Annotated in this window: 55 protein-coding genes (2 of these 55 only partly in view); 22 read left to right on the plus strand and 33 right to left on the minus strand. The window is 65.0% G+C overall.

The genetic code is table 11. The features are described 5' to 3' along the window. The 6 genes in view from EG244_RS01715 to EG244_RS01740 are tightly spaced (at most 32 nt apart) and all read left to right on the plus strand, a layout consistent with a single transcriptional unit that may run on beyond the window. Positions 1-20, plus strand: partial view of a TRAP transporter large permease gene (locus EG244_RS01715; protein ID WP_124963280.1) — the final stretch only. Its footprint begins 1291 nt before the window's first position; 20 of the gene's 1311 nt are visible here — the last part of the coding sequence; its start codon lies off the left edge, out of view; it ends in the stop codon at positions 18-20. Between the two features lie 10 nt (positions 21-30). Further along, positions 31-597: a TRAP transporter small permease gene (locus tag EG244_RS01720; protein ID WP_124963281.1), complete on the plus strand. Its 567-nt coding sequence runs from the start codon at positions 31-33 to the stop codon at positions 595-597. A gap of 20 nt (positions 598-617) precedes the next feature. Continuing rightward, a complete protein-coding gene (locus EG244_RS01725) occupies positions 618-1406 on the plus strand; it encodes a crotonase/enoyl-CoA hydratase family protein (protein ID WP_124963282.1) in 789 nt (262 codons plus the stop codon). 23 nt (positions 1407-1429) lie between these two features. Next, positions 1430-2425, plus strand: coding sequence for an NADPH:quinone oxidoreductase family protein (locus EG244_RS01730; RefSeq protein ID WP_124963283.1), 996 nt, complete (start codon positions 1430-1432; stop codon positions 2423-2425). Between the two features lie 32 nt (positions 2426-2457). After that, the gene (locus EG244_RS01735; RefSeq protein ID WP_124963284.1) at positions 2458-3339 is read left to right on the plus strand and encodes a MaoC/PaaZ C-terminal domain-containing protein; all 882 of its coding nucleotides are present in this window, start codon (positions 2458-2460) and stop codon (positions 3337-3339) included. Between the two features lie 10 nt (positions 3340-3349). Beyond that, a complete protein-coding gene (locus EG244_RS01740) occupies positions 3350-4948 on the plus strand; it encodes a class I adenylate-forming enzyme family protein (protein ID WP_124963285.1) in 1599 nt (532 codons plus the stop codon). A 260-nt stretch (positions 4949-5208) separates the two neighbouring features. On the opposite strand, the gene EG244_RS01745 is transcribed toward EG244_RS01740, so the two are convergent. From EG244_RS01745 to EG244_RS01755, 3 genes are read right to left on the minus strand one after another with little or no spacing between them, the layout of a single operon-like run. Then, on the minus strand, positions 5209-6018 hold the full coding sequence (locus EG244_RS01745; protein WP_124963286.1) for a substrate-binding domain-containing protein: 810 nt from the start codon (positions 6016-6018) through the stop codon (positions 5209-5211). A 25-nt stretch (positions 6019-6043) separates the two neighbouring features. After that, positions 6044-6754: an ATP-binding cassette domain-containing protein gene (locus EG244_RS01750; RefSeq protein ID WP_124963287.1), complete on the minus strand. Its 711-nt coding sequence runs from the start codon at positions 6752-6754 to the stop codon at positions 6044-6046. Next, entirely contained in the window at positions 6751-7449 is a 699-nt protein-coding gene (locus EG244_RS01755; protein ID WP_124963288.1) for an ABC transporter permease, read from the minus strand. The genes EG244_RS01750 and EG244_RS01755 overlap by 4 nt, the downstream gene beginning before the upstream one ends. A gap of 124 nt (positions 7450-7573) precedes the next feature. Between EG244_RS01755 and EG244_RS01760 the strand changes: the two genes are divergently transcribed. The 3 genes from EG244_RS01760 to EG244_RS01770 are packed head-to-tail and all read left to right on the plus strand — an operon-like array spanning position 7574 to position 11466. After that, entirely contained in the window at positions 7574-8458 is an 885-nt protein-coding gene (locus EG244_RS01760; RefSeq protein WP_124963289.1) for a helix-turn-helix transcriptional regulator, read from the plus strand. A gap of 45 nt (positions 8459-8503) precedes the next feature. Beyond that, positions 8504-9535 (plus strand): molybdopterin-binding domain-containing protein, encoded by a 1032-nt coding sequence (locus EG244_RS01765; protein ID WP_124963290.1) that lies wholly within the window; start codon positions 8504-8506, stop codon positions 9533-9535. Next, positions 9535-11466 (plus strand): molybdopterin biosynthesis protein, encoded by a 1932-nt coding sequence (locus tag EG244_RS01770; RefSeq protein ID WP_124963291.1) that lies wholly within the window; start codon positions 9535-9537, stop codon positions 11464-11466. Before EG244_RS01765 ends, EG244_RS01770 begins: the two co-directional genes overlap by 1 nt. A 31-nt stretch (positions 11467-11497) precedes the next feature. On the opposite strand, the gene EG244_RS01775 is transcribed toward EG244_RS01770, so the two are convergent. The 3 genes from EG244_RS01775 to EG244_RS20605 all read right to left on the minus strand — a co-directional run bounded on the left by EG244_RS01775 (position 11498) and on the right by EG244_RS20605 (position 15150). Then, positions 11498-13561: a TRAP transporter permease gene (locus EG244_RS01775; protein ID WP_124963292.1), complete on the minus strand. Its 2064-nt coding sequence runs from the start codon at positions 13559-13561 to the stop codon at positions 11498-11500. A gap of 83 nt (positions 13562-13644) precedes the next feature. Continuing rightward, entirely contained in the window at positions 13645-14655 is a 1011-nt protein-coding gene (locus tag EG244_RS01780) for a TAXI family TRAP transporter solute-binding subunit (RefSeq protein WP_124963293.1), read from the minus strand. 327 nt (positions 14656-14982) lie between these two features. Further along, positions 14983-15150, minus strand: coding sequence for a type 2 periplasmic-binding domain-containing protein (locus EG244_RS20605; RefSeq protein ID WP_199737720.1), 168 nt, complete (start codon positions 15148-15150; stop codon positions 14983-14985). Positions 15151-15544: 394 nt separating this feature from the next. Between EG244_RS20605 and EG244_RS01790 the strand changes: the two genes are divergently transcribed. The 5 genes from EG244_RS01790 to mobB are packed head-to-tail and all read left to right on the plus strand — an operon-like array spanning position 15545 to position 21077. Further along, complete coding sequence (locus tag EG244_RS01790) at positions 15545-16792, plus strand: SAM-dependent methyltransferase (RefSeq protein WP_233588882.1); 1248 nt, start codon at positions 15545-15547, stop codon at positions 16790-16792. A gap of 60 nt (positions 16793-16852) precedes the next feature. Further along, on the plus strand, positions 16853-17830 hold the full coding sequence (locus EG244_RS01795; protein ID WP_124963294.1) for an asparaginase: 978 nt from the start codon (positions 16853-16855) through the stop codon (positions 17828-17830). 4 nt (positions 17831-17834) lie between these two features. Then, on the plus strand, positions 17835-18704 hold the full coding sequence (locus EG244_RS01800) for a formate dehydrogenase accessory sulfurtransferase FdhD (RefSeq protein WP_124963377.1): 870 nt from the start codon (positions 17835-17837) through the stop codon (positions 18702-18704). After that, entirely contained in the window at positions 18697-19311 is a 615-nt protein-coding gene (gene mobA, locus EG244_RS01805) for a molybdenum cofactor guanylyltransferase MobA (RefSeq protein ID WP_124963295.1), read from the plus strand. The genes EG244_RS01800 and mobA overlap by 8 nt, the downstream gene beginning before the upstream one ends. 20 nt (positions 19312-19331) lie before the next feature. Continuing rightward, on the plus strand, positions 19332-21077 hold the full coding sequence (gene mobB, locus EG244_RS01810; protein WP_124963296.1) for a molybdopterin-guanine dinucleotide biosynthesis protein B: 1746 nt from the start codon (positions 19332-19334) through the stop codon (positions 21075-21077). Positions 21078-21089: 12 nt separating this feature from the next. Here the strand turns inward: mobB and EG244_RS20610 are convergent, their stop codons facing one another. From EG244_RS20610 to EG244_RS01865, 12 genes are all read right to left on the minus strand, one after another. Beyond that, positions 21090-21227, minus strand: a complete 138-nt coding sequence (locus tag EG244_RS20610) for a hypothetical protein (RefSeq protein WP_199737722.1) — start codon at positions 21225-21227, stop codon at positions 21090-21092. A 29-nt stretch (positions 21228-21256) separates the two neighbouring features. Further along, positions 21257-22360: an Mrp/NBP35 family ATP-binding protein gene (locus EG244_RS01815; protein WP_233588883.1), complete on the minus strand. Its 1104-nt coding sequence runs from the start codon at positions 22358-22360 to the stop codon at positions 21257-21259. Further along, complete coding sequence (locus EG244_RS01820) at positions 22357-23361, minus strand: formate dehydrogenase subunit gamma (RefSeq protein WP_124963297.1); 1005 nt, start codon at positions 23359-23361, stop codon at positions 22357-22359. The genes EG244_RS01815 and EG244_RS01820 overlap by 4 nt, the downstream gene beginning before the upstream one ends. Before the next feature lie 11 nt (positions 23362-23372). After that, positions 23373-23975, minus strand: a complete 603-nt coding sequence (gene fdh3B / locus EG244_RS01825) for a formate dehydrogenase FDH3 subunit beta (protein WP_124963298.1) — start codon at positions 23973-23975, stop codon at positions 23373-23375. A 10-nt stretch (positions 23976-23985) separates the two neighbouring features. Beyond that, on the minus strand, positions 23986-26958 hold the full coding sequence (locus tag EG244_RS01830; RefSeq protein WP_124963299.1) for a formate dehydrogenase subunit alpha: 2973 nt from the start codon (positions 26956-26958) through the stop codon (positions 23986-23988). 1 nt (position 26959) lies between these two features. After that, positions 26960-27178, minus strand: a complete 219-nt coding sequence (locus EG244_RS01835; protein ID WP_124963300.1) for a hypothetical protein — start codon at positions 27176-27178, stop codon at positions 26960-26962. A 14-nt stretch (positions 27179-27192) separates the two neighbouring features. Next, positions 27193-27816 carry a TorD/DmsD family molecular chaperone gene (locus EG244_RS01840; protein ID WP_233588884.1) on the minus strand — a complete coding sequence of 208 codons (624 nt, stop codon included), beginning with the start codon at positions 27814-27816 and terminating at the stop codon, positions 27193-27195. A gap of 84 nt (positions 27817-27900) precedes the next feature. Beyond that, entirely contained in the window at positions 27901-28449 is a 549-nt protein-coding gene (locus EG244_RS01845; RefSeq protein WP_124963302.1) for a DUF3306 domain-containing protein, read from the minus strand. Beyond that, positions 28446-29039 (minus strand): DUF3305 domain-containing protein, encoded by a 594-nt coding sequence (locus EG244_RS01850; protein ID WP_124963303.1) that lies wholly within the window; start codon positions 29037-29039, stop codon positions 28446-28448. The genes EG244_RS01845 and EG244_RS01850 overlap by 4 nt, the downstream gene beginning before the upstream one ends. Then, positions 29036-30031 carry a DUF6352 family protein gene (locus EG244_RS01855; protein ID WP_124963304.1) on the minus strand — a complete coding sequence of 332 codons (996 nt, stop codon included), beginning with the start codon at positions 30029-30031 and terminating at the stop codon, positions 29036-29038. The genes EG244_RS01850 and EG244_RS01855 overlap by 4 nt, the downstream gene beginning before the upstream one ends. Then, positions 30031-30597, minus strand: a complete 567-nt coding sequence (locus tag EG244_RS01860; RefSeq protein ID WP_124963305.1) for a DUF6505 family protein — start codon at positions 30595-30597, stop codon at positions 30031-30033. The genes EG244_RS01855 and EG244_RS01860 overlap by 1 nt, the downstream gene beginning before the upstream one ends. Then, on the minus strand, positions 30591-31289 hold the full coding sequence (locus EG244_RS01865; protein WP_124963306.1) for a biotin/lipoate--protein ligase family protein: 699 nt from the start codon (positions 31287-31289) through the stop codon (positions 30591-30593). The genes EG244_RS01860 and EG244_RS01865 overlap by 7 nt, the downstream gene beginning before the upstream one ends. 149 nt (positions 31290-31438) lie before the next feature. Here EG244_RS01865 and EG244_RS01870 point away from each other — a divergent pair, with 149 nt between their 5' ends. Continuing rightward, the gene (locus EG244_RS01870; protein ID WP_124963307.1) at positions 31439-33409 is read left to right on the plus strand and encodes a 4Fe-4S binding protein; all 1971 of its coding nucleotides are present in this window, start codon (positions 31439-31441) and stop codon (positions 33407-33409) included. A 1-nt stretch (position 33410) separates the two neighbouring features. Further along, positions 33411-33935: a DUF2478 domain-containing protein gene (locus EG244_RS01875; RefSeq protein WP_124963308.1), complete on the plus strand. Its 525-nt coding sequence runs from the start codon at positions 33411-33413 to the stop codon at positions 33933-33935. A gap of 354 nt (positions 33936-34289) precedes the next feature. Here EG244_RS01875 and EG244_RS20800 read toward each other — a convergent pair whose 3' ends face one another. Next, complete coding sequence (locus tag EG244_RS20800; protein ID WP_233588885.1) at positions 34290-34574, minus strand: hypothetical protein; 285 nt, start codon at positions 34572-34574, stop codon at positions 34290-34292. Positions 34575-34688: 114 nt separating this feature from the next. Here EG244_RS20800 and EG244_RS01885 point away from each other — a divergent pair, with 114 nt between their 5' ends. Beyond that, complete coding sequence (locus tag EG244_RS01885; RefSeq protein ID WP_124963309.1) at positions 34689-35516, plus strand: IclR family transcriptional regulator; 828 nt, start codon at positions 34689-34691, stop codon at positions 35514-35516. 50 nt (positions 35517-35566) lie between these two features. Here the strand turns inward: EG244_RS01885 and EG244_RS01890 are convergent, their stop codons facing one another. The 3 genes from EG244_RS01890 to EG244_RS01900 form a co-directional block, all read right to left on the minus strand. Next, positions 35567-36658, minus strand: a complete 1092-nt coding sequence (locus EG244_RS01890; RefSeq protein ID WP_124963310.1) for an acyl-CoA dehydrogenase family protein — start codon at positions 36656-36658, stop codon at positions 35567-35569. A 7-nt stretch (positions 36659-36665) separates the two neighbouring features. Then, positions 36666-37865, minus strand: a complete 1200-nt coding sequence (locus EG244_RS01895) for an acyl-CoA dehydrogenase family protein (RefSeq protein WP_124963311.1) — start codon at positions 37863-37865, stop codon at positions 36666-36668. 256 nt (positions 37866-38121) lie between these two features. Continuing rightward, positions 38122-38397 carry a YMGG-like glycine zipper-containing protein gene (locus EG244_RS01900; protein WP_199737724.1) on the minus strand — a complete coding sequence of 92 codons (276 nt, stop codon included), beginning with the start codon at positions 38395-38397 and terminating at the stop codon, positions 38122-38124. Positions 38398-38933: 536 nt separating this feature from the next. Between EG244_RS01900 and EG244_RS01905 the strand changes: the two genes are divergently transcribed. The 3 genes from EG244_RS01905 to EG244_RS01915 all read left to right on the plus strand — a co-directional run bounded on the left by EG244_RS01905 (position 38934) and on the right by EG244_RS01915 (position 41738). Then, positions 38934-39602 carry a hypothetical protein gene (locus EG244_RS01905; protein ID WP_124963312.1) on the plus strand — a complete coding sequence of 223 codons (669 nt, stop codon included), beginning with the start codon at positions 38934-38936 and terminating at the stop codon, positions 39600-39602. Then, the gene (locus EG244_RS01910) at positions 39577-40653 is read left to right on the plus strand and encodes a hypothetical protein (RefSeq protein WP_124963313.1); all 1077 of its coding nucleotides are present in this window, start codon (positions 39577-39579) and stop codon (positions 40651-40653) included. Before EG244_RS01905 ends, EG244_RS01910 begins: the two co-directional genes overlap by 26 nt. A 197-nt stretch (positions 40654-40850) precedes the next feature. After that, positions 40851-41738 (plus strand): CobW family GTP-binding protein, encoded by an 888-nt coding sequence (locus EG244_RS01915; protein ID WP_233588895.1) that lies wholly within the window; start codon positions 40851-40853, stop codon positions 41736-41738. Here EG244_RS01915 and EG244_RS01920 read toward each other — a convergent pair. Together EG244_RS01920 and EG244_RS01925 are read right to left on the minus strand one after the other, a co-directional pair. Next, positions 41717-43213 carry an amidohydrolase family protein gene (locus tag EG244_RS01920; protein ID WP_233588886.1) on the minus strand — a complete coding sequence of 499 codons (1497 nt, stop codon included), beginning with the start codon at positions 43211-43213 and terminating at the stop codon, positions 41717-41719. The two genes, EG244_RS01915 and EG244_RS01920, sit on opposite strands and share 22 nt — an antisense overlap. Continuing rightward, entirely contained in the window at positions 43210-44133 is a 924-nt protein-coding gene (locus EG244_RS01925; RefSeq protein ID WP_124963315.1) for a DUF6963 family protein, read from the minus strand. Before EG244_RS01925 ends, EG244_RS01920 begins: the two co-directional genes overlap by 4 nt. Before the next feature lie 115 nt (positions 44134-44248). Between EG244_RS01925 and EG244_RS01930 the strand changes: the two genes are divergently transcribed. Continuing rightward, a complete protein-coding gene (locus EG244_RS01930) occupies positions 44249-45844 on the plus strand; it encodes an FAD/NAD(P)-binding protein (RefSeq protein ID WP_124963316.1) in 1596 nt (531 codons plus the stop codon). On the opposite strand, the gene EG244_RS01935 is transcribed toward EG244_RS01930, so the two are convergent. The 6 genes from EG244_RS01935 to EG244_RS01960 form a co-directional block, all read right to left on the minus strand. After that, positions 45789-46199, minus strand: coding sequence for a DUF6691 family protein (locus EG244_RS01935; RefSeq protein WP_124963317.1), 411 nt, complete (start codon positions 46197-46199; stop codon positions 45789-45791). The genes EG244_RS01930 and EG244_RS01935 overlap by 56 nt on opposite strands. Before the next feature lies 1 nt (position 46200). Continuing rightward, complete coding sequence (locus EG244_RS01940; RefSeq protein WP_124963318.1) at positions 46201-46629, minus strand: YeeE/YedE family protein; 429 nt, start codon at positions 46627-46629, stop codon at positions 46201-46203. Positions 46630-46650: 21 nt separating this feature from the next. Beyond that, entirely contained in the window at positions 46651-47529 is an 879-nt protein-coding gene (locus EG244_RS01945; RefSeq protein ID WP_124963319.1) for an MBL fold metallo-hydrolase, read from the minus strand. A 73-nt stretch (positions 47530-47602) separates the two neighbouring features. Further along, positions 47603-48892 (minus strand): DUF3422 family protein, encoded by a 1290-nt coding sequence (locus EG244_RS01950; RefSeq protein ID WP_124963320.1) that lies wholly within the window; start codon positions 48890-48892, stop codon positions 47603-47605. Positions 48893-49267: 375 nt separating this feature from the next. Further along, a complete protein-coding gene (locus EG244_RS01955; RefSeq protein WP_124963321.1) occupies positions 49268-49645 on the minus strand; it encodes a hypothetical protein in 378 nt (125 codons plus the stop codon). Between the two features lie 11 nt (positions 49646-49656). Next, positions 49657-50505, minus strand: a complete 849-nt coding sequence (locus EG244_RS01960; RefSeq protein ID WP_124963322.1) for a hypothetical protein — start codon at positions 50503-50505, stop codon at positions 49657-49659. Between the two features lie 814 nt (positions 50506-51319). Here EG244_RS01960 and EG244_RS01965 point away from each other — a divergent pair. Then, a complete protein-coding gene (locus EG244_RS01965; protein ID WP_124963323.1) occupies positions 51320-51796 on the plus strand; it encodes a hypothetical protein in 477 nt (158 codons plus the stop codon). Between the two features lie 31 nt (positions 51797-51827). Here EG244_RS01965 and EG244_RS01970 read toward each other — a convergent pair whose 3' ends face one another. The 3 genes in view from EG244_RS01970 to EG244_RS01980 are tightly spaced (at most 37 nt apart) and all read right to left on the minus strand, a layout consistent with a single transcriptional unit that may run on beyond the window. Further along, the gene (locus EG244_RS01970) at positions 51828-54029 is read right to left on the minus strand and encodes a polysaccharide biosynthesis tyrosine autokinase (protein WP_233588887.1); all 2202 of its coding nucleotides are present in this window, start codon (positions 54027-54029) and stop codon (positions 51828-51830) included. Between the two features lie 37 nt (positions 54030-54066). Continuing rightward, complete coding sequence (locus EG244_RS01975) at positions 54067-54501, minus strand: arsenate reductase/protein-tyrosine-phosphatase family protein (protein ID WP_124963325.1); 435 nt, start codon at positions 54499-54501, stop codon at positions 54067-54069. Between the two features lie 5 nt (positions 54502-54506). Then, positions 54507-55566, minus strand: partial view of a polysaccharide export protein gene (locus EG244_RS01980; RefSeq protein ID WP_124963326.1) — the 3' portion only. It continues 20 nt past the right edge of the window; only the last 1060 of its 1080 coding nucleotides appear in the window; its start codon lies beyond the right edge, outside the window; its stop codon occupies positions 54507-54509.

Consider the following 55566-nt stretch of genomic DNA (forward strand, 5'->3'; position numbering starts at 1 on the left):
TGCCGGCGCAGCTGAATTAAGGAGCCGGGCATGAGCAAATCCACACCTGCTTTCTGGCGCGTGATCTGGGGCGCGGAATATGGCCTTGTGGCGGTCGGCTCGGGGCTGTCGCTGCTGGCGATCATGCTGGTCACGGTGCTGAGCGTGGCGGGGCGCTATCTCTTTCACACCGATCTGATCCCCGGCGCCTATAACCTGATTGAGCGGGTGCTCTTTCCGCTCATGGTGTTCTGGGCGCTGCCGGTGGCGCATCGCGACGGGATGTTCCCGAAGCTTGAGCTGGTCATGGGCGCGCATCTGCGCCCGCGCAGCCGCGCGATGATCGCCGTCTTTGTCGGTCTGGTGGAGCTGATGGTTTACGGGGTGCTGATGTATTTCATCTGGATCTTCGTTGAGCGGGCGATCCTGTCGAACCGCACGCTGATGATCGGGGTGGAGACATGGCTGATGTGGCCGGTGGCGATCATGATGCCAATCGCTTTCGGGCTGATGATGCTTGAAATGTTCCGCCTGATCTGGCGCGATGTGCAGACCATCCGCACCGGGCGGGTCGCGAAAGACGACACCGATTTCGGCCCGCCTGCCGAAACTCTGTAATCCCCTGCGAAGGACTGACCATGAGTGATCAAACCTCCCCCGAGCCTGCCGTGCTCACGCGCCGCGAAGGCGCGGTCTGCATCCTGACGCTGAACCGCCCCACGCAGCGCAACAGCGTCAACCTTGATCTGACCCGCGATCTGCGCGCCGCCGTCAAAGCCTTTGAGGCCGACGACAGCCTGCAGGTGGCGGTGCTTCAGGGCGCAGGCAAGGTCTTCTGCGCCGGCATGGATCTGAAATTCATCGGGGATCCCGCCTCGAAAGAGGTGATCTCCGGGGAGGGCCGCTTTGCCGGTTTCGTCGATCTGCCCCGCCGCAAGCCGGTGATTGCAGCCGTGCATGGGGCCGCGCTCGCGGGTGGACTTGAGATCATGCTGGCCTGCGACATGGCCGTGGCCGAGCGCAGCGCCCGCTTTGGCCTGCCGGAACCCAAAGTGGGCCTGGTGGCTGCGGCGGGCGGCATCATGCGGCTGGCCGCGCGCCTTCCCGCTGCGAAAGCGCGCGAACTGGTGCTGACCGGGCGCAGTTTTGATGCCGAAGAGGCCGAGCGTCTTGGCCTGCTGACCCGGGTGACGGAAGACGGCGGCGCTCTGGCGGAAGCCATGCGGCTGGCAGAGGAGATCGCCGCCAATGCGCCGTTGTCGATCCGCGCCGCCATGGAGATCCTGCGCGCCGCCGAGCGCGCCTCTGAGGCGGACCGCTGGGCCGACAGTGAGCGCGTTCTGCCACAGCTGCTCACCTCGGACGATGCCCGTGAAGGCCCGCTCGCCTTTGTCGAAAAACGCGCGCCCCGCTGGAGCGGGCGGTGATCCCGGACCGGAAGGAAGCAACCATGAAAATCCTGCTCAGCCAGACCCCCGGCGGCCCGGACAGTCTGACCCTTGTCGAGGCGCAAAAGCCCGAGCCCGGCCCCGGAGAGGTCCGCATCCGCGTGCGGATGGTCGGGATCAATTATCCCGACACCCTGGTCATTGAGGACCGTTATCAGATCCGCCCGCCGCGCCCCTTCGCGCCGGGCGGGGAGTTTGTCGGCGAAATCGACGCCCTTGGCCCCGATGTTCAGGGGATGACCCCTGGCACGCGGGTCATGGCGCTGCCGCTTTGGGGGGCGATGGCGGAATGGGTCTGCGTGGCCGCCGACAAATGCCACGCCGTGCCTGCAGGCGTCAGCGATGAGGCCGCGGCCGCGCTGCAGATGACTTATGGCACCTCGCTTTATGCGCTTGAAGAGCGCGGCGGGATCAAAGCCGGAGAGACGGTGGTGGTTCTGGGCGCGGCGGGCGGCATCGGCCTTGCCAGTGTGGAGCTGGCTAAGCACCTCGGCGCCAGGGTCATCGCCTGCGTCAGCAGCGAAGAGAAGGCCGCCACCGCCCGCGAGCATGGCGCGGATGAGGTGCTGATCTATCCCGCAGGCCCGCTCGACCGCGAGGCTGCCAAAGCCTTCAGCACCGGGCTGAAAGCCCTGACGGGGGCGCAGGGCGCGGATATCGTGGTGGATGCCGTGGGCGGCAGCTATTCCGAACCCGCGCTGCGCTGCATGGCCTGGGGCGGCCGTTTTCTGATCGTGGGCTTTCCCGCGGGCATCGCGCAGATCCCGGCGAACCTGCCGCTGCTGAAATCCTGCGACATCCGCGGCATCTTCTGGGGCGCCGCCGTAGAGCGTGATCCGGCCGCCAACCGCACCGCGATGCAGCGCCTGCTGCAGCTTTGCCAGGCGGGGCACATCCGCCCGCGCATCGACCGGGTTTACCCCCTCGACGAGGGCGGCGCGGCCATTGCCTCGCTGTCGGCGCGCGGTGTTCGGGGGAAAGTCCTTGTCGCGCTCTGACATCTCCCCTGTCTGTCCGCCGAAAGGCCGCCATGTCGCGCTATGACGCTCTGCTGGCACTCGATATCCCCGCCCTTGCGCACCGCTACGACGTAAAGGATGTGATCCTTTACGCGCTTGGCTGCGGGGCGGGGGCCGAGGACCTTGGCCTTGTTTATGAGAAAGCGGATCTGCGGGTCATCCCCACGATGGCCACGGTTCTGGCCTATCCCGGCGACTGGTACCGCAATCTGCCGACCGGGCTTGCGGCGGAAATGATCGTTCATGCCTCTGAGCGGGTGGAGGTATTTGACGATCTTCCGGTCCGGGGGCATCTCACCGCAAAGCCGCGCATCAGCGCCATTCACGACAAAGGCCCCGGTCGCGGCGCAATCGTCGTGAGCGAGCGCGACATCCGCGAGGCTGAGAGCGGGCGTCTGCTCGCCCGCGTCACGCAGCGCGCCTTTTGCCGCGGCGACGGCGGCATGGGCGGTCCGCAGATCCCGTTGCCTCCGCCAGAGCCGCTGCCCGCCCGGGCTTCGGACCGGGTGCTGAGCCTGCGCACCTCGCCCCGGGCGGCGGCGATCTACCGGCTGATGGGCGACGACAATCCGCTGCACATCGACCCCGCCATCGCCCGTGAGGGCGGCTTCGGGCGCCCGATCCTGCATGGGCTCTCGGGCTACGGCCATATCTGCCGCGCGCTTCTGTCCGTCCTGCCGCCCCGGATGCGGGTCACCGCCTTTGAATGCCGCTTCACCGCGCCCGTGCTGCCCGGCGACGATATCGCGCTTGAGATCTGGCACCAGGACGGCGGCTTTGCCTTTCGCGGCCACGCCCGGGGCCGCACCGCCTTTGACAACGGCACCCTGCGCTATGCCCCGTGCGTGCCTGAGGTGCCGCCCCGAGAGAGCGGCGCGGGACAGTCATCCTGAGGAGACAGCAATGAAACAACCGCCGGTCATGCGCTATGAAACCCACTACGGGCAGCGGCTTATTCGCTGTTATGCAGAGCGTCCGCAGTCGGTGGATGCCATGTTCCGCGAGGTCAGCGCCCGCGACGCCAGCCGGATCGCGCTGGTCGATGAAGACCGCCGCATCAGCTATGCAGAGCTGGAGGCCATGGTCGCCGCCCAGGCCGCCGGTCTTGTGGCCCGCGGCTGCCAGCCGGGGGAGCGGATCGGGCTTTTGCTGAACAACTGCGCGGAATTCGTCAGCCTCTTTCTTGCTGCGGCCCGCATTGGCATGATCAGCGTGCCGATGAGCACCCGCCAGGCGCTGCCGGAAATCCGCTATGTGCTGCAACAAAGCCGGACCTCGGTGCTGATCGCGGATGCGGCCTGCGCCGCCAATATCCCCCCGCGCGCCGAAGTCGAAAGCCTGCGCGCGATCTTTACCCTTGGCGCGACAGAGACACCTCCCCCCGAGGCAGAGCCCTTTGACGCCCTGGCCTGCGCGCCCGGGCCTGACCTGGAGTGCCCCGCCCCCCGGGAGGAGGATACGCTTTGCCTGCTCTATACATCCGGGACGACCGGAAATCCCAAAGGCGCGATGATCACGCATCTCTCTGCGGTGCATTCGGTTCTGAACTTTGAATGGGCGCTTGGCCTGCAGCCTGGCGATGTGGCCTTTCTGTCGGTCCCGGCCAGCCATGTCACCGGTCTGGTTGCAATCATTCTGCCCGCGCTCCGGGTGGGTGGCACCACGGTGATCCTGCGCGACTTCAAAGCGCGGAAGTTCCTTGAGCGCGCCGCAGCCGAGCGGATCAATTATTCGCTGATGGTTCCGGCGATGTATAATCTGTGCCTGCTCGACAAAGAGTTTGAGCGCTTTGATCTGTCGTCCTGGCGGGTGGCGGGCTTTGGCGGCGCCCCCATGCCCGGCGCAACCATCGAGGCTTTAGCCCGCGCCCTGCCGGGGCTGGTTTTGCAAAACGTCTATGGCTCAACCGAGACCACATCCCCCGCAACCGTGCTTCCGCCAGGGGCGATCACCGCGCATTCCGACACCGTTGGTATTCCGCTTCCGGTCGCCGATATCGTGGTCGTCGATGACGCCGGGATTGAGGTTCCGCGCGGCACCACCGGAGAATTGCTGATCGGCGGGCCCATGGTGGTGCCGGGCTATTGGGAGAACCCGCAGGGCAATGCCAATGGCTTTGTCAGCGGCTACTGGCGCTCGGGCGATCTGGGCAGCATGGATGCAGAGGGCTTTGTGCGGGTGGTGGACCGCAGGAAGGATATGATCAACCGCGGCGGCTTTAAGATCTATTCAATTGAGGTAGAAAACGCGCTTGCCGCCCATCCGGCGGTGGTGGAGGCCGCGGTCATTGGCCAACCCGATCCGGTGCTTGGCGAAAGGGTGCAGGCCTTTCTGTGGCTGGGCGATGGTCAGACGGATGCCGAAGCGATCCGCGCCCATTGCGCGGCCCGGCTCTCAGATTACAAAGTGCCTGAGAAAATCGTCTTTCTGACCGGCCCGCTGCCGCGCAATGCCAATGGCAAAGTGCAAAAGACCGAGTTGCGCCGGCTGACCACCGTCTGAGCGCAACTGCGCAGGCATCCGGCGACGCGACCGCCATGGGAAAGCTGCCCCCCTCCGGGCGGGGGCAGGCACGTTATCGCGGTCCAGGGGGTCATAGCTGAGAAAGCGCCCCCCTGTGGGGCGCTATGACGGTTTCGCGGCGCAAAGGTTCAAACCGAATAAAACAGGCCCCCAACTGGTGTCAGGGGCCATGAAGATCGCGCAGTGCAGGCCTCACAGCAGGCAAAACCAGCCCCCGGTCGATCCGGGGGCAAGGTCCCTTACTTCGCCGCAGAGGGGAAGAAGAGTTGCTGGCCGTTGATCTTATACTCCGCAATCGCCGCCTGACCCTCAGCCGAGATCAGCCAGTCCACAAAGGCCTGGCCTTCGGTGACTTTGACATGAGGGTGTTTCTCTTTGTTCACCAGGATCACGCCATAGGGGTTAAAGAGCACCTTATCGCCCTCAAAGGTGATCTCCAGCGGGCCACGGTTTTCAAACGACAGCCAGGTGCCGCGATCGGCCAGCGCATAGGCCGGGACCTGGGCTGCGGTATTCAGCGTCGCGCCCATGCCCGAACCGGTTGAGAGATACCAGGGCTGGCCCTCTGCGGTGATGCCTGCGCTTTCCCAGAGCTTTTTCTCAGCCACATGGGTGCCGCTGTCGTCGCCGCGCGAGGCGAATTTCGCGCCCGAAGCGGCAACGGCTTTGAAGGCCTCCGCAGCCGTGGCAGCGGCTTTGGTCTTTGCCGGATCTTCGGCGGGGCCAACAAGGATGAAATCGTTATACATCACGTCAAAGCGCTGCACGCCCCAGCCTTCAGCGACGAATTTCTCTTCCTGGCCGCGGGCGTGAACAAACACCACATCGGCATCGCCGCGCCGCGCGGTTTCCAGCGCCTGTCCGGTGCCCTGGGCAATCACCCGCACCTCAATGCCGGTTTTCTCCTTGAAGATCGGCAGGATATGGCCAAAGAGCCCGGAATTCTCGGTCGAGGTGGTCGAGGCCACGGTGATAAAGGTCTCAGCACTTGCGGGAAGAGCCGCAAAGCCGAGAACGAAGCTCACAGTCAGTCTGCGCAGAAGGGTCATCGTCTCGTGCCTCTCTTTGTGTGGATTACCATAAAAGCTCGCCCGCCAGATAACCGCGGGCTTCGCGGCTGACGGGCGCAGAAAAGAACGCGGGCGCGGGGGTGGTCTCAAGGATCTGCCCGCGGTCGAGAAAGATCACCTCTTCGCCAAGGCGGCGCGCCTGCCCGAGGTCATGGGTGGTCATCACAAGGGCCATGCCCTCGGCGCTGAACTGCAGCAGGCTGTCCTCAATCAGGCGGGTTGAGGCGGGATCGAGCGCCGAGGTCGGCTCATCGAGGATCAGCAGGTCAGGTCGGGTGGCCCAGGCGCGGGCCAGCGCCAGCCGCTGCTGCTCGCCGCCCGACAAAAGCCGCGCGCCGCGACCCGCGAGGGGCATCAGGCCAAAGCGCTCCAGAGCCGCCTCGCACCGCGCCTTCCGGTCCGGCCCGGACAGCCCCTGCAGGGCAAGCGCATGGTCCAGATTGGCCCGAACCGAGCGGCGCAGCATCACGGGGCGCTGAAAGACCATGGCCTGACGCGCCGCCCGCACGCCCTCACCCGCGCGGACCACCCGCCCCTGCGAGGGCGCGATCAGCCCGTGACAGATGCGCAGCAGCAGGCTTTTGCCCGCGCCATTCGGGCCGAGGATGACCAGACGCCGCCCGGCCCTGACCTCAAAGCTGACGCCACGCAGCAGCGCCACCCCCCTGGCCTCAAAGCCAATGTTCTCTGCGCGCAACAGACAGTCGCCGCTCATCCCATCCGCCTCCGTGACCATTGCGTCAGACCAAAGGCGAGGGCGTTCAGCCCCAGAACAATGCTCAGAAGGATGATCCCAAGCGCCACCGCCATGGCCAGATTGCCGCGGTTGGTCTCAAGCGTGATGGCGGTGGTCATGGTGCGGGTATGGCCCGCGATATTGCCGCCCACGATCAGCACCGCCCCCACCTCTGCGCTGGCCCGGCCAAAGCCCGCCAGGATCCCGGTCAAAAGCCCCACGCGCCCGTCCCACAAAAGCGTCGGCACCGCGCGCAGCCGGCCTGACCCGAGCGAGCGCAGCTGCTCTTCGTATTCGCCCCACAGCTCTTCGATCATCGAGCGGGTGAGCGACAGAATGATCGGCACCACCAGCACCGTCTGCGCCGCGATCATCGCGGCGGGCGTGAACAGCAGTTCCAGCGACCCCAGCGGCCCCGAGCGCGAGAGCAGCAGATAGATCAAAAGCCCCGCCACCACCGGCGGCAGCCCCATCAGCGCGTTGCAGATCACAATCACCCCGCCGCGCCCCGGAAACCGCGACAGCGCCAGCGCCGCGCCCAAAGGCAGCGCAATCAGGCAGGCCAGCACAATCGCGCTCAGCGAGACCCGCAGCGACAGCCCGATCACCTGCACAAGGGCCGGATCGGCTTCAGCGATCAGACTGAAGGCCGTGATGATTGCCGTATCGGACATGAGTGCTGTCTGTTTCCCCGTTCAGCCCATTATGCAATTTACATCTCACTTGTGGCAAATATGTAAATCATGCAGACTACAGACAAAGACGTAATGATTTCATCTAAATGCCGGATTTTGCAGTATGCCTGGAAGCCCAACGGCCGTTCTTCTGACAACCTCTGAGGTCGCGGCCTACCTGCGGATCAAGGAGAGGACGATTTATGACATGGTCGCCCGCGGCCAGATCCCCTTCTCGCGGGTCTCGGGGAAGCTGCTTTTTCCGCGCCGTCTGGTCGATGCCTGGATTGAGGGGCAGACCGAACTGCCCGACACCCGCCTCGCGCCTGCGCCGCTGATCTGCTCGGGCTCGTCGGAGCCGCTTTTGGAATGGGCGCTGCGGCAGTCGGGGGCGGGGCTTGCGATCCTGACCAGCGGTTCGCGCCAGGGGCTGGAGGATCTTGCCGCAGGCCGCGCCATGCTGGCCGGCACCCATCTGATTGAGCCGGAAACCGGGCGCTATAACATCGACGCGGTGCGCAGCATTCTGCCCTTTCCCGATATCGTCATGATCCACTGGGCCCGCCGGGTGCAGGGGCTTTTGGTGGCGCGGGGCAATCCGTCAGAGATCACCTCGCTGCGCGATGTGGTTGAGCGGGGGTTGCGGGTGGTTTTGCGCAGCGAAGGCGCGGGCTCGCAGATCCTACTGGATCTTTTGCTGGCGCGCGAAGGACTGTCCCCTTCGGCGCTCAATGCAGCCCCCCGCGTGGCGGAAAGCCATGGCGATATGGCCTCAATGATTGAGATGGGCGAGGCCGATTGCGGGCTGGGTCTGGCCGCCACCTCGCTCGGCTTTCTGCCGCTCTGGCCGGGAGAGGAGTTTGACCTGGTGATGCGGCGGCGCGATTTCTTTGAGCCCCCGGTGCAAAAGCTGCTGGCCTTTGCGCAGGGGGAGGCCTGCCGGCGGCGGGCTGAGTTCCTTGGCGGCTATGATCTGGGCCGCCTCGGCGAGGTGCGCTTCAATGCCTGACGGGCGATTGAAAATCCCGCGGTAATCGGCGAGATTGCGCGGGTGATGCAAAGCCCCTCCTCTCCCTCCCGTCTGATGTGTTGTGACGACCTGCTGGCGCAGCTGCTGGCGGGGATGCCGCCGCTGGTCCCCTGCCAGGTGCCCCTGTCGCAGATGCGCTCCGGCATGGTCGCGGCCGCGCTGCCCGGTCTGGCAGCGGGCCTGCCGCCTCTGCCGCTGGCGCTGCGGGCAGGCTATGCCCTGCGCGCGGATGATCTGATCGGCGCGGGGCCGCAGTCCCCCGTCATGCTGATGTCGCCGCCGCCGCTGGTGCAGGCCGGTGCGCGGCTGCCGGAGGGGGCGGATGCCGTTCTGGACCCTGCCGCGCTCTGCCGCGCAGGCCCGGTGTCTGAGATCAGCGCAGAGACCTTCCCCGGCGAGGGTGTGCTGCCCGCCGGGCATCACCTCAGCCCCCATACCCCCCTGCTGCAGGACGGCGAGGTGATCGGCCCCGCCCGTCTGCTGCTGCTGGCCATGGCCGGGGTGACAGAGGTGCCCTGCCGCATTCCGCGCGTGGATGTGACCGGGGATGATCCGGCGTCAGTGGGCTATCTGACGGAGATGGCGCTGAAATCCGGCGCCATTGCAGATCGCGGCACAGCCGCGATCCGCCTTCACCTCTCAGAGCAGCCCCCGCCGGAGGGTGACTGGCTCTGCCAGGGCCTGGCCCTGAACGGGCTGCAGGACATTGCCGTCGCGCAAAGCGAGGGCTGCGTCACGATCCGCTTTGCCCCGCGTCCCGATCTGCTGGCCCTGGTGGCCCTGGGGCTGATGCTGCCGCTCATCGATCATCTCAGCCGCCGTCAGGTGCCGCAAAGCCTCAGCCTGCCGCTGTCGCGCAAGATCAGCTCGCCCGTGGGGATGAGTGAACTGCTGCCGCTGCGCCGCGAAGGGGGGAGCTGGGTCCCGCTGCCTGCGGGCGAGCTGAGCCTTGCGGCCCTGAGCGGCGCCGATGCGCTGCTGCGGATCCCCGCCGGAGAAGAGGGCTGGCCCGCCGGGCATCTTCTGGCGCTGCCCCCCCTTGAGCGGAGGCTCTGATGACACCGCAAAGCCCGCATCTTCAGGATCAGTTCCTCTCCGTCTGCTCGCGCGATGCGGCCATCGCACGATTTGACGCGGCCTTGGGGCCATTGTCCCCCCGCGAGGTCAGGGTGCCGCTGGCCGAGGCGGCGGGCCGCGTGCTGGCCCGCGATCTCAGCGCGCCCGCCGATGTGCCGCCCTTTGACCGCTCGGGCGTCGATGGATTTGCCCTGCGGGCCGCCGATCTGGCCGGGGCCTCTGCGGCAAACCCGGTGATCCTGCGGCTGACGGGCGAAAACATCGCCTGCGGCACCGCCCCTTTGCGAAATGTACCGCCCGGAGAGGCCAGCCTGATCGCCACCGGAGGCCCGCTGCCACGCGGCGCGGATGCCGTGGTGATGCTCGAGCATACCGATCCGCTGCCGGATGGCCGCATCGAAGTGCGCCGCGCCGCCCTGCCGGGGCAGTTCATCGGCCGCGCGGGCAGTGATCTGGCGCGCGGCGAAGTGCTGCTGCGCCGCGCCACGCTGATCGGTGCCCGCGAGATCGGGATGATCGCTGCCGCAGGGATCGCAGAGGTGCCGGTCTTTGCGCGACCAAAGGTGGCGGTCCTCTCGACCGGGGATGAGCTGGTCGCACCGGGCCAACCGCTGGCCCCGGCGCAGATCCATGACGCCAACGGCCCGATGATCGCCGCCGCCTGCGGCGAGAACGGGGCCGAGGCGCGCTTTCTTGGCGCTTTTCCCGACCAGGCAGAGGTCCTGGAAACCGCGATGCGCGAGGCGCTTCAGGGCGCTGATATGCTGATCCTGTCGGGCGGCACCTCAAAGGGCGCGGGCGATCTGACGCATCGGATTGTGGCGGGTCTGGGCGCGCCGGGGATCGTGGTCCATGGCGTGGCGCTGAAGCCCGGCAAGCCGCTGTGTCTTGCGGTCTGTGACGGCAAGCCCGTGGTGGTGCTGCCGGGCTTTCCCACCTCGGCGATGTTTACGTTCCACGACATCATTGCCCCCGTGCTGCGCCGCATGGCGGGACTGCCGGCGCGGGGGGTGCATGAAGTCAGCGCCACCCTGCCTCTGCGGCTGCCCTCTGAGATGGGGCGCACCGAATTTGCCATGGTCGCGCTGAGCGAGGGGCCCGAAGGGCGCGTCGCCTTTGCCACCGGAAAGGGCTCCGGCGCGGTGACCTCTTTTGCGCAGGCCGATGGCTTTGTGCAGATCGGGGCGCTGGAAGATCACCTGCCCGCGGGCCGCGAGGTGCAGGTGCAGCTTTTCACCCCCGCGCTCCGGATGCCCGATCTGGTGATCGCGGGCAGCCATTGCACGGGACTGGATCTGGTGCTGGGGCCGCTGGCGGGCGCGGGGCTGCAGATCCGCAGTCTGGCGATTGGCAGCCTTGGCGGGCTGCAGGCGGCTCTGCGCGGCGAATGCGATCTTGCGCCGATTCACCTGCTGGACCCCGCCACGGGGGCCTTCAACACCCCCTTCCTGACCGAGGCGCTGGAGCTGCTGCCGGGCTGGCGGCGGATGCAGGGGCTGGTGTTTCGCAAGGGCGATCCGCGCTTTGAAGGGCGCGACCCGCAGGCCGCGCTGGCACGGGCCCTCGCCGACCCGGAGTGCCTGATGGTCAGCCGCAATCAGGGCGCGGGCACGCGCATTCTGATCGATCAGCTGCTGAAGGGGGCGCGGCCGCAGGGCTGGCTCAATCAGCCGCGCTCTCATACGGCGGTGGCGGCAGCGGTGGTTCAGGGCCGCGCGGACTGGGGCGTGACCATTGCCCCCGTGGCGCGGGATGCGGGCTTGGGCTTTTTGCCCCTCGCGCCTGAGCATTATGACTTCGCCCTGGTACGCAGCCGCATGGAGCGGCCCGCCGTCCGCGCCTTCCGCGAAGCCCTGGCGCTGCCCGAAGTGCGAACAGCCCTGGAGCGCGCGGGCTTTACCCCGGCATGAAAAAGGCGGCCCCGGGGGCCGCCTTTTTGCTTTATTCCGCCGGGGCCGGGCTGCCCCTGTCGCGCAGCGGCCATTGCCGGATCGTGACCGCCAGAAGGATCGCCGCCCCGCAGAGCGAGGAGATCAGCTCAGGCGCGATCAGCAGCAGTGCCCCGATGACCAGCGCCACCCGCTCAATCTTCCACAAAGGCGCCATCAGCCAGTTGGTGATCGCCGCCGACAGCGAGACGATCCCCAGCGTCGCCCCGAAGAAAGCCAGCAGGAAGTCCTGAATGGTGAAGCCTTCGGTGACGATCAAAAGCGAGGGCGAGAAGACAAAGACAAAGGGCACCAGCGCCTTACCCATCGACAGACGGAAGGCGGTGTTCCCGGCCTGGAAGCCATTGGCCCCGGCAATCCCCGCCGCCGCATAGGCCGCAAGCGCCACCGGCGGCGTCACATCCGCCAGCACCCCGAAGTAAAAGACGAAGAAGTGCGCCACGATCGGCTCCACATTCATCATGCCGAGAACCGGAGCGGCAACCGCGATCATGATGATGTAATTCGCCGTGGTCGGCACCCCGCAGCCCATCAGCACGCAGACGATGGCGGTCAGCACCAGGGTAAAGAGCAGCGAGAGCGTCTCAATGCTGAAGATCTCAAAGGGCAGAATGGCGAGGAAGCCATGAACCGAGGCCGCCCAGCCCTGCGCCACCGAGGTCACCATGAAGGCGATCTTGAAGCCCACACCGGTCAGCGTCACCACACCGATGACCACGCCCACCAGCGCCGAAGCCACCGTCACGGAAAGCGACTGACGCGCACCGGCGATAAAGCCCTCAACCACGCCCTCAGCCGCATCGCGCAGACCCTTGACCCCGCCTGCCGCCTGAACGCGCTGGATGATGAAGACCACGATACAGGCCGTGATCGCCCAGAAGGCCGACAGGAACGGCGTGCGGCCCGACATCAGCATCCAGACCAGCAGCACCAGCGGGAAGACCGACATCCAGCCCTCACGCAGCACCTTCCAGGCTTTCGGCAGTTCTTCTTCGCGCAGACCACGGATGCCCAGACGCTTGGCCTCAAGGTGGACCTGCACCAGCACCCCGAAGAAATGCATAAAGGCCGGGACAATCGCCGCGATCAGGATCGTGCGCAGCGGGATCCCGAGGTATTCCACCATCAGGAAGGCCACCGCCCCCATGACCGGCGGCGTGATCTGCCCACCGGTTGAGGACGCCGCCTCCACGGCCGCCGCGAAGTGCTTTTTGAAGCCGATCCGGATCATCGCCGGAATGGTCAGCGCCCCCGTGGTGACCGTATTGGCAATCGAGGAGCCCGAAATCGTGCCCAGCATCGCCGAAGAGATCACCGAGACCTTGGCCGGACCACCCGCAAAACGCCCGGTCAGCGCGGTCGCCAGATCAATGAACAGCTGCCCCAGCCCGATCTTCTGCGCCATGACGCCGAACAGAACGAAGTGGAACACATAGGTCGCAATCACCCCAAGCGCGGTGCCGTAGATGCCCTGCGACGAGAGGTAAAGGTGGTTGATAATATTGCCCCAGTCCGCCCCCGGATGAACCAGGATCCCCGGCATCGAGCGGCCGAAATAGGCATAGGCAATGAAGAGACAGGCAATCACCGGCAGCGGCCACCCCATGGAGCGGCGCACCGATTCCAGCAGCGTCACCAGCAGGATCGTCCCCATGACGATATCCAGCGTCGAAGGATTGCCGATCCGGAAGGCCAGCTGGTCATAGATCCACGGCACATAAAGCGAGGTCACAAGCCCGGCAATCGCCAGCGCCCAGTCATAAAACGGGATGCCGAAGATCCCCGGCTCATCCGTGCGGTGACGGTTGCGCGCCAGGGCCGCAAAGCTCAGGAACACCACAAAGAGCGAGATCCCCATATGGACGCCACGATGGGTGGTCGCACGCGGGATGCCGTAGCCTGCGGTGTAGTAATGATAAAGCGACAGCAGAAACAGCAGCACGCTGCTCAGGATCAAAACCGGCTTTGTGACCGTGCGGAAGCGCGATTCCGGGTCAAATTCTTCCTCGAGCCTGCGGATTTCCTCGTCCGTCAGAACGCGGGTGCTCTCACTCATGGCCTGCCTCTTGATCTGGTCTTAAGGGATAAAGCGCGGCAGGGGGGCCCCCTGCCGCGCTCTGTGCTCTGCTGCGCTGCAGCTTACTGAAGCTTGCCGGCTTCTTTGTAGAACTTCTCAGCGCCCGCGTGGAACGGGATGCCCGCGCCCATGGTCGCATTGTCGAGGTTGATCTGTTTGCCCTTGGCGTGACCGGCCCCGAAGAGTTTTTGGGTGGTCTCATTATAAAGCGCCTGGGTGATGCCATAGATCAGCTCATCGCTGATATCGGCGCTGGTCACCAGCTGTGCGCCGACCGAGATGGTCGCCACATCCGCGTCCTGGCCCTTATAGGTGCCGCCCGGGACAGTGTCGGTCGCGAAGAAGGAATAGGTCTCGCGCAGCTTGTCGACTTCCGGGCCGGTGATCGGCACCAGCGCGATGTCATGCTGCGAAGCCAGCTCCGCAATCGCACCCGCCGGGAAGCCGCCGACAAAGAAGAAAGCATCCATCGCGCCATCGCGCATCCGGTCCGCGGCCTGATCGGGCTTCAGATATTCGGCGGTGATATCGGCTTCGGTCATGCCAAAAGCTTCAAGGATGATCTTGGCATCGACCAGGGTGCCCGAGCCCGGCTCATCGAGCGAGACTTTCTTGCCCTTCAGATCCGCAACCCCATTGATGCCCGCATCTTTGCGCGCCACGAGGTGGATCGATTCCGGATAAAGGTTCGCGATCAGACGCAGCTTCTCAACCGCCGGTTTGCCGTCCCAAAGGCCGGTGCCGGTCTGCGCCCAATAGGCCACATCCGACTGGCTGAAGCCCGCTTCCAGCGCGCCACCCGCGATCGAGTTCACGTTGCCGACCGAGCCGTTCGAGGCCACCGCCGTCGCGATCAGACCCGGCACGCCGCAGGAGCCGCCCGCATCACAGGCGCGCGAGCCGGGCGGGTTCGAGATCGCATTGGCGATCAGACCACCGATCGGGTAATAGGTCCCCGCCGTGCCGCCGGTGCCGATCCGGAAGAACTGCATCTCCTGAGCCGCGGCGCCCTGCGCCATACCTGCCACCAGCAGCGCCGCACCGAACAAAGCCTTCGCCGAATTCACAAACATCACTCACTCCCAGAGAATTCAATTTTGCGCGAGTATGTGAGAGTTCCGCGGGGGCGTCAATCACAGGCAGCCCCGTGGCTGTCAGTCGGCTTCCGCGGGCAGAAGCTGACAGCCATGCGTCTGAAAAATCCCGGCCGCCCCCGTGCCGCCAGGGCTGCCGTAAAAGCTGCCCGCCGCCGGTTTATCGGCGCTGAGAAGGAAGACCGGACAGCGGATCGCCGGATACAGCGCCGCGGCGAAATGCCCAAAGGCTCTGCGGCGCGGCTCTGAACGCGCGTCGGCTTCATGAACGATCCCCGGTCGCAAGCTCTCCGCGCGCCACCCGGTTCAGCGCCGCGCGGAGGGGGGCGGGTTGAGCCACGGCCCCGCGACCGCGTTCCAAAGACCCGGCGACTGCAGCGCGGCGCGGCCATATTGTCCTGCCGGCACCGCATCCGCCAGCGTCATGGAAAGCCGCTCTCCGCTACCCGCCGCAAAAATCCCGCGCCAGCGCATCAAGGCTGTTTGCAAAGAGGCGGCGGCGAAGACCACCGCAACAGGACCGGCAGCGCGGGCGAAAAGGCGGGCAAAATATATCGCGGCAGGGCCGTTCCGGAGCAGAGTTGAACGGCTCAGCCGTCGCCCTGCGCGGGCGGACGTCAATGCGCAATGGGGTCGCCACCGTAATTTTGCCGCCCCCTGCAACCGCAGGCCAGGCTCGGGCGTTCACCGACTGCCCCGTCGAGGCGTCCTGCGCTCGCTCAACTGAGGATGAGACGGCAGAGCGGGGCAGAATTTGAGATAATTCCTTTCAGTCTCCGGCAGCTGTTCCGGCGCAGCCCAACGGCCCCCTCTGCCGGGCACGGGGAGGTGTCAGAGCCACTGCCCGGATCGTCAGAGTGATTGTCAGATGGCAATGTTCACCTATCCCGCAAAAGCGCTGGTACCGCAGTTTCACAGATTTCTTCGCCGGATCGTGCAGCAGGGCGCGCTGATGACGCGGCTGCCGGACGGACGCGTTCTGGCCGCCGGGGACAGCGTCAGCACGCCGCTGCGCATCGCCATCCACGACTGGCCCACCCTTTTGCGGCTGAGCCTTAACCCCGATCTTGCCATGGGCGAGGCCTGGATGGAGGGGCGGCTGACGGTTGAAAACGGCTCGATTTATGATCTGCTGGATCTGGTGACGCGCAACCTGCGCACCGCAGATCCGCCGGGGATCTCGCGGCTGGCGCGGTGGGGGCAGCGTCTTATGGCGCAGCACCCGGCCTCGAACGACCCGCGCCGCTCAAAGCAGAATGTCGCCCGGCACTATGATCTGGATGCAGGGCTTTATGAATTGTTTCTCGACAGCGACCGGCAATATTCCTGCGCCTACTTTGAGGAGGAAACCGCCACGCTGGAACAGGCACAGCTGGCCAAAAAGCGCCATCTTGCGGCAAAACTCGCGCTGTCTCCGGGGCAGCGCGTCCTGGATATCGGCTGCGGCTGGGGCGGCCTTGCGCTTTATCTGGCCGCCGTCGGGGGTGTGTCGGTGACCGGCATCACCCTGTCTGAGGAACAGCTGGCCATCGCGCAGGCGCGCGGGGCGAAAACCCGGGGGGTTGATTTTCGACTGCAGGATTACCGCGCTTTGACCGAGAGGTTCGACCGCGTGGTTTCCGTCGGGATGTTTGAGCATGTGGGCCCCGGCAGCTATCCCGCCTTTTTCGCCAGCCTTGCCCGGCTTCTCGATGAAAACGGCGTGGCGGTTTTACATTATATTGGCCGCAGCGGGCAGTCGTTCCCGACCAACCCATGGATTTTGAAGTATATCTTTCCCGGCGGCTACATGCCCCCGCTCTCGGAAGTCCTGCCGGTCATTGAGGCCGAAGGCCTGATCGTCACCGACATTGAGGTGCTGCGCCTGCATTATGCCGAGACCCTGCGGCACTGGCGGGCGCGTTTTCTCGCCCGCCGCAGCGAGGCGGTGGCCCTTTATGATGAGCGTTTCGCCCGGATGTGGGAGTTTTATCTGGCGGCCTCTGAGACGGCTTTCCGGTCGCAGGGGCTGGTGGTGCATCAGATCCAGATGGTGCGTCGCCAGGACGCCCTGCCCCTGACGCGGGACTATATGCAAAAGGCCGAAGCCGCGCTGCGCCAGGCGGAGGCGGGCTGACCCTCGACACCCCCGCCCCCCGGCGGTACTCTGACCGCCCGGACGATCAGGCAGGCGGATATGGCAGATATTTTCATCGGAACCCTTGGCGGCACCATCGCAATGACCAGGGCTGCAGGTGAAGGCGGGGTGACCCCCAAACTGACCGCTGCCGATCTGCTGGCCGCGGTGCCGGGGCTTGATCCGGGCCTGAGCGTGCAAAGCGAAAGCGTGCTTCAGCTCGCCTCTGCCTCGCTTTCGCTGCGCGATATGGGACGCGTGCTGGCCTGGGCCAACCAGGCCGCAGCCCAGGGCGCACGGGCGGTGATCCTGACCCAGGGCACGGATTCCATGGAAGAAACCTCGTGGTTTCTCGATCTCTTCTGGGCGCATGACTGCCCGCTGATCGTGACCGGGGCCATGCGGGCGGCAGATGGTGCGGGGCCGGATGGTCCGGCCAACCTCGCCGCCGCTCTGCGTGTGGCGCAAAGCGAGACCGCCCGCGGGCGCGGCGTAATGGTGGTGATGAATGAGGTCATTCATTCGGCCAAACGGCTGCGCAAAACCGACAGCCTTTCGACCGATACCTTTTCCAGCGGCACCACCGGCCCGCTGGGTCGGGTGATTGAGGGCGCACCGGTCTGGTTCCGCCCGCCCCAGCCGCGCGATCCCCTGCCCGCACCGCAAAGCTTTGAACATGATGTGGCGATCCTCAGCTTTGGCATCGGTCAAAGCGCGTCACTGCTGATCCATGCGCTGACCGCGCCGGAGTTCTCGGCCGTGGTGCTTGCGGGCTTTGGCTCGGGTCATCTGCCCGCCGATCTGATGGCGCATCTCGACACGTCAACCCGCCCGGTGATCTATTGCAGCCGCTGCGCCGATGGTCCGGCCACCCGCGCGACCTATGGCTACCCCGGCTCTGAAATTGATCTGCAGGCGCGCGGGGTCTGGCCCGGCGACTGGCTGGGGCCGCTGAAGGCGCGCATCCTGATCTGGGCGATCCAGGCCGCAGGCCTTGCAGATCCCCGGGCCGCATTTGAAGCCCGCGCCGGTGTATGATCCGATGCATGCCCCGCTGATCGCCCCCGATCTCACCCGCGAAGACCTGGCCCGCCCGATCAAAGGATTTGATCACACCGGGGCCGAAATTGAGATCCAGGTGGTCGAAGAGCGTCCGCTCTCCATCTGGTTGAATTCGCGTGAGATTGTCACCGCCATGACCATCGGGGATTACCCCGAATATCTGGCGCTTGGCTTTCTGCGCAACCAGGGAATGCTGCCCGAGGGGGTGGAGGTCACGGCGGTTGACTACGACGATTTCTCCGAAGCGGTGGTGGTCCGCACCCGCGAAGCCACGGATTTCGAAGAGAAACTCAAGCGCCGCACCCGCACCTCGGGTTGCGCCATGGGCACGGTCTTTGGCGATATGATGGAGGGGCTGGAGGGGCTAAAGATGCCGCCCGCCGCGCTGCGCACCTCCTGGCTATATGCGCTGTCGCATCAGATCAACCGCATGCCCAGCCTTTATCTGGAGGCGGGGGCGATCCATGGCACGGTGCTGTGTCACCAGAACCGCCCGCTGGTCTATATGGAGGATGTGGGCCGCCACAATGCCGTCGATAAGGTCGCGGGCTGGATGTACCGCGAGGGCGTCAGCGGGGCCGATAAGATCCTTTACACCACGGGTCGGCTGACCTCTGAGATGGTGATCAAATGCGCCCATATGGGCATCCCGGTGCTGGCCTCGCGCTCGGGCTTTACGGCCTGGGGGGTCAGCCTTGCGCAAAGCCTGGGGATGACGCTGATCGGGCGGCTGCGCGGGCAGCGCTTTGTCTGTCTCTCGGGCGAAGAGCGGCTGATCCGCGACGCCGATCTGGCCTCGGTCGCCGCAGAAGAGGGCCGCAACCGCAGGAAGGGCGCGCAGGATGAGTAAACCTCTCGGTGTGATCCTGGCCGGTGGCCTTGCGCGGCGGATGGGCGGCGGTGACAAGGGGCTGCTGGATCTGGGCGGGCAGACGATCCTTGGCGAAGTGATCGCCCGTCTTGCGCCGCAATGCGCGGGCCTTGTGCTCAACGCCAATGGCCAGACCGGGCGCTTTTCGGGCTTTGGTCTGCCGGTGATCCCTGATGGCATCCCGGGCTTTCCCGGCCCCCTCGCCGGGGTTCTGGCCGGGATGGAGCGCGCGGCCGATCTGGGGCTGAGCCATATTCTGACGGCGGCGGCGGATACGCCCTTCATGCCCCGGGATCTGGGCGCGCGCCTTTCGGCGGCCCTCAGCCCGGGCCGTCCCATTGCCCTTGCCGCCACCCGCGAGGGGGAGCGCCTGATCCGGCAGCCGGTCTTCGGCCTTTGGCCGGTGGCTTTGCGCGGCGATCTGCGGCAGGCCATTGAGGGGGGGCTGTCGAAAATCGTGCTCTGGACCGACCGCCACGGCACGGCGCTGGCGGAGTTTGACCCCGGCCCGCCGCATCCTTTCTTCAATGTGAACACACCCGAAGATCTGGCCGAAGCGCGGGCAATCTGGCAGAAGAACGACTGAGACATCTGAGGGGGGCGGCCATGCGGGTCTTCGGCATTACGGGGCGCAAAAACGCCGGAAAAACAACGCTGACCGAGAAACTGGTGGCGGAATTGACCGCCCGGGGCTACCGGGTCTCGACCGTCAAACACGCCCATCACGCGACAGATGTGGACCAGCCGGGCCGGGACAGCCACCGCCACCGCCAGGCCGGAGCGGTTGAGGTGATCCTCGCCTCCTCCAACCGCTGGGCGCTGATGCATGAGTTGCGCGGCGCAACGCCGCCCGAACTCAGCGATCATCTGCAAAAGCTCTCCCGCGTCGATCTGGTGCTGGTCGAGGGCTATAAGCTGGCCCCCCATCCCAAGCTGGAGATCTGGCGCAAAGCCAATGGCGCGGATCTGCTGGCCCCCGATCATCCGACCATTGAGGTCCTCGCCTCCGATCAGGGCGATGGCGGCACCGGGCTGCCGGTGCTTGACCCCAATGATGTCACCGGCATCGCCGATTATATTGAAGCGCGCACCGGCCTGACAGAGTTGAAAAAGCGCGGCTCTTCGATGCCCGAGGGGGTGCGCTGGACCCCGGTGGAGGAGGTTTTCGCCGCGCTGAAAGCCGCCATTCACTCGATTGAGGGCCGGGAAACCGTGGCCCTGAGCGCGGCCGCAGGCCGGGTGCTGGCCGAAGATGCCATTGCGCGGCGCAGCCATCCGCCGGCCCGCAACTCGGCAGTCGATGGCTATGGCTATGCCTTTGATACGGTCGATTTTTCCGCAGGCCCCCTGCCGCTGGCGAAGGGCCGGGCCGCAGCCGGGGTGCCCTATCCGGGCGCGGTGCCGCCGGGGCATCTGCTGCGCATTCTGACCGGCGCGCATCTGCCTGAGGGCGTGGATACGGTGGTGCTGCAGGAGCATGTCACCCTGGAGGGCGACCACCTCCGGGTGACCCGTCCGCAGCGCAAAAAGGGCGCGAACTGCCGCCGCGCGGGCGAAGATATGGCCGCAGGCGATCTGGCGCTGCGGGCGGGCGCTCTGCTGCGCGCGCCGGATCTGGGGCTGGCTGCGGCCCTCGGGATTGCAGAGCTGACCCTGCGCCCGCGCCTGCGGGTGGGGGTGCTGTCTACCGGCTCTGAGATCGTGCCGCATGATCTGGCCGAAGATCACCCGCTGCAGACGCCGGATGCCAACCGCCCGATGCTGCTGGCGGAACTGACGCGCCTTGGCTTTCAGCCGGTCGATTTAGGCATCGTGCCCGACGACCGCGACGCGATCCGTGACGCGCTGAGCCGCGCCACCACGCTCTGCGATGCGGTGCTGACCTCGGGCGGGGCCTCTCAGGGCGATGAGGATCACACCGCCGCCCTGCTGCGCGAAGAGGCCGATCTGCAGGTCTGGCGCGTGGCCGTGAAGCCAGGCCGCCCGCTGGCGCTGGCGCATTGGCAGGGCATGCCGGTCTTTGGTCTGCCGGGAAACCCCGTGGCGGCCCTGGTCACCGCGTTGATCTTTGCGGTCCCGGCGCTTTACCAGCGCGCGGGCGCGGGCTGGCGGGCGCCCCAGGGCTTTCTGGTGCCTGCGGGATTTGCGCGTGTGAAACAGGCCGGGCGGCGGGAATATCTGCGCGCAAGGCTTACCGGGGCTGGCACGGCAGAGGCCTTCGTCTCAGAGGGCTCAGGCCGGGTGTCTGGCCTGTCCTGGGCGGAGGGGCTGATTGAGCTGCCCGATGCCTTTTGCGACATCCGCCCCGGCGATCCGGTGCGCTTCCTGCCCTTCCAGAGCTTTGGCCCTTAAGCCAGCGGCTCTTTATTTCGTCGGGGGCGTCACACGGGCACCCTCGGTCGCATAAGCGACATGGGCGGGGATCTGAAACGCCTGGCTCATCTGCCAGGTTGCCCCCGCCAGAACGGCGGCGGTGATTGCGCCAAAAAGGATTGCCTTCACGTCTTCTCTCCGGGGTAGCTTGCAGGCCCTCAGATAAGGCCTTTGTCCCTGAGGGCAAGCCGCAGTTCCCCGGCAATTGCGATAAGTGATTGACCAACCTGGCTTTCCGGCTCTGTTGCGACGATTGGTCGCCCCAGATCCGCGCCTTTGCGCAGCGCCATGGTCAGCGGGATCTCTCCAAGGAAGGGCACGCCAATGCGGCGGGCCTCCTCTCGGGCGCCGCCATGGCCGAAGATCTCATGCCGCCCGCCGCAGTCCGGGCAGATGAACTGCGACATATTCTCAATGACGCCCAGCACCGGAACCTCCAGCCTGCGAAACATCGCAATGCCGCGGCGCGCATCAATCAGCGCCAGATCCTGCGGCGTTGAGACGATCACCGCCCCCGAGAGCGGGCTTTGCTGCGCCACCGCCAGTTGCGCATCACCGGTGCCCGGCGGCATATCGATCAGCAGCACATCCAACCGGCCCCAGTCGACCTCTGCGATCAGCTGGGTGATCGCCGATTGGATCATCGGCCCGCGCCAGATCATCGCCGTATCGGGATCAACCAGATTGCCCACCGAAAGCGCCTGAATCCCCCAGGCCTCCAGCGGCTTTAACCGCCGCCCGTCTTCCGCAAGCTGCGGCTTTGCCGTCAACCCCAGCAGCGTCGGCACCGAGGGGCCATAGATATCAGCATCGAGCACGCCGACCTTCAGCCCCAGATGCCGCAGCGCCAGCGCCAGCGAAATGGTGGTGGTGCTTTTGCCCACACCACCCTTGCCTGAGGCCACGGCCACCACGGCTTTCACCCCTTCCAGCACCTTCGCAGGCGCTTTGGCGGGCTGCAGCTGCGGCGGGGCGGCCGCGGGCTTCGGGGGCTCAGAGCGCTCGGCGGTCAGCATGACGAGGGCCTTTTGCACCCCCGGCAGACGCTCGGCCGCCTTTTCAGCCGCAAGGCGGACGGGCTCAAAGGCTTCGGCCTCTGCGGCCGTGACGCGGATTGAAAAACTGACGCGGCCGGGCGCAGGCTCGGTCATGGCGCCAAGGCGGCCACTGTCGGCCAGACTGCGGCCATCGGGCAGTCTGACGGATGCCAAAACGGCGCGCAAAGCTGCGCGCCGCCGGTTGAGGTCCATGGGATCGCTCATTCTGCCGGGGTGACCTCACCGCCGGGGCCACGGCGCTGCACGGCGCCACGGGCAAGCTCTTCTTCCAGCCAGAGCGAGTGGTGCTGCTCGGCCCAGTTCACATCGACCTGACCGCTGGTCATGGCATCGAGCGCGCCTTCGGTGCCAACGGTGCCGATGTAGATATGACCAAGGATCATCGCCATCATACCGCTGGCGATCAGCGCATGGGCAATCTGTGCCAGCTGCCAGTCGGTCGCGCTGTTGAGGAACCAGGGGAACATCAGCAGCAGACCCGAGGCCGAGACCAGACCCCCGCCCACAACCACGCCCCAGAAGACGATCTTCTGACCGGCGTTGAATTTCTTCGCCGGCGGGTGCTTGCCCTTGACCAGCAGGCCACCGCCCTCTTTCAGCCAGCGCAGATCCAGCCTGTTGGGGATGTTGTGACGCACCCACATCACGAAGGTGATCACCACGCAGAGCATGAAGGGCCAGGCCAGATAGTTATGCGCCAGCTTGCCCAGATAGGTCAGCGAGCCAAAGGCCTCATAGCCCAGCCAGGGCATCACGATATAGCGCCCGACCGCAACATTGATCCCCGAAAGCGCCAGCACGATGAAGCTGGTCGCCATGGTCCAGTGCACCGTGCGCTCAAAGATATTGAAGCGTGTGATGGTGCGGCCCGAACGGCCCGCCTCAATCGCCAGACGGCCTTTGACCATGAAAAAGACCAAAAGCGCCAGCGCAGTGCCGACCAGCGCCACGCCCATCACCCGGTCCGAGACCCCAAGGTTAAAGCCCATCCAGGTCTTATTGGACGGCTTTTCCAGATCCGCGGCCCTGGCATCGGGGATCGAGATCCGGCCCGAGATGGTCTCACCCGGCTTCAGCGCGTCCAGAAGCTGCTGCTCCTGCACCGAAGACGCGGTGGGGTTCACCGGCTGCTGCGCCATGACCGGCGCGGAAAACCCAAGGGTCGCCCCAAGGACCAGGGCTGCGAGTTTAAAACGAAGCGTCATCCCTGCCCCCCTCAAGCCGATACATTGATGGTTTCGCCATAGGCGGTTTTCCAGCCCCAGGCGCCCGAGCCGTAACCGCGGGTCACCACGCGCTCACGGTAGATCTCGGCGATGATATCGCCATCCCCCGCCAGCAGCGATTTGGTCGAGCACATCTCAGCGCAGAGCGGCAGTTTGCCCTCGGCCAGACGGTTCGCGCCATATTTCTCATATTCCGCGATCGAAAGATCTTCTTCGGGGCCGCCTGAGCAATAGGTGCATTTGTCCATCTTGCCGCGCGACCCGAAGTTCGAAGCTTTGGGATACTGCGGCGCGCCGAAGGGGCAGGCATAAAAGCAATAGCCACAGCCGATGCAGGTGTCTTTGTTGTGCAAAACCACACCATCATTGGTGGTGTAGAAGCAGTTCACCGGGCAGACCTGCGCGCAGGGCGCATCGGTGCAATGCATACAGGCCATCGAGACCGAACGCTCGCCCGGCAGACCATCATTGATGGTCACCACGCGGCGGCGGTTGATGCCCCAGGGCACCTCATGCTCGTTTTTGCAGGCGGTGACGCAGGCGTTGCACTCGATGCAGCGGTCCGCGTCGCAGAGAAATTTCATACGTGCCATGTCGCGCCCCTTATGCTGCCGCTTCGATCCGGCAAAGCGTGGCTTTGCCTTCGTGCATGCCCGTCACCGGATCGTAACCATAGGTGGTCACGGCGTTGACGGATTCCCCCAGCACGACCGGATCGGTGCCCTGCGGATATTTCCCGCGCTGATCTTCACCCATGAACCAGCCCGCAAAGTGGAAGGGCATGAAGGCCACACCCGGTGCCACACGGTCGGTCACCAGCGCTTTCACGCGGACTTTTGCGTTTTCTTCCGGCCCGTAGACCCAGATCCAGGCGCCGTCTTTGATGCCCTTGGCGGCCGCATCTTTGGTGTTCACTTCGCAGAACATGTCCTGCTGAAGCTCTGCAAGCCAGGGGTTCGAGCGGGTCTCTTCGCCGCCGCCCTCAAACTCAACCAGACGCCCCGAGGTGAGAACGGTCGGGAACTGATCAAAGAGTTTCTGCTCAACCGCGCGGGCCTGGATGGTGTGGCCGATATTGGGCATCCGCAGCTGACGGCCGTCTTCGCGGGTCGGATATTCCGCCACAAGGTCGGGACGCGGGGTATAGATCGGCTCGCGGTGGACCGGCACCGGATCGGGCAGGTTCCAGGCGATGACGCGGGCCTTGCCATTGCCGAAGGGCACGCAGCCATGGGCAATCGCCACCCGCTGAATGCCGCCCGACAGATCGAGCGTCCAGGAGACTTTGGCGATCTTTTCCGGATCACCGCCGCCGATTTTTTCAATCACGGCACGCTCTTCCGCGGTCAGCTCAGAATCCCAGCCCAGCTTTTGCAGCAGCGCCATGGTGAATTCCGGATAGCCATCCTCGATGTCCGAGCCGACGGGCCAGCTGTCTTCAGCCAGCAGCGAGACGCCCTCACGCTCCAAGCCAAAGCGCGGACGGAAGGCACCGCCACCCTCTGCGACCGGGACATTGGTGTTGTAAAGGACGTGGGTGCCGGGGTGCTTCATCTCGGGCGTGCCCCAGCAGGGCCAGGGCAGACCGTAGTAATCGCCGCCGACTTCCGGATCATCCTTCGGGGCCCGCAGGGTGATGATGTCAAACTTATCCTGATTGCGCATATGCGCTTTCAGACGCTCGGGCGACTGACCGGTATAGCCGGTCGACCAGCCGCCGCGGTTGACCTCCCGCAGGATGGATTCCGCCGTCGGCTCTTTGGAGAATTTGCCGTCGACCATCTCAAAGGTTTTGAACATCTCATCTGCAAAGCCGAGACGCTGCGACAGACGGTAGATCACCGCATAGTCGTTGTCGGATTCGAAAATCGGCTCAACCACCTTCTCGCCCCACTGCAGCGAGCGGTTCGAGGCGGTGCGGCTGCCGTGGCACTCAAAGTTGGTGCAGATCGGCAGCAGATAGGTGTTATCCGTGCGGGTATGCAGCGCGGCAAAGGTCGTCGGATGGGGGTCAGCCACCACCAGAAGATCCAGCGCGTTCATGCCGTTTTGTGCCGCCTTCATCCGCGGGATGGTATTCGCGCCGTGGCCAAAGACCACCATGGCCTTAATGCCGTCCTGCTGATCGACGTCATCCGCATCGAGAAGTGCGGCATCGAACCAGCGGGTCGAGGGGATCCCCGAGACTTCCATGTTCTGCGCGCGCGTCCGCGCTTCGCGGCCCTGTTTGGCGGGCACGTCGTCGAAGCGGCTCTCGATATAGCTGAAGGGCACATCCCAGACCCGGCACCAATGCGCCCAGGCCGCCGGAGCGAGGCCGTAGTAGCAGGGCAGGTTCCCCACATCGAGGCCCATATCCGTCGCGCCCTGCACGTTGGTATGGCCGCGGAAGATATTCGCGCCCATGCCGATGTCGCCGACATTGCCGGTGGCGAGCAGCAGGGTGCAATAGGCCCGCACGTTGGCGGTGCCAACGGTGTGCTGCGTGCCGCCCATGCACCAGATGAAGGTCGCAGGCTTCACCGTGGCAAAGGTCTGAGCAACGCGCTTGACGACCTCTTCTGTCAGGCCGGTGACGCGCTCCACTTCCGCCGGGTTCCACTTCATGATTTCGGCTTTCGCCTCATCAAAACCGTAGACGCGCTTGCGGATGAAGTCTTTGTCTTCCCAGCCGTTTTCAAAGATATGCCAGAGCATGCCCCAGATCACGGCGATATCCGTGCCGGGACGAATGCGCACAAATTCGGTGGCATGAGCCGCCGTGCGGGTCATGCGCGGGTCAAGCACGAAGACATTCGCCCGCTGGGTCTCTTTGCCCGACAGGATGTGCTGCATGGCAACCGGATGCGCCTCAGCCGCGTTCGAGCCCATGAAAATCAGGGTCTTAGCGTTGCGGATGTCGTTATAGCTGTTGGTCTGCGCGCCATAGCCCCAGGTATTCGCCACACCGGCCACGGTGGTCGAGTGGCAGATCCGGGCCTGGTGATCGACGTTATTGGTGCCCCAGAAGGCCGAGAATTTGCGGAACAGATAAGAGGCTTCGTTGGTGAATTTCGCCGAGCCCAGCATGTAAACCGAATCCGCACCCGATTTTTCGCGAATCTCCAGCATCTTCGCGCCGATTTCGTCGATCGCCTGCTCCCAGGTGATGCGCACCCAGTCACCGCCGACCTTCTTCATCGGATATTTCAGACGGCGGTCGCCATGCACCAGCTCACGCGACGAGGCCCCTTTGGCGCAATGCGAGCCACGGTTGATCGGGCTTTCAAAAGCGGGCTCCTGGCCGACCCAGACGCCGTTTTGCACTTCGGCGATGACCGAGCAGCCCACCGAGCAGTGGGTGCACATGTTTTTGCGCCGCTCTGCGGGGGCCGCATGATTATGCGGCGTCGCGGCTTCGGCGCGCTGAAAAAGCCCGCCCGAAAGCGAGGAGACCGCCGCAAGGCCACCCACAGCCACGCCCGAGCGGCGCAGGAAGCTGCGGCGGTCCAGCCGGCGCTGGCCCATGCCGAGGAAGCTTTGTGCAAGCGCGCCGCCGGTGCCGGAGGCCTGAATATTTTTGCGTTTGATCAGCATCTTACTTCTTCTCCGGCCAGACGAAGCGATTGACGTGATAGAACTGCTTCACATGCTCACTGTCGGGCTGATAGCGGGCTTTGGTGCGTGCATCGCCGGTCTCTTTGCCAAAAGCCGGAAGCGCGCCGCCCCCGGCGAGCCCCATGGCGGCAAGGCCGAGCGAGGCACCGAAAAAGCCGCGCCGTCCGACTTTCGGGCCAGTCCTTTTGCTGTCTGACATTCTCTCCACTCCCCTCAGGCCGCCTCAGGTGCTTCTGCGGCAAGCGCAAAGCCCTGTGCTTCGATTTCCATAAACAGACGCCCCACGCGGCCCACAGCGGCATAAAACTTTGCCGCAGGCGCTTTTTCCAGGTCGTCAAAGAACATCCCCGCCCAGGGGGCGAGGTGGCGGTTGAAAAAGAGGGCCTCACCCGGACCCGCCTCCCCCGCCGTCAGGCTGCCGCCCGCAAAAGCCGCCATGACCGCGCATAAAAGCGCAATCCGGTCTTCCGGATCATGATCCCCCGCCCGCCGCGCAATCCCCAGTGCCGCGAGATCGCCGCGCAGCACCGCAAGCGGGCGCTCATTGAGAAAACCGGTCAGATAGAAAGAGGCATAGGGCAGCAGCTCGCCCCGCCCGACGCCGATAAAGAGGTCGAAAAACTCGCGCTCAACCGCCTCCGGGGTGGTCGAGGCGGCCGCTTTTGCCAGATCCGCCCAGGCCGCGCCAAGCGCAGAGCCTTCGTCGGGTGAAAGATCGGACAGCGCCCGAAGCACATCGGCCGGGGGAGAGGCCGCAAGCAGCAGCGCGAGCGCGTCATAGCTCTCGGCGCGGCGGTCATCGGTCTCATCCCGGGGCTGGGAAGCGGAACGGGTCAATATTTACCTCTTACCTGGCAAAATGCTGGGTACGCCGGAACAAACAGCGTTCAGCGTAAAAAACTACACTCTTTACAGCTTTATTCAACCAGGAAGCGCGCCACCATGCCGCAGTGAGAGCCGAAGGGGGGTCGGATCTGCGGCATTTCGCCCCTCCTCCTCTGGAACAGACAGCTCTTCCGCCTCGGGTTGGGGGGCGACGGCCTCCTCTTCCACAGGCTCCGGCGGGTCGGTGCGGCTCAGAAGATCGAGACTTTTCTGTATGATGTCTTTGCCAAGCTCAGCCGAATAGCCCACGGGACCGGGGCCGGTGTTGAAGTCCCAGGCGTAGTCGCGCGCCACATCCAGATGCGTTGAAATCACCGGATCTGCCGCCCAGGCGCGGCGAAGGGCTGCGTTTTTCAAAGCCTTGGGGACGAAGCTTTGCAAAAAGGGCCGGATATCGGTCGCCGAAGTGATCGAATCGAGCGCGGGCAGATCGGCCAGCAGCCGCTCCAGCGCCTCACCTTCCGGGAGAGCTTCCGCCCCGCTTTCAGCAGCAACATCATCGGCCGGGGGCGCTTCAGGCACCTGCGTTTCGGCGCGGCGGGTTTCGCGCACGCGCGACGACCAGCGCTCAAGAAAGCTGCTCATCGCACCGGCCTCTGGCTGCGCGGCAGGCCCGCAGGCGTCAGCCGCCCAGCCTCAGCTTCCGTGCGGCGCTGGCCCGGGCGATGGCCCCCCGGCAGAATGCGCGGCGCGCTGAGGCTGGGGTCTTCCGCCTCAATCCCCGAGCGGCGCTTTTTGCGAAAGCGCTCTTCCTCGGGGAAAAGGGCGGCGAATTCCGCGATATGGGCAATCAGCACCTCCGGCATCGGCAGCCGCTCGACCCGCAGGCCGGGATCCGTCGCCATGGCCTCGCCCTCAAAGGGATCGGCGGTGACCAGATGCAGCTCAACCTTTTCCGGATCATCGGCATTGGCCAGCGAGACCCAGAGCGCGGGCGGCGACATCGCCAGATTGGCGCGCAGGTTCGCCGCATCGCCGGGGTGCAATTCCAGCTGGTGCGTGCCCATGAACCAGGTCTCAACCCCGGCTTCCGAGCGGCTCATCAGGCTGCGCGGCGGCAGCGGCGGCGCGGGCATCATCAAAAGCGCCGGCTGCAGCACCCGCCCGCCCCATTTCGTGGCCGGAGGCCAGGAGCGGGCGATGACCGCGACGGCAATGGGGGGATGCGCGCTCATGCGGCCTCTCCTTTGGTGGCCACAAGCGGCAGCCCCTCGACCAGGTTCTGCGGCTTGAACTGCACCACCAGGTCTTTGCCGGTCGCCAGCATCGCCCAGGTGGGACGGGTCTCCAGCCCCGCCCGCAGCGGGCTTCCGGGCGCAAAATCAATGGTGAAAAGCCCCACAAGCTGCGCGGCGGGGGTCTTGCCCTGCCAAAGCGCATTGCCGTAGTCCGTCCCTTCGCGGGTCAGGCCCACGAACCAGGCCAGATCGGCCTTCTCTTCGCGGGTCACCGGCAGCACCGTCACTTCGACGCGGTGCAGATGGCGGATAAAGGCGCGGATCGCCTCGGCCAGTCCCATGCGCGAGGCCGGATTACCGCCGAAGTTCTGCACCATGGTATGGGCGTCCGAGCGGCTCCAATATGTCCAGGCATTGTGATCGCCAAGCACATCCAGCCCCTCAACCCCGCCCTCCATCAGCGCGGCGAGCGGGTTGGTATGAACCTTCGCCTCCATCTCTTCGCGCAGCTCCAGATCGACCAGATGCAGATGGCCGTCTTTCAGCCAGCCATATTGCGGGCGGAAAAACATCTCAGCGGCGCGCAGCACATGGACATCTTCACAGCCATCGAGCGCATTGCGCAGGATCAGCTGCACCAGCTGCTGCAACAGCACCGGAGCTGTCGGCACCCGGCCCCGGATCAGCGCCAGATAGCCGCCCTCCACCGTGCCCGCCGTGAGCAGCGCCCCGCGCAGGGCCAGCACCAGCTCCCAGTTCTCGCGCCCGTCCGGATCGGCAAGGGCAGCGACATCAGCCGCCGTCACCTTCGCCAGCGGATCCGCCAGCAGCCGCGCGTGAAGCGCATGCTCCGCCGCGCAGGCCTCCTCCGGGGGGGCAAGTTCCGGCCGCGCCAGCCAGGCCAGCAGCAGCTCAGGCGTGACCTCAAGCCAGCCGTCTTCGCGGCGGCGCGTCAGATGGTGGCCGGAGGCAACCCAGAACTCTCTCATCACGTCTCTCCCGAACGCAGGCCGGCAAAGAGATCAATCCCCTCACCCGGCTCGTCCTCGTCACTTTCTACAAAATGGAACGGCCTGTCATGTCCGCCAAGTCCCGGCGCGCCATAAGCCGTCTCTGCGCGCGGGCGCAGCGCGCGGAAGCGCTCGCGGATTTCGCCCGCCTCGTCTTCTTCGCGGTGCAGCGCGATGATCCGCCCTTCCTCATGGCCGCGGCAAAGCTCTTCGGAAAAGGCGATTTCCTCTTCCGCCGCCCCCCGCGCGCTTTGCAGATCGGGCGCGCCCAGATGGCGCATAAAGCTTTCGGCCAGCGCCTCCACCGCCGCCACCCGTTCGGCAAAAGTCACCCGCGTCACCACCGCGAGCGTCGAAAAGCCAAAGGACTGCACGCCAAGAAAGGCCGAGCGAAAGGCCACCCGCTCTTTGCGCGACAGGCTGTCAAAGGGGCGGCCGTGGAAGAGAAATCCCCCCGGCACCGCCCATTCCCCCGGCTCTGCGGCGGGCGAGAACAGGATCCCGTCAGAGGCATCAAGCCTGAGGGTGCGCAGCAGGCTTACCACTTCGGCCCCCCGCGATCCGCATCCCGCCAGCGCGCTTCATCAAGGACCAAGGCCAGCGGCGGCAGTTGCAGACGGCCATTCACGATCTCAGCCCCCTTCAGCGCCTCATCGCCTTCCACCCGATCCAGCAGGCGGCGCAGCAGCGCATTCACGCCGTCATACTGCCAGCGGTCCACAATCAGCTTCAGCCAGGAGGCGAAGCTCTCAATGATCGCCGCAGTTTCCCCGAAGTCCTCCTCCTCAAGCGAGGTGGTGAAGGGGTAAAGCCCCGGCTCTTCCAGACCCGGCCGATCAGACAGGATTTCGGCCGCAAAGATCACCCATTCGGGCAGGCCATCCCCGCCCAAAGGCCCCGCCTGCCAGCGCGTGCCGGCAATCAGCGCCCCGTCATAACGAATCTGGTCGGGAAATCCGACCCGGATCTGACGCTCCGGCTGGCCATGCTGCACCAGGGCCTCACAGAGCGCGGCGACTGCGGCAATATAGCCCAGCTCTGCTTCAGCGGCGGTTGAGACCAGCGGCGGCCCCGGCTCCAGCACCACCGCGATCGCCAGAACCCCCTCCGCCTCCCGCCAGAGCAGCGTGCCCGCCCCCTCATGGGCCTGAGCCGCCGCCAGCGCCAGCAGATCGCCCTCAGGGGCCTCAATGGCCCGGAAGGGGGGCGGCAGCAGCAGGCGCGGCAGATCTGACATAGCGGTTCTCCGAAAACGGGCTCTACAGGGTGACAAGCAGGCCACAATCGCCTAGATCAGCACAGGGCCTGCCGGACAAAAAGACACATTCTGCAGGATTTAGCAGAACCCTTCCCCCCGCGCATCCCCCCTGAAACAGAAGGACAGCCATGACCCGCCACTCCGCCTGTAGCCTGACCTGCAATTGCCTCGGCTCTCTCGCCCCCGATGAGGCGGCGCTGAGCCGCGCAGGATTTGCGCCCGAAGGGGGCGTGGCCACGGAACTTTGCGGGCAGGATCTGAACCTTCTGAGCGATGCCGTGGGCCTGGCCCTGCAGGAAGGACGCGATCTGGTGATCGGCTGCCGGCGCAAAGAGGGGCTCTTCCGCGATCTGCTGGCAGGATCAGAGATCGACCTCAGCCCTGGTTTTGTCGATGTGCATGCCCATGCGCTCTGGTCGGATGAGGCGGCCGCCGCGGGGCCGAAACTGGCCGCGCTGCACGCAAAAGCAGCCGTGGAGCTGCCGCCGGTCAAAACGGTGACTTACGAGTCCCAGGGCGTGACGCTGATCCTTGGCCGCGATGAGCGCGCGCTGGATCTGGCCCGCGCGCTGCAGGGGCAGCTTGATGTGACGGTGCTGTTGCAGCCCCGGGCAGAGGCCCTGCCGCGCAGCGGCGATGCCTTCCCGGTGGCCCAGGGCCTGGTGAAAAAGGCCGAGGGCTGGCTTGGCGGCTTTAAGCTGGTCATCGATGCCTATGCCCTGTCGCCCCCGGCGCCGCGCAGCGGCTACAGCTTTGGCGAGGGGCGCGACGGCGCGGTCTCAAACTGCGATCTGGTGATTGATCTGACGGGGGCGGCGCCCCTCTTCAGCGCCCATGATCTGCGCCCGGGCTATCTGCGCGATGATCCCGCCCGCCCCGGCGTGGTGGCGGAACTGGCGCTGAAGGCCGCGGGCATGATCGGCACCTTTGACAAAGAGCGTTACGTCAGTCTGAACCCCGGTCTGTGCGCCCATTCGCGCAACCGCCTTTCCGGCTGCAGCAATTGCGTTGATCTTTGCCCGACCGGGGCGATCACGCCGGGCGGCGATGTGGTCTCGATTGATCCGATGATCTGCGCGGGCTGCGGGCAATGCGCCGCCGCCTGCCCGGGGGGTGCGATCAGCTATGATCTGCCCCCCGTCGGCACTGTGGCGCAGCAGCTGCGCGCCATGCTCACGGCCTATGAGGCCGCGGGCGGCACCCGGCAGCCCGTCCTGCTCTTTGCCGACAGCAAACACGGCATGGCGCTGATTGAGCTCTCGGCCCGCCTCGGGCGCGGACTTCCGGCCCATGTGCTGCCCTTTGAGGTGAATGAGCTGACCCGGCTTGGGCCTGACGCCCTTGCCGCCGCCCTCGCCTGGGGGGCCGATGTGCTGCTGCTGGCCCCTGAGCGTCCCGGCCATCCGCTGGAGGGCCTGGAGGCCACCCTGGGGCTGATCGGTGATCTGACCGGGCCGATGGGCTATGCCGCCGACCGTCTGGTGCTTTTGCAGACCGACGACCCGGAGGTGCTGGAGCGCCATCTGCGCCAGCCCCGCAGCGGCCCAAATCCGGCGGCCTCGCGCTTCCTGCCGCCCTCGGACAAACGCGGGCTGATGCTCACCGCGCTGACCGAGTTGAACCGCCTTGCGCCCGCGCCCCAAAGCCGGGTGCCGCTGGCCAAAGGCGCGCCCTTCGGGGCGGTTGTGCTCGATACCTCCGCCTGCACGCTTTGCATGGCCTGCGCCGGGGCCTGCCCGGCGGGGGCGCTGATCGACAATCCCGAAAGCCCGATGCTGCGCTTTACCGAAAGCGCCTGCCTGCAATGCGGGATCTGCGAGGCGACCTGCCCGGAAAAGGCCATCACCCTGACGCCGCAGGTCGATTTCACCGCCTGGGATCAGCCCAAACGCGTGCTTCACGAAGAAGAGCCTTTCTGCTGCACCGGCTGCGGCACCGGCTTTGGCACCCGCTCGGGGATAGAGCGGATCATGGCAAAGCTTGAGGGGCATTGGATGTTCACCGGCGCGCGCGGCAATACCGGCATCTCGATGCTGACGCTTTGCGAAGACTGCCGCGTCAAACGCGCGGCTGAGGCCGGATTTGAGGCGCATCACTAAGATGGACCGCCCGCTCCTTGCTGCGCTGATTTTTGATGAGAGCATGGCCCCCGATCCGATGATCGCGGCCGTGCTGGCGCGCCATCCCGGTCTGCGGGTGGCGGGTCTTTTGCAATCCCCCGCCCGAGAGGGCGACTGCGACTGCCGCGATCTGACCGTGCGCGATCTGCAGACCGGCGCGGTTCATGCGATCACGCAAAACCTTGGGGCGATGTCGCGCGGCTGCCGCCTCGATGGCGGCGCGCTGGCAGAGCTGGCGGGCGGGCTTTTGCGCGCGCTGCAAAGCGGGCCGGATCTTTTGATCCTGAACCGCTTTGGCAAATCTGAGGCCGAGGGCGGCGGGCTGCGCCAGGTGCTGGAGGAGGCGCTGGCGCGCGGGATCCCCACGCTCGCGCCGGTCAACCCGCGTCATCTGGCGCTCTGGCGCGATTATGCCGGTGATCTGGCAGAAGACTTACCCTGCGATGCCGGGGCCTTAGAGAACTGGATTTCAAGAGCGCTGCGGCCCGCCAAAATCTGCCCCTGATGCTTTGACAGGCGCTCCCGGGCTTTGCACCAGGCCTGCGCATCCGCAAAAGGAGGCCCAGGGATGATAAAAGGGCGACGACGCCACGCTTTTTCTTCAGGGTGCCGAAGAGACCCGTTCTGCCTGGGCCCCGGTCTCCCGCTCTCCGGTGACCGCCCCCCGTTTTTGCGCTGATCCCTCGGGGATTGGCTTTTCCGCCCTTCTACACCCGCCGGGGCAATCCAGCCGCCACACCGCTGGCGGGGAGGCTGTCTGCTATGCCTCGGGTATGGGGGCGGGGGCCGGGCTTTTCGCGGCAAGGCTGAAGGCCGGGGATGACCTGGTGCTCTCGGATGTCGGCTCTGCGACCTGCCATCAGGGCATTGAGGGAAGCTGCGCCGAGCCCGCCGCCGTCTCGGCCCTGCTGCGCCCCGGAAAAACCCAGGGCTTACGCCTGCCAACCCGATCCTGCGGCTGACCGATCTTGCCGCCATCGCGGCGGAAATCCCGGTCGACAGCACCCTCGCCACGCAGCCTTTGCAGCTTGCGGCGAATTTCGAGGTGCATTCGCTGGCGAAACAGGTCTGCGGCCATGGCGATGCGCTCGGCGGTGCGGTGATCGTGACAGACCCCCTGCCCGGCGCGGCCTGAGCCTTTCAAAGCGCTCCGGGCTGCGCTTTTTGTGACCCTGCGCAACGGTATGCTGCGGCGGCTTCCCCTGGCCTGCCGCGCGGAATAGAACTGTCTCAGGGACGGAGACAGAAAGTTAAGCATATGAAAAAACGCAGCGAACTTCCGCAGATCGCGGAAGCCGGGGACGGAAAAGCGCCGCTCGATGGCGACCGGCAGTTTGTTGCAGCGCTCTGGCGCGGAATGGAAGTGCTGCGGGTCTTTGGCCCGCGTGACGACGGCCTCAGCAACCAGGAGATCGCCGCGCGCACGGGGTTCAGCCCCTCTACCGTCTCGCGGTTGACCTATACGCTGAGCGTGATGGGCCATCTGCGTTATGTGACGCGGGACGGGCGCTACCGGCTGGGAATGCCGGTTCTGGGGCTGGGGCTGGCCTGTCTGGCGGGGCTGGCGATCCGGCAGATCGCGCATCCTTTGATGCAGGAGCTGGCGGATTTCGCAGGTCCCGGCAACCTCGTGTCGCTGTCGATGCGCGAGGGGCTGTCGATGACCTATATCCATTCGGTGCGGGCGGAGACGCAGATGTCGCTCTCGCTGGATCTGGGCACCCGGATCAATCTGGCGCGCAGCTCTGCCGGGCGGGTCTGGCTGGCCGCCTGCCCCGATGACGAGCGTGAGGCCGTGCTGGCGCGGATTGCGGCGGAAGAAAACGGCGGCGCGGCCCTGGTGCGCAGCCTGCGCGAGGGGATTGAGGCCGTGCAAAGCCGGGGCTATGCGCTGAACATCGGCGGCTGGCGTCCGGGGGTGAATGTGGTCGCGGTGCCGATCGCGCCCCAGGGGGCCGATCAGACGGTCTATGCGCTTGGCTGCGGTGGGCCGTCCTACCGGCTGACGCCGGACTATCTGGAGGGAGAGATCGCGCCAAGGCTACTCGATATCACCCGCCGCATTGCCGCCAGCCGTCCGGGCTGACGCAAAAGGCCCGCTCTGCTGAGCGGGCCTTTGAGTTTATGCAAGCAGGCTTATTCGCCGACCCCGCCAAGCGCCGAGAGGCGGTCCATGTGGAAGTCGAAATCGCCAAACAGCATCTCAATCATGGTCAGACGCTTGAAGTAGTGACCGGCAGCCAGCTCCATGGTCATGGCGATGCCACCATGCAGCTGCACCGCTTTTTGGCCCACTTCGCGGGCCGAGCGGTTGATCTGCACCTTGGCCGCCGAGAGCTTGCGCGCGCGGGCCTCTGCATCAGTTTCCGACACGCTCATCGAGGCGAAATAAGACATCGAGCGCGCGAGTTCGAGCGCGATCATCATCTCTGCCGCCTGATGCTGCACCGCCTGGAAAGAGCCGAGGGTGACGTTGAACTGCACCCGGGTCTTCAGATACTCAACCGTCTGATCGAGCAGTGCCGACATCGCGCCCACGGCTTCCGCGCAGGCCGCCGCCAGCAGGCGCGCCTCTGCATCCGCGATCAGGGCCGCCGCATCACCCGCGATCTGCACCGCCGGGGTGGCGGCAAAAACCACCTCTGCGCCGCGCTGGCCGTCCTGGGTCGGATAGCCGGTGCGGGTCAGGCCCGTGGCATCCGCCTGAACCAGGAAAAGCGCCGGAGCGCCGTTCAGATCGGCAGAAACGATCAGCAGATCGGCCTCAGCGCCATAGCGCACCAGCGATTTTTTCCCCGAAAGGGTGAAGCCCTCAGCCGCGGCAACCGCCGTGACCTTCTGGCCTGCGGCGTCTTTCGCGGCATAGGCCACAGACACCGCGCCGCCGATGATCTCTTCCACCAGCGCCAGCACCGCATCAGAGCCGTCCTGCGTCAGCAGCACCGGAGCGGCGACAAAAGTATCAAGCACCGGCCCGGTCAGCAGCGCGCGGCCTGCACGCTCCATGACCAGCATGGTGTCGGCGGCGGTGCCGCCAAGGCCACCGGCCTCTTCCGAAAAGGGCAGCGCGAAAAGCCCCATTTCGGCCATCGCGCCCCAGAGATCGGAGCTGAAGCCCGGTGCGGACTGGCTGAATTTATGGCGGGTCTCAAAGTCGCATTTATCGGCCAGCAGGCGCGAAAATGCATCATCCAGCATCCGCTGTTCGTCGGTCAGATCGAAGTTCATGCGCGCCTCACAGCCCCAGGATCATCTTGGCGATGATGTTTTTCTGCACTTCATTGGCCCCGCCATAGATCGAGACCTTGCGCATATTGAAATAAAGCGCCGCCGCGGTATCGGCGAACTCCGGCCCCGGCGTCTGCTGGCGCAGCTCCACCTCAAGATGCGGGAAGGGCCAGGCGTCTTCGCCGATCACATCGAGAAGCAGCTCAGTCGTTTTCTGCTGCGTCTCCGAGCCGCGGATCTTCAGCACCGAAGAGGCCGGATCGGGCTTGCCGGTGTTGCCACGGCTGGCTTCGGCCGAAAGGACGCGCAGCGCGGTCATCTCAAGGGCCTTCAGCTCAACCTCGGTCTGGATGAAGCGGTCGCGGAAACGCGGATGCGCCATGACCGGTTTGCCGTCGCGCAGCGTCTTTTCAGCAAGTTCCTTCACCAGGCGCATACGGCCCTTGGAAATGCCGATCCGGGCGATGCCCACGCGCTCATTCCCGAGCAGGAACTTGGCGTAATCCCAGCCCTTGTTCTCTTCGCCCACAAGGCCATCGAGCGGGATGCGCACATCGTCAAAGAAGACCTCATTGACCTCAATGCCGCCGTCGATGGTCTGGATCGGGCGCACGGTGACGCCCGGCAGCGTCATATCCACCAGGAAGAAGGAAATCCCGGCCTGTTTCTTCGCCTCCGGATTGGTCCGGGCCAGCACGAAGATCATATTGCCGTATTGGCCATAGGTGGTCCAGGTTTTCTGACCGCTGATCACCCATTCATCGCCTTCGCGCACCGCGCGGGTTTTCAGTGAGGCAAGGTCCGATCCTGCCGCAGGCTCGGAGAAGCCCTGGCTCCACCAATCGTCCATATGGGCGATGCGCGGCAGATATTTCGCCTTCTGCTCGGCCGAGCCGAAGGTATAGATCACCGGGCCGACCATATTCACGCCAAAGGACAAAAGATCCGGCGAGGGCGCGGCCTGGCATTCTTCGATGAAGATATACTGCTGCACCGCCGTCCAGCCCGGACCGCCGTATTCCACCGGCCAGCGCGGCGTCGACCAGCCCTTTTTGTGCAGGATGCGGGCCCATTCCACGATCATATCGCGGGTGGCCACGCGGAACTGCTCCATATGGCGGCGGGTCGCCTCGGGCAGGTTGTCGCGGATGAAGGCGCGGACCTCCCGACGGAAGGCCTCTTCTTCGGCAGTGAAATTCAGATCCATCTGGCTCTCCGTCAGATCCGGGTTCACCCGCCCCCGCCCGGGGGAGCGGGCAGCGGCGGGTATCGGCAGCCCCGCAGTCTGCCGCAGGGTAATTCCGCAATGCGGAATGTATTTCCGCAATTTGCGACCCTTTCCTAGCCCTGGCCCTCCCCCCTTGTCAATTCGTCGCAGCACAGGGTGACAAAGGGAGATGTAAATCTGAAAACGCCCGCTCCGGTCAGCGGAGCGGGCGTTTTTTCAGATTAATGGGGGCGCCTCAGCAGGCTGCAACCCAGGTCCGTCCGGTGCGGGTGTCGCGGTAGCGGCAGCGGCCATCATTGGTCTGGCCCATATTCGCCGCCACGGCCCCGGCCAACCCGCCGATGATAGCCCCTTCAACCGGCTTATCATCCACAACCTGGCCCAGCACCGCACCGGCCACCGCGCCGGTCGCCACGGCACCGGCGGTGTTGTTGTTGTAATTGCCGTTCTGCATACAGCCTGCCAGCCCGAGAAGCCCGCAGAGGCTCAGTATTCCGAGTTGCTTGCGCATAACCTTCCTCCTTCGCCAGATCGCGCGCGGAAGGCGCGCGCTATGATGGGGCAAACCCGCTGCGGGGATAAATGTTCCCCCTCCGGCAGGTGCGGCTTTGGCCAGCCTGCGGAAATCAGCCCACTTCGGCGGGATGAGGCGGGCGAAGTGTGACAGTGCAGACGCAGAACCTGCAAAGTTCAGTCAAAATTTCCTACGCTCGTTCCCCCCTGAAGACTGGCTTGATAGGTGGTACTGAATTAACCTTTTGTTAACCTTTGCTAACCAGTCTCTCGGAGGGCCCCCTGTTGCGCCACCTGATTCTCTGCCTCCCCCTGTTTCTTGGCCTCGCCGCCTGCGGTGGCGGCGGCGGTAGCGCGACGCCCCCCCTGCCGAAAGGGGAAGATGTCCCGGATGGGCCTTTCACGACTTACCGCACCCCTCCCCCTTCGGGCTATAAGCCCGGTCCACAAAACCGTGTTCTGCGCGACCTTTCCAACCCAGGAACCGCTTCGCGCCAGATATCGCGTCTTACCACAGAGCCGAGCGACGCAGACGTGCTTGCCGCATTCGACAGCACAGGCCGCGGACCAGAGGGCTATGCCAACCTGATGAAGGACCTGGCCGGGGCCTACGACCCTCGGGAAATGGTGCTGGAGGTCATTGCAGAGCTGAACCAGGACGGCACCAAAGCCGCCCGGCTGATCCGTGTCACCGCCGATCAGTCTTTGCTGGAGAATGAAAAGAACGGGCGCCTTGTTGCCGAAACAGGCCAGTTTCACTTCAGAGGGCAGGCCTTAGCCTGGGTGACCATCGACAACGGCCCCCTGCTTTCAGGGCATCACCCGGAGGGTCTGGTCAATATGTCGGTGGATTTCGCGAGCCAGACCGCGAATATCAACCTTCGAACGGAAAATTCCCTGACCTCAGAAGTTGAGGTCAAACTCGAAGCGGAGAATCTGCCCTTTAACATCCGCACAGGCGCTTTCGGGGGGGCCGTCGTTATGCAGGTCGGAACCGACACGCTGGGCCGCTCGGGTGATATTCCGGGGCACCTGCGCGGCAATGTCGGCGGCACCCCGGTCTGGACTAACAGCATACATGACCTCACCACCTCGGGGCTGTTTACGGGCGCGGGCACGACCCGTTTTGGCGGGGACGACAAGACCCCCAAAGACGTCCGGATTGACGGAATGTGGTTTGGCCGTGATTTACCGCGGGATTAACCGCCTCGCCCGGGTCCTGGCGCTCTGCCTTGCACTGACGGCTCCGGCCCAGGCCGAGCCTGCGGGGCCGCGGCTGGCAGAGCTTGCGGCCCATGCCCCTCTCGCCGCCTCTGAGCGGCTGCGGCTGCGGGCGCGGGGCGATGCGATGACCGCAGGGGGGCTGTCGCGTCAGGGCTTTCGCGGGTTTCAGCGCGATATGCGCCTGCAGGGGTTTGACGGCAGCGGAACGGTCAGCCGCAGCCTCAGCCTCGCGCCGCTTGTCACCTGGGACGAAAATATCAACGGCGGCCTGCTGGAGGACCGGCTCTGGCTGAATGGCTGGCTCTTTCGCGCCGATCCCGCGATGAAGGCGAAAGCCGGGCTTGTGGCGGGCGCAACCCTGGCCGGCAGCCTGCGGCAGGTCTGGTCTGAGGGCCGCGCACTCAGCCTGACGGCGGCCACCGAGCTTGGCTGGTCGCCGCGCCACCACATCGGGCGGGGCGATCTGATGCTGCGCGGCTGCGCATTGAACCAACTGCAGGGCTGGAGTTTTCTCGATTTCTGCGCCACCGGGCAGCGCAGCTTCCGGCAGCGCGCCACGCAAAACCACCTCGATCTGAGCCTGAGCCTGCATCAGATCCTGAAGGGCACGCAGGGTTATCACGACGCCTCGCTCCGCCTCAGCAGCGCCCGACCGGAGGGGGAGGCCCCGCAGACCCGGGTGACGCTGGGCGCAGAGAGCCTCTGGTCCTTCGGGGTGACGGATATTGCCCTGACATTGGGCGAGCGCCAGGCGGGCGAGACCCGTCTGCGCCACCGGGTCAGCGCCGGAGTGACCGTTCTGGCCCGTGGCCGCCCGCTCAGCTTTGATCTGGCGCAGGAGGTCTCCTCCGGGGGAAGTTTTGCCGGGATTGAGCGCCACGACCGGGTGACCTCGGTGCGGCTTTCCGCGCCTCTGACCGAGAGCCTCAGCGCGCGGCTGGGCCTGGTGCGCTCGCGCTCAACCGTCTCGATTGCGAGCTATGATCGGGTCAGCTTTGAGTTGCGGTTCTCCGACTGGCTGAGCCGCTGACGGAAATGTGAAACCAGGGGCCCTCTGATTTCTGCTATAGTGAAGAGGTCGCCGGGCCACATGCGATTGCCTCTGACAGTTGTCTTGTCCCTGATCTGCAAATGCGCACGGCGACGACTTTTCCCCTTGAAGCGGCCTGCCGCCTTTGATCTCTGAGCCTGCGGGGCATGGCGCGGGGGAGCATCATCTTGACACCGGTGGTTTTGATCACGGGCTTTCTGGGCGCGGGGAAAACCACGCTGATCAATGATCTGCTGCGCGGTGACCACGGGCTGCGCATCGCGGCCATCGTCAATGATTTCGGCGCGATCAATATCGACGCCGCTTTGCTGCGTGATGCCGCGGATACGGTCGTCGGGCTGGAAAACGGCTGCATCTGCTGCGCGCTGCAGGGCGATCTGCTGCGCAGCCTGCGCCTGGTGCTGGAGCGCGCGCCGGAGCTGATCGTGATTGAGGCCTCTGGCGCTGCCGATCCGCGCGGGATCCTGGAGGTGCTGTCGGATCCGATCCTGATCGGCCATATCCGCACCGATGCCGTGGCCGCTCTGGTCGATGCCGCCGATATCAGCGCAAGGCCTGCGCGCCTGCGCGACCCGCTTTGGCAGGCGCAGATCCGGGCGGCGGATTTCGTTTTGCTGAGCAAAGGCCCCCTGACCCCCGCGCTTCGGGCGCAGCTCGCGCCCTTCCGCAAGCCCTTGCTCCCGCTGGAGGATGAGGGGCTTCCTCTCGCGCTTTTGCTGGGCGACAGCGGCGCTTTGCGCGCCCCGGCTGAGCCCGGCCGCGTCACCGCCGATCACCTGCAAAGCCTGGAATGGGAAAGCGCGCTGCCGCTGGATCCCGCCGCCTTCAGCGCGGTGCTGCATCAGATCGCGCCACAGCTGCTGCGCGCCAAGGGCTGGCTGCGCTTTGCCCCCGCGCCGCAGGAGCTGCATCTTTTGCAGCTGGCAGGGCAGCGCGCCGCCCTGAGCCCCGCCGCGCCGCGCCCTGATGTGGCGGGCGCGAAACTGGTGCTGATCGGCCTGCGTGAGGGGTTTGCCCCCGACGCCCTGACCCGCGCCCTGGATCAGACCCGCCTGATCGGCTGACCGGGGCGCGCTTCGGTCCTCAGCAGACCTGCCGCAATCACCGGAACGCCATTGACCAGCAGATGCTCCACGCCCTCGCTGCGCGCATTCATCTGCAGAAAATCGGCTTTCTCGCCAAAGCTTTGCGGATCAAAGACCAGGATATCTGCGTCACATCCGACCTGGAGGCGACCCTTTTTCGCCATGTCCGGCACCGCGCCCTGCAGGATCTGCGCCGGGATCAGACTGCATTTCGCAATCCCCTCCATCAGCGGCACCAAAGCCCGCTCGCGCACATAGTGGCGAAAGAACCGCGCGAAAGTCCCCGACGAGCGCGGATGCGAGAAAAGCCGCTCCGGCAGCGGCCAGTCCGCCCCCTCCCAGGTCGCGCCCGCCGCATCGACCCAGGGCATGGCATCCGAGGCAATGGCCCCGCCGGGAAAGGTGATCGCGGCATCCAGCTCTGCCTGATGCGGATCGCCGGGACCCGCCTGCAGAAAATGCGTCAGCACCAGCGCCGAAGGGTCGCGCGCGGCATGGGCGAGCACATCCTCGCGGTCCTTCATGCGGTAGCCGCTGGCCACCAGCTGCAGGCTGTCATAGCGGCGGCCGGTTTTCTCGGGAAACTTCGGATCGGAATAAAAAGAGGCCCCGATCACCGTCGATCCGGTGCCCCAGGGATAGGCCTCCACCGTGATCGGCAGGCCCTGCGCCTGAGCTTTGCGGATCAGCTGCGCCGCGCCCTGAATATCGGTGCCCGAAGTCGAATTCAGATGGCAGATATGCATATGCGCGCCGGTCGCCCCGGCATAGCCGATGAGGCGGATATAGGCCTCGGTCGCGGACTGCGGGTCGATATTGGCGTCATAAGCGACATGGGTATAGGTGGCGACGCCCTGGTCTGCGGCCAGCTGGCAAACAGCGGACATCTCTTTCACGCCCGAGCCGCTGGCATAGGCATTGGGAATGCCGATCCCGATCGCGCCCTCCTCAAGCCCCTGAGAGATCAGGGCAATGATCTCCTGCACCTCCGAAGGATCGGCGATCTCATCGCTCCAGCGGCGGTCTTTGGCGGCGGCGCCCATCTGCTTCAGGGGGGCACCGGGGCTCAGGGCGACATCGCTCATCACGGCGCGGCGTGCGATGATCCAGGCGGCGGCGGCCCCATAGTTCAGCGTGCGCCCCGCGCGGGCCTGGGCCTCATACCAGGGAGCGACCGGCAGCACCCCGGCCTCCATCTCAAGGGTGGTTGTCACCCCGTCGAAGGCCTGCATCCGGTCGGCGGGCAGCGACTGGCCATGGGCGTGCAGATCGATAAAGCCCGGCGCGACCACCAGGCCCGCTGCATCCAGCTCCTGCCGCCCGCGTCCCGGCACTTCACCCAGGGCGACAATGCTGCCCCCTTCAATCGCCACATCGGCCAGGGCCTCAAATCCGGTTTCCGGATCCATCACCCGACCGCCCCGGATCACCAGATCGTAAATCGCGCCGCTCATGCTGCCCTCCGCTGCCATATAAACTGCCGTGCGGGACCGGCGCTCAGCCAGCCCGCCTCTGCATCTGCCCAGACTTCGCTGATGACCACCCCGGCGGGCGCGCCCTCCTGCCAGACCGGCGTGCCGGAATAGATCGCCGTAATCCCCGGACGGCCCCGCTGAAACGCCGGATTGGCCGAGCGGAGCGCGCAGACCAGACCCGAGGCATCCAGATCCACCCGCTCATCGGTGGCGGGCGTCACGCAAAGCCGGTCCGGCAGGTGGCCCGTGCCATAGCCCGCCCGCGCGCCGCCCAGGGCCTCTATGCCGATGCGCCCGACCGCCTCTGCAAGCGCATCGGCGCTAAGCCCCGTCGCCGCGATGGAGTTCAGCACCACGGCCACCGCCAGATCCCCCGCCTGCCAGAGGAAACTGCCGCAATCGCCCCGGGCCGCCACCCTTGGCGCATGGCTCAGCAGCACCGGCCCGCGCCGCGGCAGCACGATCAGCCCCGCATCCAAGCCCGGCTCGGCCGCAAGGGCCGCAGTCAGACCCCCCTGATCCAGACGGCCTTCCGCCATTTTGCGGAAAATGCTGGCATTCAAAGGCTCCCCCGCCGCGGTCAGGCTGGACGGCAGGCGGTGGCCGGTGACCAGCCCCTCAGGGCCCGCCGGTAAAAACTGCTCCAGCGGCAGGGGCCGGTCCGGACCGCTGGAGATCACGGCAGCCAGATCGCCCCCCTGCCAGCCCGGGGGCAGCGCCAGCCCGGCACTGCCGCGCCGCTGCGTCACCGCGCTGAGCAAAGCGCCCTCAGCGCCCTTCAGCGCACGGAAAACGGCGAAACCGCCGATCTCACCAACCCCAAGCATTTCAAGGGCCTGCAGGACGCGCAGCACCGCCTGCCCTGCCCCCGGCCCTCTGATTGCGATCCCCGTCGTCATCACCGCCTCCCCCAAGCGGCGCGAAGGTGGCAGGCGGCCTCTGCCGCGTCAAGGCGGCCGCGGTGAAACCCTTTGCGCAGCGATGCGTTTAGCCAGGCACACCCCGGGAGGGCCTATGAAAACGGCAGTGATCGGCACCGGCCCGACCGGGCTTTACACCTTTCAGGCGCTGCTGCGCGCGGGCGGCCCGCGCCATATCGCGCTTTTTGAGGCCGGATCGCGCCTCGGCATCGGCCTGCCCTGGTCTGAAGAGACCACCAGCCGCAATATGCTGGCCAATATCGCCAGCATCGAAATCCCCGATCTGCCCGAGCGCTATATCGACTGGCTGAAGCGGCAGCCGGATGATCTGCTGACAGGCTTTGGCCTCGACCGCGCCACGGTGGACGAGCGTGATTTCACCCCGCGCCTGCTGATCGGCAACTATTTTGCCGACCAGATGCAACAGCTTATCGCCATCGGGCGGGCTGCGGGCGTGACCGTTGAGGTCTTTGAGGGCTGCCGCGTGACCGACATCACCCGCGAAGCGCCGGGCTACAGCCTGCAGACCGACCAGGCGGGGCAGTTGACGGGCTTTGACCATGTGGTTCTGGCCACCGGCCATCACTTTGAACGGGACGATGATCTGACGGATCACTATTTCCCCAATCCCTGGTCGGGGCTTGTCTCGGTGCCGGTTCCGGCGGCGCGGGTGGGGATCATGGGCAGCTCGCTCAGCGCGATTGATGCCGCCATGGTGGTGGCCGTGCAGCATGGCGGCTTTTCACGCCGCGACGGCCGTCTGATCTGGCAGCCAAAAGCGGCCGACGGCCTGATGCTGACGCTGATGTCCTGGACCGGGGTGCTGCCGGAGGCGGATTTCTACTGCCCGATCCCCTGGGAGCCGCTGGAGATCCTGACCGAAGCCGCCGTCGCCGAAGCCGCAGCTGCGCCCGACCCGTTTAACCGGCTCTGGGATCTCTTTAGCCGGCAGCTTCAGGCGGCCGATCCGGAGTGGTCGGCCCGCACCGGCCTTGCGGATCTGACCCCGGAAGGGTTTACGCAGGCCTATTTCCGCCCCCGCGAGGAGGGCGACACCTTTGCCCATGCCCGCCGCAACCTGGCAGAGGCCGAGCGCAACCGCGAAGCGCGCCACACCATCCCCTGGCGCTACGCCATTTTGCGCATGCATGAGCCGCTGGAAAAAGCCGTCCCCGCCTTTTCCAAGGCAGAGACCACCCGCTTTAACGCCACGCTGAAGACGGTTTTCACCGACAATTATGCCGCCGTGCCGCCGCTTTCGATTGAACGGGTGCTGGCGCTTTATGACGCCGGTGTGCTGGAAATCCTGGCGCTTGGCGAGGATTATCAACTGACCCATCATGATGGCCACAGCGAGGTCCTCGCCAAGGGGAAAACCCATCGGTTTGATGTCTTTATCGACGCCTGTGGCCAGCGCCCGCAGACCAGCAAAGACCTGCCCTTCCCCAGCCTCGCCCTGGCGCTGCAAAAGGCCGGACAGGATGCGCCGGAGCTCTCAGACAGTTTCGCGCTGCAGGGTGTTCCGGGCTATGAGGGAATTTTCTTCGGTGCGCTGCCGTTTTTGATGGAAGATCAACCCTTTGTGCAGGGGCTGACCTCCTGTGCGCGCAATGGCGCGACGATCGCCGGGGCGATTATCCGCGACGCAGAAGCTTTGTCGCCCAGATCCCGGCCAGCATCGACGCGATAAACAAAAACGCCTTCCCCTCGCCCAGACCAAGCGCGGGGATCGCCCCGCCGGGGCAAAAGCCCGCGATGCCCCAGCCGATCCCGAAGAGGACCGCGCCACCGATCAGCGCCGGATCAGGGCTGCGCTTTTGCGGCAGATGAAACTCCGCCTCAAAGACCGGAGCAGGACGGCGCAGCACAAAGTGGTAGCCAAGCCCCGTGACCACCAGCGCCGCCCCCATCACAAGGGCCAGCGACGGATCCCAGGTTCCCGCAATATCAAAGAAGTTCAGCACTTTAGCCGGGTTGATCATCCCCCCAAAGGTGATCCCGGCCCCGAAAATCAGCCCCAGAAAAAGCGCAGTCACCAGCCGCATCTTACAGCCCCCCGATCAGATGGCGGATGACATAGACCGTCACCCCCGTCGAGGCCATGAAGCAAAGCGTGGCCAGGATAGAGCGTTTCGACAGCCGCGCCATGCCGCAGACCCCGTGACCGGAGCTGCACCCCGATCCCAGCTGCACCCCGACGCCGGTGATGATCCCCCCGACGACCAGCCAGAGCGCGGGGGTGTCAGAGGTAAACTCCGGCCGCCAGCCGCTGATCGCCGTGATCCCCACCGGGGCCAGCACCGCCCCGGCGAGAAAGGCCGCGCGCCAGCGCCAGTCTTTGGCAACGGGCGGCAAAAGCCCCTGGATCATCCCGCTCATCCCGGCGATGCGGCCGTAAAGCGCCATCAAAAGCACGGCCGCCAGCCCGATCAGCGCGCCGCCCAGAAGCGACAGCCCAGGCGTAAATTCCGTCATGGCTCAAACCTTTCAGAGCATTCAGCCCCAGGGGGCCTGCAACAGATCGAGCGGGATTTTCAGATAGCGCCGCCCGTTCTCTTCCGGCTCGGGCAGGCGGCCCGCATTGGTGTTCACCTGCAGGGCATGCAGGATCAGCTTCGGCATCGGCAGCGTGGCATCCCGCGCCTCGCGCAGGGCGATAAAATCAGCCTCTGTCAGGCATTTGGCGATATGGCTGTTGGTCGCACGCTGCTCGGCCACGCTGCTTTCATAGCGCAGCTCCCGCCCGCCGGGCTGATAATCATGGCCGGTGAAAAGCCGTGTGTCATCGGGTAGTGCCAGAATTCTCTGAATAGAGGCCCAGAGCGCCCGGGCGGAGCCTCCCGGAAAATCCGCCCGCGCAGTGCCGCTGTCGGGCATGAAAAGCGTGTCGTGAATAAAGGCCGCATCGCCCGCGACATAGGTCACCGAGGCCAGGGTATGACCGGGCGAAAGCATCACCCGCACCGGAATTTCGCCGATGAAAAATTCCTCACCATCGGCGAAAAGCCTGTCCCACTGCCGCCCGTCCTCGGGCGCCTCGGGCTGGTTGTAAAACCCGTTCCAGAGCTTTTGCACCTCGCAGACCTTTTCGCCGATCCCGATGGGCGCCCCGGTCCTCGCCCGCAGATAAGAGGCCGCTGAGAAATGATCCGCATGTGGATGGGTGTCGAGGATGCAGACCGGCGTCAGCCCCTGAGCTTCGATGAACTCCAGAATGCGGTCGGCATTCTCAGTCGAGGTGGCGCCGGATTTCTCATCGAAGTCCAGCACCGGATCGATGACCGCACAAAGCCGCGTCGCCGGGTCGCTGACCACATATTGCACAGAGAAGGTGCGTTTGTCATAAAACGCAGTGACTTCAGGGTGATGGCTCATGTCGTGCTCCCGTGGTGGCCCGGTGCGATCTCACCACGGAAGCGCCACTTTCCGCAAGCGCCCGGGCGGGATCTCAGTGAAACTTCCGCCGGATGCGGCGCAGGCCCAGCCAGACCAGAAAGACCACCGGCAGCACCAGCGCCCCCGTCAGCACCTCTTTACCAAGCCCCGCCATCTTTGCCGCCGGATAGAGCAGATAACTGCAAAGATTGACCGCGTAATAGCCGATCGCCACCACCGAAAGCCCCTCGACCGTGTGCTGAAGCCGCAGCTGCAGATCCGCGCGGCGGTCCATGCTTTCCAAAAGCGCCTGATTCTCGGCTGAGCGCTCCACCTCCACCCGGGTGCGCAGCAGCTCCGCCGCCCGCGTCGCCCGCTCCGAAAGCGCGCGCAGGCGGCTTTCGGCAGATTTCACCGTCCGCATCGCCGGATCAAAGCGGCGCGTCATGAACTCACCAAAGGTCTGACGACCCGAGAGCCGCTCTTCGCCCATGATCGAGACGCGCTGGTGCAAAATCGCCTCATAGGCCGAGGTCGCGCCAAAGCGGAAGGCCCCGCCGACCGCCAGACGTTCCAGCTCGGCGGTGATCGCCAGCAGCGCATGCAGCGTCTCATCGGGCGAGCGGCCCCCGGCCTCCCCCTCCAGCCCTTCGACCAGATCGGTCAGACGCGGGTCAAGATCATTCAGCGCCGCCGTCAGCGAACGCGCCTGATCAAGGCCCAGCATCGCCATGGTGCGGTAGGTCTCCAGCTCACACAACCGCTGCACGATACGGCCGATACGCCGCGGGCCGGTGCCGCGTTTGACGAAGACCGCAAAGCGCATATGTCCGGCCGGATCGATGCGGAAATCCCCCGCAATCACGCCCGAGCCTTCAATAATCCGGCTCGCAGCCAGGCTTTCGGGCACGAACCAATGCTCCAGCTTTGCCAGCAGTTCGCCCTCATCCTCCGGCATCTCTTCGACGCGCACCAGAAGCGAGATCAGCCGCAGGCCGGGCGCTTTGGCGCGCCAGTCAGCGGGGAAAACATCGGCCTCGGCGGGATCAAAGGGGCGCGGCGACAGACCCGGGGTGAAGGCCGAATAGCTCACAAATTCGGTGTGGCTTTCCCATTTCACCTCCGAGCGGCCAAGCGCGCCCGAGTAATGCGTGGCCCCCGGCTCGGGCAGAACGCCGCCCGCACGGGTGACCAGATCGGCAAGATGCGCCAGATCCTGGGCGCGATCGCGCCCCGCGGGATTTCCGGGCTGCATAAAGGCCACCAGCGCCACCGTTGCAGGCAGCGGAACCGTAGGAAAGGGCCGCGCGTGCAGCTCATTCACGGTGGCATAGCGAAGCGGGTGATCGGTGACAGGCGACATGGCAACCCCGGTGCAGTTCGTCCTTCCGGCAAATCAAAACCGACCGCACAGCGCCAGCGATTTTCCAGGCCCCGGGCCGGAATGCGACCATCTGGCACAGTAATGCCACCCGTTCCGGCACCGATCACCGGACGGCAGCATGTCAGAAGGGCAGCACTGCCGCTCAGACCGAACGGCCCTTACGCAAGGCCCACATTGATCCCCCGGATCTGGTCCGGGTCAAGCCGCAGCTGACTGCCCGCAGGTCCTGCGGGTTATGCTTCGGTCGTCCAATCTCTTCAGGGTCCTGAGGGCAGGCCTGCCGCCCTCAGGTTGGATTTTGTCATTGCACCGGAAACGTGACCTATTCGCCCGCGCCGCTGTAATGACGCTTAATCAGCGGCTTGTTACGTTGCCGCTCAGCTTGAAGATGTCGCTGGTGTCGATAACTCCACTGTCAATCAATGCCAGCAGTCGCTCGATGTGTGCCATCTGCACAGGCGTTGCATTCGGAAGCTGAACGAGCATCCCGCCCGGAGGCATAGCGCCGCCACCGGTCGGACCAACCAGCTGCGCATTGAGAGCAGTGATAACCTGCAGGGACAGAGACGGAATCACCACGGCGGGCCCTGGGGTCCCACCGATGACAGCAGGAGCCGGCGGCGGAGCGACCGGCGGGTTCACGGTGGCGGGTGCGGAGACAACAGGAACCGATCCTGCAAAAGCAGGAGCGGCGGCGACGAAGGCTGCGACGGCAAGAGCGCTGCGAAGCATGATCAATCCTCTCAGAAGAATTTCGGGGTGGCAACTGCCACGCTCAGGTTCCACCGGCCGTTGTTAACGCCCGATTTCGTCGAGTCTGCATAGCTCAGAGAAATTGAACCATCGTATTCACCAAACTTGCGGTGAACGTTGCCGCCGATGTGGTACTCGTCTTTCGACACGCCTGCACCCACCGAAAGCCAGTCGGTCACGCCCACGCCCGCGCTGGCGAAGAGGCCACGGCCGCGGTCGTTCGCGCCAACCTGAGTGCCGTAGCCGATGGTGAAGAGGCCCGGAACAAAACGGTCAGCAGCTTCGAAAGCGAAGGTGCTGGTATAGGCGAGATAGGTGTTCTCTTTCGAGGCTTTCGAATCGCCCCAGCGAACCGCGCTGCCGACGCCCACAGCCACAGCCGCAGATTGACCGGTCTGGAACGAGGCCACCTGACGCGACAGCTTGAAGCTGACGGTGCCGCTGTCGCCGAAGTCTTTCGGATCAACGCTGTCGAGGCCCAGAACGATGTCAAAGCCGACGGTGCGCGACGCATCGCCGAAGCCGACGCCGAAGGCCGCCGAGGCATCGGTGCTGTCGCCAATCGGGCTGCCCGGGTTACGGCGCTTGTTGCTCAGCGAGCCCGAAGCGAAGAAGGTGCCATGCGGCAGGGTGAAAGCACCCGGTACACCAAGCGTGGTGCCGCGGCCAACGACCGGCTTCGACACGGCGCCCGCTGCCGGAATATTGGCAGCAATAGATTCAAGGTATTTGATGTAAGCTTCGGCGCTGACGGTCTGCACCGCATCCTGAGCCGCGACCGGAGCAGCCAGCGCCAGGGACATGAGCGATCCGGAGATCACGGCGAACGTGGTTTTCATCTGTAGTCCTTTGTCTTTATATGAGAACCGGCCAGGCCGCTTCTTCGGGGTAGTGAATCTTATCTTGCGTCTCACGCTGCAGCTTTGGTCTGTCTGCGTCGTGTTCGGGTCCAGGCCAGCGGTATCACGACGGGGCGCATCAGCACGCCCCGCGCAGGGCCGCTGAAGTCACCTGAAAAGTTCAGAGGTCCCTGCTGATATCCAGCAGCCTCGCACAAGACCGAAGACAGCGCAGCGCAGGACGCCCGTGAGGGGCGCAGGGGGGGCTCAGATCTCAGACCGGGGCGGATTGCGACGAAACCCTTCCTGGACATGCACAGCACCCGACTGCGGTCTGCCGACCGGCCGGGGCCTGATAAAAGATATATCGCAGGCAGAGGTAACATCTGTCGTCCCGCCCTCTCACTAAGAATGCACCTGCCAGGGACAAGTCCCCGGGATCACAAAACAATCCCGAAGATTGTAGGAAAGAATCTCCAGGTTGCAAAGGTTAACTTCTTCTAAAGGCGAAATTAGTTCGGATAATCTACCAAAACGGATTGAAGGGCTTAGACACGCATCATTGAAGGGCAATTCCGATGACGAATCACCCGTCATGGTTGCAGACAGGCTCCTTACCCAGAGCAAATTGGCCAGCCGGATCTGCCAGCCGCAAAGCCGATTCAGGCGACCCGGCTCTGCGCACTGTCACACCCGTTAGAATTGCAACGACTTCCTGGCCTGCCCCGGGGCGGCTCGTAACGCCGTTTTAATCCCGACTGTCGTCTTCTGTCCCCGGGTGTACGGGCGAAAGCCCTTTCGGGTGTGAGGACACATGTTACGTATAATCAAACCGTGCCGGTCCGGCACGAGGGGCGCAGCTCTGCTTTGGGGCGGCCTTGCGGTGGTGATCTGTCTCAGCGGCGCGCCACAGGCCGCCCTGGCACAGGGGCCTTTGGTGGTAACCCGCGACAATGGCGGTCTGCTGAAGGTGCGCAGATCAGAGGTGCGGGCGCTGCAGGCCTCCGGTCGGCGTGTCGAGTTGCGCGGGATCTGCTACTCGGCCTGCACGATGTATCTCGGCGCGCCAGGTGTCTGCCTCGATCCGCAGGCAGAACTCGGCTTTCATGGCCCCAGCTGGTATTCCGCGCCGCTGCCACAGCAGGATTTCGACTACTGGAGCCATGAGTTAGCGGTCCACTACCGCGAGCCGCTGCGCAGCTGGTTCATGAACAAAGCCCGCTATACCCTGAGCAGCTATCACCGGGTCAGCGGCGCCGAGATGATCCGTATGGGATATCCACAATGCTAAAAGAGCCGGCCCCAGGGCCGGCTCTCTTCATTCAGCGGTCTGCGTCGGACTTATAAGAATAGCGGTAGTTGTAGTAATAATACTGGCCGCCCCCATAAGAGGAGACTTCGCTTTGCTTATAGCCGTTCAGCACGGCACCGGTAATTTTGTTGCCCGCGATCTCAAAGGCACGCTGCGCGGCCTCAATCTCGCCGCGAACCGTTTCCATATGGCGCACCACCAGAAGGGTCGCCCCGGCATAGCGGGACATGATCACCGGATCGGTCACGGCCAGAACCGGCGGGCTGTCGACGATCACCAGATCGAACTCGCGGTTCAGCGCCTCAATCATCTGCTCAAACTCGGCCCGCATCAGCAGCTCAGACGGGTTCGGCGGATAGCGCCCGCTGCAGATCACCGCCATATTCGGCGTCGGACCCGGCAGCACGATCTGCTCAAGCGTTGCCTGACCGGAGAGATATTCCGCAAGCCCCACCGCGTTCTTCGGCTGTTTCACATAGCGGCGCAGATATCCGCGCCGCAAATCGGCATCAACCACCACCACCCGCTGCCCGGCTTCGGCGGCAATGACGGCAAGGTTGATCGAGGTGAAGCTTTTCCCGGCCCCGGGGGCTGTTGAGGTGACCAGAAGCATCTTGCTGGAGTGATCCAGCATCCCGAAGTGCAGCGAAGTCCTGAGCGAACGCATCGCTTCAATCGTCAGATCCTGCGGGCTTTCCAGCGCATGGATCGGTAGATCGCCCCGGCGGCTGCGGTGACCGGCGACATCATCCGAATAGGTAATGGTGCCAAAGACCGGCAGGCCGAGCGCTTCGATATCTTCGCCGCCCCGGATGCCCTGGCGCAGGAAATGGCGCAGGAAGGCAATGCCGATCCCGATGATCAGACCAAGGATCGCGGCAATCGCGATGGTCTGCTGCACCTTCGGGGTGACCTGACGGTTGGTGGCATAGGCGACATCGATCACCCGCACAGACCCCACGGTCGAGGCACGCACAACGCGCAATTCCTGGGCGCGGTTCAGAAGCTGGGTATAGACCTCTGCGGCCACTTCCAGGTTGCGGCTCAGGTTGAAGATCTCTTTTTGGGTCTCCGGCAGCGTGGCGGTGACTTCGCGGATCTCACTCAGCTGGCTTTGCAGCGTGCGGCGGGCATCCAGAAGCTGCTGATAGGTGGGGTGGTTCACCGTAAAGCGCTTTTTCAGGTCTTCTTCCTGCAGCGCCAGCTCATTCAGCTTGCCCTCAAGTTCGGCCGCCTTATCGAGCAGGCTGCGCGTCTCATAGGTCACATCCACAGATTGCTGCGACTGCTGATAGGCGTTCATTTCCTGCTGCGCCTGAACCACTGCGGTCTGCGCGATCGGCAGCTGTTCTTCGATGAACTTCAGGCTGTTATCCGCCTCAGCCGCAGAGCGGCCGATGTTCTGCCCCACATAAGAGCGGGTGATAGCCGCCAGCACCAGTTCCGCCTGACGCGGTGAGACATCGCGGTAGCTGACGCGCAGAAGTTTCGCGTTGCGCCCCGCGCCGCCGATGGTCAGACGTTCCTGAATATCGCGCACCGCAGCCGCCACGGAAGAGTGGCGCAGGATAAAGCGACGGCCTTCCGGGCCGATCAGATCACCGATCTTCAGCACCAGCCCGCTCTGCGCATCCTTCAGCTCATCGCCAACGCGGCCCTGCAGCTCACGTCCGTCGTGCATCTTCAGACCATAGGCCCCGCCGCCCAGATTGGTCAGCACGAATTCTTCTGCCGACAGCTCTTCCGGCGCGGACATCGCCGCGACGATGATGCCTTCATTGCCGTGCTCATAGGCTTTGAACCAGCCCTCGCCGCTCAGCCCCAGACGGGCGGGCAGCTTGCCGAGGATCGGGAAGGGCTCGGGCTCTGCGCTGATGACCAGCCCCAGCTCGCGAACCGCATCCCCCAGCACCATGCGCGAGCGCAGGATCTCGGTCTCGGTCTCAATCAGCGCCGCAGCGGTGCCCCCCCCGGCCAGCATATCCTGCATGGCAGAAGGCAGAGCCAGGTTCGAGGCCCGCTCCTCCAGCTGCAGAAGGCTGTTGGCCTCATAAAGCGGTGTGGCGCGCAGAATGACAAAAGCGCCAAGCAGAACACCGACAACGAGTGAAATGAAGAGGAGAATCCGGGCACGCCAGATGACCATAACGAGCGCGAGAAGGTCGATCTCAGACTCATTCTTCTCAGGTTTTTGGCTTCCGGGCATCGCCATCCTGCTGATATTCCTGTTATTCTCTTGGAGCTGATGCTCAGGACTTAAGCCGCGCAACCCATCCGTCTGCAGCGGTCAGAATTTTATCTCTGACGCTGCGATGCAGCTCAGAGGAGCGACGATAGGGATCTTCAATGCCGCGCGCGCCGGTCCACTGATCAAACAGCATGACACGGCCCGAGAGCTGCGGCCAGCGCTTTGAGATTTCAGCGCGGTGGCCGGGTTCCATGACCAGAATAAGATCATAGCCCGCGCCCATCGCGCCGGTCAGCTGCCGCGCCACATGGCCGCTGAGATCCAGCCCCGCCTCAGAAGCGGCCTCACTTGCGGTGCGGTCGGCCTCATGGCCCACCACCGCCGCAAGCCCGGCAGAATCGATCCGCAGATCCGGAAGAGCTTTTCTCAACGCCCGCTCGCCCAGCGGCGAGCGGCAGATATTACCCACACAGACAACCAGTACTGAACGAAACATAGGGCTTATTCCGTAGCGATCAGATCTGCGGTCCGCACCGTGGTCAGGGTCGGCACAAGGCTTGAGACGAGGCGGTTCCAGCGGTAGATCGGCGAAGAGGTCACATAAACCACATCATTGGGATGCAGCACAAAGCGGGTGCCAAGCAGGTAGGCCGCCGGGTTCGAGGCATCAAGCTGATAGACATGCATGCCGTCTTTCTGATCGCGGAAGATGAAGATGCCGCGGGCATCGGCCTGGCCTTCTTTGATCCCGCCAATGCTGGTGACAGCCTGGGTCAGGTTGATATTTTCGCGCGTCAGATCGATGGTCGCCGATTTGACCAGCTGGCCCAGAAGGAAGGCCTCCTGCAGCTCAATCCGCGGCACGCTGACCACATCGCCGCCGCGCAGCAGCGGGTTGTTGGCCGAGACACCGTTTTTCAGGAAGGCTTCCAGATCGACCCGGTGGGTCTTGCTGCCGCGACGGATGGTGACCAGACGGGCATCGGCCTCTTTGGTCAGCCCCCCGGCCGCATCGATCGCATCCAGAAGCGTCAGCGGCACATCGGTCAGCTTCTGACGGCTGGGCTGGCTCACTTCCCCGGTGACCGAGACGGCCTGGCTGTTATAGCCCACGACCTTCACTTCCATCTGCGGGTTCGGGATGAACTCAGCCATCCGGGCCGACAGATCCGCACGGACCTGCTCAGGCGTGCGGCCGCGCGCCGTTACCTGGCCGACGTGGGGATAGAAGAAGGTGCCGTCTGACTGCACGCGCAGACCGGATTCCAGCGGCGTGCGGCGGTCACCCGCCGGCATGGTCAGATCGGGGTGATCCCAGACCACCACATCGAGCACATCACCCACACCGATCCTGTAATTCCACATCTCACCCGCGGCGACCGTGGTCCGGCTGCCGGCAAGATTGCGCTTGCGGTTAAACTGATTGATATTCTCAGCCGTAAGGCGAACGATCTTCACATTGGTCGCAAGTTCTTCGACCGGCTTTTCCGCGCCATCTGCATCCACGGGGAAACTGGTGTTCGCAAGATCACACCCGGACACCAGTACAATGACCGCCAGA

Source organism: Falsigemmobacter faecalis (genome assembly GCF_003863335.1).
Taxonomy (GTDB): domain Bacteria; phylum Pseudomonadota; class Alphaproteobacteria; order Rhodobacterales; family Rhodobacteraceae; genus Wagnerdoeblera; species Wagnerdoeblera faecalis.

Excerpts from the sequence above, each read along its gene's own strand:
- EG244_RS01745 (WP_124963286.1), bottom strand. The coding sequence starts at position 6,018 with ATGACCCTTCTGCGCAGACTGACTGTGAGCTTCGTTCTCGGCTTTGCG.
- EG244_RS01970 (WP_233588887.1), bottom strand. The coding sequence starts at position 54,029 with ATGGCGATGCCCGGAAGCCAAAAACCTGAGAAGAATGAGTCTGAGATC.
- EG244_RS01760 (WP_124963289.1), top strand. The coding sequence starts at position 7,574 with ATGCCTGGAAGCCCAACGGCCGTTCTTCTGACAACCTCTGAGGTCGCG.
- EG244_RS01725 (WP_124963282.1), top strand. The coding sequence starts at position 618 with ATGAGTGATCAAACCTCCCCCGAGCCTGCCGTGCTCACGCGCCGCGAA.
- EG244_RS01730 (WP_124963283.1), top strand. The coding sequence starts at position 1,430 with ATGAAAATCCTGCTCAGCCAGACCCCCGGCGGCCCGGACAGTCTGACC.
- EG244_RS01930 (WP_124963316.1), top strand. The coding sequence starts at position 44,249 with ATGAAAACGGCAGTGATCGGCACCGGCCCGACCGGGCTTTACACCTTT.
- EG244_RS01845 (WP_124963302.1), bottom strand. The coding sequence starts at position 28,449 with ATGAGCAGCTTTCTTGAGCGCTGGTCGTCGCGCGTGCGCGAAACCCGC.
- EG244_RS01770 (WP_124963291.1), top strand. The coding sequence starts at position 9,535 with ATGACACCGCAAAGCCCGCATCTTCAGGATCAGTTCCTCTCCGTCTGC.
- EG244_RS01935 (WP_124963317.1), bottom strand. The coding sequence starts at position 46,199 with ATGCGGCTGGTGACTGCGCTTTTTCTGGGGCTGATTTTCGGGGCCGGG.
- EG244_RS01945 (WP_124963319.1), bottom strand. The coding sequence starts at position 47,529 with ATGAGCCATCACCCTGAAGTCACTGCGTTTTATGACAAACGCACCTTC.
- EG244_RS01955 (WP_124963321.1), bottom strand. The coding sequence starts at position 49,645 with ATGCTTCGCAGCGCTCTTGCCGTCGCAGCCTTCGTCGCCGCCGCTCCT.
- EG244_RS01975 (WP_124963325.1), bottom strand. The coding sequence starts at position 54,501 with ATGTTTCGTTCAGTACTGGTTGTCTGTGTGGGTAATATCTGCCGCTCG.
- EG244_RS01740 (WP_124963285.1), top strand. The coding sequence starts at position 3,350 with ATGAAACAACCGCCGGTCATGCGCTATGAAACCCACTACGGGCAGCGG.
- EG244_RS01790 (WP_233588882.1), top strand. The coding sequence starts at position 15,545 with ATGGCAATGTTCACCTATCCCGCAAAAGCGCTGGTACCGCAGTTTCAC.
- EG244_RS01765 (WP_124963290.1), top strand. The coding sequence starts at position 8,504 with ATGCAAAGCCCCTCCTCTCCCTCCCGTCTGATGTGTTGTGACGACCTG.
- EG244_RS01755 (WP_124963288.1), bottom strand. The coding sequence starts at position 7,449 with ATGTCCGATACGGCAATCATCACGGCCTTCAGTCTGATCGCTGAAGCC.
- mobB (WP_124963296.1), top strand. The coding sequence starts at position 19,332 with ATGCGGGTCTTCGGCATTACGGGGCGCAAAAACGCCGGAAAAACAACG.
- EG244_RS01920 (WP_233588886.1), bottom strand. The coding sequence starts at position 43,213 with ATGAGCGGCGCGATTTACGATCTGGTGATCCGGGGCGGTCGGGTGATG.
- EG244_RS01830 (WP_124963299.1), bottom strand. The coding sequence starts at position 26,958 with ATGCTGATCAAACGCAAAAATATTCAGGCCTCCGGCACCGGCGGCGCG.
- EG244_RS01855 (WP_124963304.1), bottom strand. The coding sequence starts at position 30,031 with ATGAGAGAGTTCTGGGTTGCCTCCGGCCACCATCTGACGCGCCGCCGC.
- EG244_RS01775 (WP_124963292.1), bottom strand. The coding sequence starts at position 13,561 with ATGAGTGAGAGCACCCGCGTTCTGACGGACGAGGAAATCCGCAGGCTC.
- EG244_RS01900 (WP_199737724.1), bottom strand. The coding sequence starts at position 38,397 with ATGCGCAAGCAACTCGGAATACTGAGCCTCTGCGGGCTTCTCGGGCTG.
- EG244_RS01940 (WP_124963318.1), bottom strand. The coding sequence starts at position 46,629 with ATGACGGAATTTACGCCTGGGCTGTCGCTTCTGGGCGGCGCGCTGATC.
- EG244_RS01815 (WP_233588883.1), bottom strand. The coding sequence starts at position 22,360 with ATGAGCGATCCCATGGACCTCAACCGGCGGCGCGCAGCTTTGCGCGCC.
- EG244_RS01720 (WP_124963281.1), top strand. The coding sequence starts at position 31 with ATGAGCAAATCCACACCTGCTTTCTGGCGCGTGATCTGGGGCGCGGAA.
- EG244_RS01865 (WP_124963306.1), bottom strand. The coding sequence starts at position 31,289 with ATGTCAGATCTGCCGCGCCTGCTGCTGCCGCCCCCCTTCCGGGCCATT.
- EG244_RS20605 (WP_199737720.1), bottom strand. The coding sequence starts at position 15,150 with ATGCGCTGGCGCGGGATTTTTGCGGCGGGTAGCGGAGAGCGGCTTTCC.
- EG244_RS01885 (WP_124963309.1), top strand. The coding sequence starts at position 34,689 with ATGAAAAAACGCAGCGAACTTCCGCAGATCGCGGAAGCCGGGGACGGA.
- fdh3B (WP_124963298.1), bottom strand. The coding sequence starts at position 23,975 with ATGGCACGTATGAAATTTCTCTGCGACGCGGACCGCTGCATCGAGTGC.
- EG244_RS01800 (WP_124963377.1), top strand. The coding sequence starts at position 17,835 with ATGCATGCCCCGCTGATCGCCCCCGATCTCACCCGCGAAGACCTGGCC.
- mobA (WP_124963295.1), top strand. The coding sequence starts at position 18,697 with ATGAGTAAACCTCTCGGTGTGATCCTGGCCGGTGGCCTTGCGCGGCGG.
- EG244_RS01890 (WP_124963310.1), bottom strand. The coding sequence starts at position 36,658 with ATGAACTTCGATCTGACCGACGAACAGCGGATGCTGGATGATGCATTT.
- EG244_RS01850 (WP_124963303.1), bottom strand. The coding sequence starts at position 29,039 with ATGAGCGCGCATCCCCCCATTGCCGTCGCGGTCATCGCCCGCTCCTGG.
- EG244_RS01750 (WP_124963287.1), bottom strand. The coding sequence starts at position 6,754 with ATGAGCGGCGACTGTCTGTTGCGCGCAGAGAACATTGGCTTTGAGGCC.
- EG244_RS01870 (WP_124963307.1), top strand. The coding sequence starts at position 31,439 with ATGACCCGCCACTCCGCCTGTAGCCTGACCTGCAATTGCCTCGGCTCT.
- EG244_RS01835 (WP_124963300.1), bottom strand. The coding sequence starts at position 27,178 with ATGTCAGACAGCAAAAGGACTGGCCCGAAAGTCGGACGGCGCGGCTTT.
- EG244_RS01780 (WP_124963293.1), bottom strand. The coding sequence starts at position 14,655 with ATGTTTGTGAATTCGGCGAAGGCTTTGTTCGGTGCGGCGCTGCTGGTG.
- EG244_RS01735 (WP_124963284.1), top strand. The coding sequence starts at position 2,458 with ATGTCGCGCTATGACGCTCTGCTGGCACTCGATATCCCCGCCCTTGCG.
- EG244_RS01965 (WP_124963323.1), top strand. The coding sequence starts at position 51,320 with ATGTTACGTATAATCAAACCGTGCCGGTCCGGCACGAGGGGCGCAGCT.
- EG244_RS01820 (WP_124963297.1), bottom strand. The coding sequence starts at position 23,361 with ATGACGCTTCGTTTTAAACTCGCAGCCCTGGTCCTTGGGGCGACCCTT.
- EG244_RS01895 (WP_124963311.1), bottom strand. The coding sequence starts at position 37,865 with ATGGATCTGAATTTCACTGCCGAAGAAGAGGCCTTCCGTCGGGAGGTC.
- EG244_RS01950 (WP_124963320.1), bottom strand. The coding sequence starts at position 48,892 with ATGTCGCCTGTCACCGATCACCCGCTTCGCTATGCCACCGTGAATGAG.
- EG244_RS01925 (WP_124963315.1), bottom strand. The coding sequence starts at position 44,133 with ATGACGACGGGGATCGCAATCAGAGGGCCGGGGGCAGGGCAGGCGGTG.
- EG244_RS01875 (WP_124963308.1), top strand. The coding sequence starts at position 33,411 with ATGGACCGCCCGCTCCTTGCTGCGCTGATTTTTGATGAGAGCATGGCC.
- EG244_RS01960 (WP_124963322.1), bottom strand. The coding sequence starts at position 50,505 with ATGAAAACCACGTTCGCCGTGATCTCCGGATCGCTCATGTCCCTGGCG.
- EG244_RS01795 (WP_124963294.1), top strand. The coding sequence starts at position 16,853 with ATGGCAGATATTTTCATCGGAACCCTTGGCGGCACCATCGCAATGACC.